Origin of the sequence: Pseudomonas sp. MWU12-2029 (genome assembly GCF_023242425.1) — a bacterium.
GTDB lineage: Bacteria > Pseudomonadota > Gammaproteobacteria > Pseudomonadales > Pseudomonadaceae > Aquipseudomonas > Aquipseudomonas kribbensis.
Window position 1 is genome coordinate 57,672 of sequence record NZ_JALJDY010000013.1, and the last position, 45,995, is coordinate 103,666.

Here is a 45,995-nt window from a genome sequence, read left to right on the forward strand (position 1 = left end):
CAGTTCGGCCAGCAGCAGGGCGGCGAGAATCACAGGACCTGCCCAGATACCGGGCTTGAGCCAGGTGCGTTCCTGCTGAACCGAGGCCGGGCCCAGGTTCAGCATCATCACCACGAACACGAACAGCACCATGATGGCGCCGGCGTAGGCGATCACTTCCAGCACGCCGGCGAACGGTGCGCCGAGAGCGAAGAAGGTCATGGCCACGGAGATCAGCGAAATGATCAGGTAGAGCAGGGCGTGCACAGGATTGGTGTTGGTGACCACACGCAGTGTGGACACAACAGCGATACCCGATGCGAAATAGAAAGCGAATTCCATCGTTCTTCCTTAAGGCAGCAAGCTCTTCACGTTGATCGGCTCGGCTTCGTTTTGTGCGGCACCTTTCGGCTTGCCCGCAACGGCCATACCTGCAACACGATAGAAGTTGTAATCAGGGTTTTTGCCGGGGCCGGAGATCAGCAGATCTTCTTTCTCGTACACCAGGTCCTGACGTTTGAACTCGGCCATCTCGAAATCCGGCGTCAGCTGGATCGCGGTGGTCGGGCAGGCTTCCTCGCAGAGACCGCAGAAAATGCAGCGCGAGAAGTTGATACGGAAGAAGTCCGGGTACCAGCGACCGTCTTCGGTTTCAGCTTTCTGCAGCGAGATGCAACCCACCGGGCAGGCCACGGCGCACAGGTTGCAGGCTACGCAGCGTTCTTCGCCGTCGGGGTCGCGGGTCAGGACGATGCGTCCACGGTAGCGTGGTGGCAGGTAGACCGGCTCTTCCGGGTATTGCAGGGTGTCGCGCTTGCGAAAGCCATGACCGAAGATCATGACCAGGCTGCGCAACTGGGTACCGGTACCCTTAATGATGTCGCCAATATATTTGAACATGGGTCAAATCCTCACTGAACCGCAACTGCAGGCGTGTTCCACAACACGATTGCAGCGGTCACCAGCAAATTGATCAGGGTCAGTGGCAGGCAGAATTTCCAGCTGAAGTCCATCACCTGGTCATAACGCGGACGCGGAATGGAAGCGCGCAGCAGGATGAACAGCATGATGAAGAACGCGGTCTTCAGTGCGAACCAGACGAAGGACAGTTGCGGCAGGATGCCGAACGGACCGTGCCAGCCACCGAAGAACAGGGTGACCAGCAGCGCCGAGATCAGGATGATGCCGATGTATTCACCGACGAAGAACATGCCCCATTTCATACCGGCGTATTCAATGTGGTAACCGTCGGCCAGTTCCTGTTCCGCTTCCGGCTGGTCGAACGGGTGACGGTGAGTCACGGCCACGCCAGCGATGAAGAAGGTACAGAAGCCGAAGAACTGCGGAATGATGAACCACAGGTTCTGCGCCTGGTACTCGACGATGTCGCGCATGTTGAACGAGCCGACCTGCACCACGATGCCCATCAGGGCCAGGCCCATGAACACTTCGTAGGACACGGTCTGCGCCGAGGCACGCAAGCTGCCCAGCAGGGCGAACTTGTTGTTACTCGACCAGCCGGCGAACAGCACCGCGTAGACCGACAGACCGGCCATGGCGAAGAAGAACAGCAGGCCGATGTTCAGATCCGCCACACCCCAGGTCGGGGTGATCGGGATGATCGCGAACGCGATCAGCAGGGCGGACATGGCCACCACCGGTGCCAGGGTGAAGATCACCTTGTCGGCAAACGGCGGGGTCCAGTCTTCCTTGAAGAACATCTTCAGCATGTCCGCTGCGATCTGGAACATGCCGAACGGGCCGACGCGGTTCGGACCGTAACGGTCCTGCCACCAGCCCAGCAGGCGACGTTCGACAAAGCTGAGCAACGCGCCTGCGACCACAACGGCCAGCAGGATCACGATGGCTTTGATGACCGTCAGGATCACATCGATCACTTCAGGGGTGAACCAGGTCATTGCGCTGCCTCCTGCAGACCATCAACGGATACGCCGGCGAATGCCGGTGGAATGCCGGCGATGCCCGCAGGCAATGCCACCAGACCTGCGCCCAGCTCTTCATTGATGCGCAGCGGCAGACGCAGGGTCTGGCCGGCAACGTTGAGGCTCAGCAGTGCGCCGTCGTTGACGCCCAGGCGATCGGCTTCGGACTTGGCCAGAGCAACGTAGGCCGCCGGGATGCGTTCCTGAACCGGAGCGGCTTTCGAAGAGTTCTCTTCGCTGCCGAACAGGTGGAAGAACGGCACGGCTTGCCAGGTACCCGGCGCCGGGTTGAACGCACGTGGCGCAGCGGCGAACCAGTTCAGCGAATCACCGGTGCTTTCGATCAGGCGGGTGCCCGGATCGCCAGCGCGCAGGTGACCACCGACTTCGTCCTGGAACTTGTTCCAGGCTTGCGGCGAGTTCCAGCCCGGCGACCAGGCGAACGGTACTTGCTGACGCGGTTCGGCGGAGCCCGAGTAACCTTCCATCGAGAAGGCGAACGCGGTGTCCTTGTCTTGCGGGGTGCGCGGTTCGTGAACGCTGATGTTGGCGCGCATTGCAGTGCGGCCGGAGTAGCGCAGCGGTTCACGGGCCAGTTTCATGCCTTTGATGCGGAACGCGGCGGACGGTGCAGCGTCGACGATGCCGGCCAGTTGCGCGGTGCTCGAAGCAACGGCGGAGGTGACGTGGTCGAGTTGCGTCCAGTCGATCGGCTGGTTCAGCAGGGTGGCGCGCAGGGCGTGCAGCCAGCGCCAGCCTTCGTGGACCAGAATGCTCGCGTCCATGTATTGCGGGTCGAAAACCTGGAAGAAGCGCTGGGCGCGACCTTCCTGGCTGACCAGCGTACCGTCGCCTTCAGCGAAGCTGGCGGCTGGCAGAACCAGATGCGCGCGGTCGCTGGTGGCGGTCTTCTGGTGGTCGGCAACGATCACTGTTTTCGCAGCGTTCAGTGCCGCATCGACCTTGGCTTTGGCGGTACGGGTGTACAGATCGTTTTCCAGAACGACGATTGCGTCGGCCTTGCCGTCGATGACCGCTTGCAGCGCGGCATCTACCGATTCGCCACCGAGCATGGCCAGGCCGAGGCTGTTGGCTTCCGGCACGATCAGGCTGATCGAACCGTTCTTCTCGCGCAGCTTCAGGGCCTTGGCGATGTTCGCAGCCGCTTCGATCAGGGCTTTGGAGCCCAGCGAAGTACCGGCGATGATCAGCGGACGCTTGGCAGCGAGCAGGGCGTCGGCGATGCGCTTGGCCAGTTCCAGGGCTTCGGCGTCCAGACCTTCGACGGCCGGTGCGCTGGCGTCCAGGGCGTGAGCCACGGCGAAACCGATGCGGGCCAGGTCGTCCGGCGCGGCGTGTACACACTCTTCGGCGATGTCGTCGAGCTTGGTTTCAGCCAGGCTGGCGATGAACAGCGGGTTCAGTTCGTGCTGACCGATGTTCTTCACCGCGGCGTCGAGCCAAGGCTGGACGCGCATGGCTTCGGCCATGTCTTCGGCCTTGCCTTTTACCGACTGACGCAGGGCCAGGGCCATACGGGCGGCGGTCTGGGTCAGGTCTTCACCGAGGACGAACACGGCGTCATGGTCTTCGATGTCGCGCATGTTCGGCACTGGCAGCGGGCTGTCTTTCAGCACTTGCAGGACCAGACGGATGCGTTCCAGCTCGGAGGCTTCGATACCGGAGTAGAAGTGCTCGGCGCCGACCAGTTCACGCAACGCGTAGTTGCTTTCGAGGCTGGCACGCGGCGAACCGATACCGACGATATTGCGACCACGCAGCAGGTCGGCGGCTTTATCCAGCGCGTCGTCCAGGCTCAGCTTGGTTCCGTCGGCCAGCAGTGGCTGACGTGGACGGTCGGTGCGGTTGACGTAGCCATAACCGAAACGGCCACGGTCGCACAGGAAGTACTGGTTCACCGAACCGTTGTAACGGTTTTCGATGCGACGCAGTTCGCCGTAACGCTCGCCCGGGGAGATGTTGCAACCGCTGGAGCAGCCATGGCAGATGCTCGGCGAGAACTGCATGTCCCACTTACGGTTGTAGCGCTCGGAGTGAGTCTTGTCGGTGAACACACCGGTCGGGCAGACCTCGGTGAGGTTGCCGGAGAACTCGCTTTCGAGGGTGCCGTCTTCAACGCGACCGAAGTACACGTTGTCGTGGGCGCCGTACACACCGAGGTCGGTGCCGCCGGCGTAGTCCTTGTAGAAGCGCACGCAGCGGTAGCAGGCGATGCAGCGGTTCATTTCGTGGGAAATGAACGGGCCCAGTTGCTGGTTCTGGTGGGTGCGCTTGGTGAAGCGATAACGGCGCTCGTTGTGGCCGGTCATCACAGTCATGTCTTGCAGGTGGCAGTGACCGCCTTCCTCACAGACCGGGCAGTCGTGCGGGTGGTTGGTCATCAGCCATTCGACGACACTGGCGCGGAACGCCTTGGATTCTTCATCGTCGATGGAGATCCAGGTGTTGTCGGTGGCCGGGGTCATGCAGGACATGACGATACGACCACGGGTGTCGTTCTCGTCGGTGTACTGCTTGACCGCGCACTGGCGGCAGGCCCCGACGCTACCTAGCGCGGGGTGCCAGCAGAAATAAGGGATGTCGAGGCCCAGCGACAGACATGCCTGTAACAGGTTGTCTGCCCCGTCGACTTCGAGCGCTTTGCCGTCTACGTGGATAGTGGCCATGGTTCAAAGGTCTTCGTTGGCCCGGTGTCAGCGGGCGTGGCTAATGGAATCTTGTTATCCGTCCGAATCCAGTCAGCCCCGAAAGGCGTCATCGGACGAAAGGCGAAGGGCACGGACCCTTCGCCTTTTTTTAAGCGTTTACGCGCCGACTACAATCGGCTTCGCCAGAGGCGGGACGGCGGCGCTTGCAGGCGCGATACCGGCTTCGAACTCTGGACGGAAGTATTTGATGGCACTGCCCAACGGCTCCACGGCACCCGGTGCGTGAGCACAGAAGGTCTTGCCCGGGCCGAGGAAGTTGACCAGACCCAGCAGGGTCTCGATGTCGCCTGGCTGGCCGCGGCCTTGTTCGATGGCCATCAGCAGCTTGACGCTCCATGGCAGGCCATCACGGCAAGGGGTGCAGAAACCGCAGGATTCGCGAGCGAAGAACTGTTCCATGTTGCGCAGCAGGGACACCATGTTGACGCTGTCGTCCACCGCCATGGCCAGGCCGGTACCCATACGGGTGCCCACCTTGGCGATGCCGCCGGCGTACATTTGTGCATCGAGGTGTTCCGGCAACAGGAAACCGGTACCGGCGCCGCCTGGCTGCCAGGCCTTGAGCTTGTAACCGTCGCGCATGCCGCCGGCGTAGTCTTCGAACAGCTCGCGACCGGTCACGCCGAATGGCAGTTCCCACAGGCCAGGGTTCTTGACCTTGCCGGAGAAACCCATGAGCTTGGTGCCCATGTCTTCGCTGCCGTCGCGGGCCAACGATTTGTACCAGTCCACGCCGTCGGCGATGATCGCCGGCACGTTGCACAGGGTTTCAACGTTGTTCACGCAGGTTGGCTTGCCCCACACGCCAACGGCGGCAGGGAAGGGCGGCTTGGAGCGTGGGTTGGCGCGGCGGCCTTCGAGGGAGTTGATCAGTGCGGTTTCTTCACCGCAGATGTAACGCCCGGCACCGGTGTGGACGAACAGCTCGAAATCGAAGCCGCTGCCCAGGATGTTCTTGCCCAGCAGGCCCGCTGCCTTGGCTTCTTCCACGGCACGGTTCAGGTGCTTGGCAGCGGTGGTGTACTCGCCACGCAGGAAGATGTAGCCACGGTAGGTTTTCAGCGCGCGGGCGCTGATCAGCATGCCTTCGATCAGCAGATGGGGCAGTTGCTCCATCAGCATGCGGTCTTTCCAGGTGTTCGGCTCCATTTCATCCGCGTTGCACAGCAGGTAGCGGATGTTGATGGATTCGTCCTTGGGCATCAGACCCCACTTCACGCCAGTGGGGAAGCCTGCACCGCCACGACCCTTGAGGCCGGCGTCCTTCACGGTCTGGACGATGGCGTCCTGATCCATGTCGGCGAAGGCCTTGCGCGCAGCGGCATAACCGTTCTTGGCCTGGTACTCGTCGAGCCACACGGCTTCGCCGTCGTCACGCAGGCGCCAGGTCAGCGGGTGAGTCTCGGCCGAACGCTGGATGCGGTTGGCCGGACCGAAAGAAGTCAGGGTCATACGTAGCCCTCGAGCAGTTTGGCGACGCCGGCAGGCTGGACATCGCCAAAGGTGTCGTCATCGATCATCAGCGCCGGTGCCTTGTCGCAGTTGCCGAGGCAGCAGACCGGCAGCAGGGTGAAACGACCGTCGGCGGTGGTCTGACCAAGGCCGATACCCAGGTTGTTCTGGATTTCGCTGACCACCGACTCGTGGCCGCCGATGTAGCAGACCATGCTGTCGCAGACGCGAATGATGTGACGGCCGACCGGCTGACGGAAGATCTGGCTGTAGAACGTGGCCACGCCTTCAACGTCGCTGGCCGGAATGCCGAGGATCTCGCCGATGGCGTACAGAGCGCCGTCCGGCACCCAGCCGCGTTCCTTCTGGACGATCTTCAGGGCTTCGATCGACGCCGCGCGCGGGTCTTCGTAGTGATGCAGCTCGTGCTCGATGGCCGAGCGCTCGGTTTCACTGAGGGTGAAACGGTCTGTCTGGATAAGCGTGCTGTTCATGCTTAGCGGTCCACGTCGGCCATAACGAAGTCGATACTACCCAGGTACGCAATCAGGTCCGCGACCATGCTGCCTTTGATCACCGAAGGGATCTGCTGCAGGTGGGCGAAGCTCGGAGTACGGATCCGGGTACGGTAGCTCATGGTGCCGCCGTCGCTCGTCAGGTAATAACTGTTGATGCCCTTGGTCGCTTCGATCATCTGGAAGGATTCGTTGGCCGGCATGACCGGGCCCCACGAAACTTGCAGGAAGTGCGTGATCAGGGTTTCGATGTGCTGCAGCGTGCGCTCTTTCGGCGGCGGCGTGGTCAGCGGGTGATCCGCCTTGTACGGGCCTTCCGGCATGTTGCGCAGGCACTGGTCGATGATCCTGACGCTCTGGCGCATCTCTTCGACGCGAACCATGCAGCGGTCGTAGGCATCGCCGTTGGCGGCCAGCGGCACTTCGAACTCGAAGTTCTCGTAGCCGGAGTATGGGCGCGCCTTACGCAGGTCGAAGTCGCAACCGGTGGAACGCAGGCCGGCACCGGTGACGCCCCATTCCAGGGCCTCTTTGGTGTTGTACTGGGCAACGCCGATGGTACGACCCTTGAGGATGCTGTTCTGCAGGGCGGCCTTGGTGTATTCGTCGAGGCGCTTTGGCAGCCATTCAACGAAGTCCTTCACCAGTTTTTCCCAGCCGCGCGGCAGGTCGTGGGCGACGCCACCGATGCGGTACCAGGCCGGGTGCAGACGGAAACCGGTGATGGCTTCGATCACCGTGTACGCCTTCTGACGGTCGGTGAAGGTGAAGAACACCGGGGTCATGGCGCCGACGTCCTGGATGTAGGTACCCAGGAACAGCAGGTGGCTGGTGATCCGGAAGAACTCGGCCATCATGATGCGGATGACGTCGACCTTCTCGGGTACCTTGATGCCGGCGAGCTTCTCGACCGAGAGCACGTACGGCAGGTTGTTCATCACGCCGCCGAGGTAGTCGATACGGTCGGTGTACGGAATGAAGCTGTGCCAGGACTGACGCTCGGCCATCTTCTCGGCGCCACGGTGGTGGTAACCGATGTCCGGAACGCAGTCGACGATCTCTTCACCGTCCAGTTGCAGGATGATACGGAACGCACCGTGAGCCGAAGGGTGGTTCGGACCGAGGTTGAGGAACATGTAGTCCTCGTTCGGGCCGGAGCGCTTCATGCCCCAGTCTTCAGGACGGAAGCGTGCGGCTTCTTCCTCGAGCTGTTGCTTGGCCAGGTTCAGGCTGAACGGATCGAATTCGGTGGCGCGCGCCGGGAAGTCCTTGCGCAGCGGGTGACCTTCCCAGGTCGGCGGCATCATGATGCGCGACAGGTGAGGGTGACCTTTGAAGTCGATGCCGTACATGTCCCAGACTTCGCGCTCGTACCAGTTGGCGTTCGGCCAGATGCTGGTGACGGTCGGCAAGCTGAGGTCGCTCTCGGACAAGGCGACCTTGATCATCACGTCACTATTACGTTCCAGCGACATGAGGTGATAGAACACGGTGAAGTCGGCGCCCGATGGCAGCCCTTGACGCTTGGTGCGCAGACGCTCGTCCACGCCGTGCAGGTCATAGAGCATGACGTACGGCTTGGGCAGGTTGCGCAGGAAAGTCAGGACTTCAACGAGTTTGGCGCGGGCCACCCACAGCACCGGCATGCCGGTGCGGGTCGGCTGAGCGGTGAACGCTTCGGCGCCAAAACGGTTGTTCAGTTCGACGACCACATCCTGGTCGTCTGCCTTGTAAGGCGGGATGTACAGAGCACTGCCTGTAGTCATGGTTATTTTTTCGCTTTCGGTCAACGTAAAGAATGAAGCCAGCTTCTCGTTTCTTTGAAACAGATCTGGATCAGACTTCGTCAGGGCTACGCAGATTGGTGACTGCGATTCGCTGTTCGCGGCGCTGTTCCTTCTGCGAAGGCATGTCGGCGCGATAAACGCCTTGATCGCCAACGACCCAGGAAAGTGGGCGACGCTCCTGGCCAATGGATTCCTGCAGCAGCATCAAGCCTTGCAGAAATGCTTCTGGACGGGGCGGGCAGCCAGGTACGTAGACGTCCACGGGCAGGAACTTGTCCACCCCTTGAACCACGGAGTAGATGTCGTACATGCCACCGGAGTTGGCGCACGAACCCATGGAGATAACCCATTTCGGCTCGAGCATCTGCTCGTAGAGACGCTGAATGATCGGCGCCATCTTGATGAAGCAGGTCCCGGCGATAACCATGAAGTCAGCCTGACGCGGTGATGCCCGGATAACTTCGGCGCCGAAGCGCGCGATGTCGTGGGGCGCCGTGAAGGCGGTGGTCATTTCCACATAGCAGCACGAAAGACCGAAGTTGTACGGCCACAGGGAGTTCTTACGTCCCCAGTTGACCGCGCCACTCAGCACGTCTTCCAGCTTGCCCATGAAAATGTTTTTGTGGACTTGATCTTCTAACGGATCGGAAACGGTTTCCCGCTGGCCGATCGGATACTGCTCGTTAGGAGCATCGGGGTCGATTCTGGTGAGATTGTATTGCATTGCCAAAGCCTCATTGTTTCAGCTTCGCCTGCCGCTTGCGACGAGCTTCCGGAGCCCAGTCAAGGGCGCCCACTCGGAACAGGTAGACAAGACCTGCCAACAGAATTGCTATGAAAACGAGAGCTTCGACGAATCCGGTCCAGCCGCTTTCGCGGACGGACACAGACCATGCAAAGAGAAAGAGGGCTTCGATATCGAAGATCACGAACAGCATCGCGACCAGATAGAATTTGGCTGAGAGCCGCAAGCGGGCGCCACCGGTAGGTAGCATGCCGGACTCGAACGGTTCGTTTTTGCTGCGGCCCCAGGCTTTTGACCCGAGGAGGCTGGAGACGCCGAGCATGAAGGCACACAGGCCGACTACACCCAGAAGGAAAATGGCAAAGCCCCAGTTGTGGGCCATGAGTCCTGTCGCTTCGGGCATGCTGGAAATCCTTAACAGAGAGCAAAGGTCTCTGAGCTTGATAAAGAAATAAGGCAGTGACGATATGTCGCAGCAATCAATCGCGCTGATTTTATGGCTAAACACCCGGCAAGTAAAATTCCTATAGCGAAATTATTTATTGGAATAAGGACATAGCGCACCTCTATGGCCCTGTAGCCCATGCGTTGCGGGCATTAGCCGGGATTTCACGAATTATGTTTTGTAGGAAATGTAACGAACATAGTTGCTGCTAAATGATAATTAATATCGTTTGAGGCGGTTTTGTAACTGTTCAGCGAGTGGGCAGTTGGGAAGTTGTCTTATATCCGCGTTACTGCAAGTAGCGGCGGCGCACGTTTTAACCGATTTTTGTGACGCGGATAGCGCTCTGGATCAATGTTTTGTCTCGCAGGTTGTGCCGTCCTCGAGGTGCTCCGAAAGCCGCAGGCAAAAAAACGCCCCGAACCAGTCGGGGCGTCAGTCTTTCGGCAATGCGGTTAGCTTTCTATACGGTCCGCAAAGGCCGTTTGCTCAGGCGAAGTCGATCAGTGGAACTGTTCTTCTTCGGTCGAACCGGTCAGCGCGGTCACCGAGGACGTACCACCCTGGATCACGGTGGTCATGTCGTCGAAGTAGCCGGTGCCCACTTCCTGCTGGTGAGCCACGAAGGTGTAACCCTTGGCGGCGTCAGCGAATTCCTGCTCCTGCAGCTTCACGTAGGCAGTCATGTCGTTGCGGGCGTAGTCGTGCGCCAGGTTGAACATGCTGTGCCACATGTTGTGAATGCCGGCCAGGGTGATGAACTGGTGCTTGTAACCCATGGCGGACAGTTCGCGCTGGAACTTGGCGATGGTCGCGTCGTCCAGGTTTTTCTTCCAGTTGAAGGAAGGCGAGCAGTTGTACGACAGGATCTGGTCCGGGTATTCCTTCTTGATCGCTTCGGCGAAGCGACGGGCTTCTTCCAGGTCCGGTTTGGCGGTTTCGCACCAGATCAGGTCAGCGTACGGCGCGTAGGCCAGGCCACGGGCGATTGCCTGGTCCAGACCGGCACGCACCTTGTAGAAACCTTCCTGAGTGCGGGTGCCGGTTACGAACGGCTGGTCGTACGGGTCGCAGTCGGAAGTCAGCAGGTCGGCAGCGTTGGCGTCGGTACGGGCCAGGATGATGGTCGGTACACCGGCAACGTCGGCAGCCAGACGAGCAGCGGTCAGCTTCTGTACGGCTTCCTGGGTTGGCACCAGAACCTTGCCGCCCATGTGGCCGCATTTCTTCACGGAAGCCAGCTGGTCTTCGAAGTGAACGCCGGCGGCGCCTGCTTCGATCATGCTCTTCATCAGCTCGTAGGCGTTCAGTACGCCGCCGAAACCGGCTTCGGCATCAGCCACGATTGGCGCGAAGTAGTCGATGTAGCCTTCGTCGCCCGGGTTCTTGCCGGCTTTCCACTGGATCTGGTCGGCACGACGGAACGAGTTGTTGATGCGCTTGACCACGGTTGGAACCGAGTCCACCGGGTACAGCGACTGGTCCGGGTACATCGATTCGGCGGAGTTGTTGTCCGCAGCGACTTGCCAGCCCGACAGGTAGATCGCCTGGATACCGGCTTTGACCTGCTGCACAGCCTGGCCGCCGGTCAGGGCGCCCATGCAGTTGACGAAATCTTTCTCTGGGCGGAAGGACGGCTTGGCACCCTGGGTGACCAGGTTCCACAGCTTCTCGGCGCCCATTTTCGCAAAAGTGTGCTCTGGTTGAACCGAGCCACGCAGACGGATGACGTCAGCAGCGGAGTAATTGCGAGTCACGCCTTTCCAGCGCGGGTTTTCAGCCCAGTCTTTTTCAAGGGCTGCAATTTGCTGTTCGCGTGTCAGTGCCATGGAGATAAACCTCGTCGCGTCTTTATGAAAAGTTGTTCTGCGGTGGAAAATTCCTTGCGCTCGCTGACCAGAAGCTTAGGTGGTCAGGTCGGGTTCGGCGGGGCAGGCGACGGGATGAACGATGGGCTCGAGGGGAAGTGAGCAGGTAAAGGCGAACTGGCGGGCGCATTAGGGCGTCGTGGGCCTTTGTGCGAACTACAGTGTAAAGCCGGGTTACCTAATTACGCTTCCGTCCCTCGGGACAACTTCGTTCCAGTCGGCAACCTCGTCAAACACACCTTGTGGGCGGTACAGACACGAAACGGCTCGCGGGGTTGGGTGCGAGCATCGCTTCGAAGGCCCTTGCCAGGGCCTCTGATTAGCGGGAGCGAGGCCATCATGCCTTCGCTTTTTTGGCTCGTCAAACGTTTTGTAGTGCTTTTTTTCAAGCACTACATCTTTCGTCTAATACGACTAATCAGTCAGTTTTCGGTGCTTTAGTCCAGCGTGTCGACTTTCACCCGCAACGTCATGTCATCCCGGCCTTGAGTCGAGTAGCTGCGGGCCAGGCCCTGTTTGTCGGCCTGAGTCTCGCGGTTCACGCCGGCGAGGGTGATCCACTCGCCCAGGCGGCCTGTGACAGTTGTGTCGGTGCTTTGCACGTTCACTACATCGGGACGTTCCTGGCTCATGCGGTCACGGTTTGTACTGATTGCCAGGTGAACGGTGTCACCGGTGACGCTGGCGGTGACATAGAAGCCCTGGGTGACGTTGCGATATTGGGTCTGGCTGCTGTAATCGCCGTAGGAGTTGGTCTGGCTGCTGGTGATCGGCACGCTCTGGCCGACCTGGATCAGGGCGGGCGCACCTTCACTGGCCTGAATCTGCTGAATGCCGCCGTCACGGCTGGCGGTGCTGTAGTTGATGATTCTGGTTTGCTGGTCGCCGGTGTTCTGCTGGTTGTTTTCGTTGGTGTCGACGGTGATCAGCAGGCGTTTGGGGGCGGTATCGAGCTGGGTGAGCAGGGCTTTCAATTCCTGGATCTTGTCCGGCTCGGCCTTGACGATCAGTTGATTGCCATAGGCGCTGACCTGGCCGTCCTTGCCGATGAAGTCCTGAGCCACCGGCAGCATGTCGGCGCTGGTGTGGTACTTGAGGGGCACGATTTCTGTGGCTGCCATCACCGAAAAACTGCAACCGAGCAGCAGGGTGGTGAGCAGGGTGCGTAGGGACATGTCCGTTATCTCCGCTTTCGAAAGGCTTGATATTGCCAGTTTGTCGGCCCGGGGTGGGGCAAGTTGAATCCTAGACAGCAAAACGCCCCGGCATCGGTCGATGTCGGGGCGTTTTGTGGTGCTCATCTAGCGTTATGCCGAATGACGAACCATGTCGACATGCGGAATCCCCGCTTCCAGGAATTCCTCGCTGACCAGATTGAAACCCAGACGCTCATAAAACGCCGTGGCCTGCACCTGCGCGCTGAGCATCTGCTGCTTCAGCCCGCGTGTTTCAGCTTCTGCGATGACCGCCTTCATCAGCGCATCGCCGACCTTCAGTCCGCGCCAGTCCTTGAGCACTGAAACCCGGCCGATGTGCCCGTCGGGCAGCAGGCGGGCGGTGCCGATCGGAAAGTCGCCTTCGAAGGCCAGGAAATGCACCGCCGTGGCATCATCGGCGTCCCACTCAAGCTCGGGTGGAACAGATTGTTCGGCAATGAACACCGTTTCGCGAATGCGGCGGATCTCGGCGTTGTCCTTTTGCCAGTCTGCAACACGTACGCGAATCTTATTCATCGTCGGCGAACCCCAGGCTTCCCTGTTTGACCAGTTCGCACAGCAGGCCACGACCGTCTTCGTCGCTCAGCCAGTCGCCGAGGTTGTCGGTGTGCAGGGCGTCAGCCGAGCAGATCAGCTTCAGCAGCTCGCGCAGCTTGCCCGGCAGGTAACGGCTCTGACCGCTGGCGAACAGCAGCAGATCGTCATCGACTTCCGACCACGCCAGGCGTGCACTCGGGTTGCGGATCAGGATGGCGCCGTCTTCGAGGGCGCTGAGGAAGTCTTCTTCTTCGACTTCTTCCGGGCCGACCACCAGCTCTGGATAACGCGGCTCGGTCATGTACTGGCCGAACCAGGTCAGCAGCAGGCGTTCGTCGCTCATGTGCTCGGCGAGCAGTGCCTTCAGGCGGCCGAGTGCATCGTGCTGGATCTGGTGCGGATCATCGCTGACCGGCTTCGCATCGGCATCGGTGTAACGCTCTTCGTCAGTCAGGAACTGGCTGAGGAAGTCGGTGAAGTGGGTCAGCACTTCGGCGGCGCTTGGTGCGCGGAAGCCGACCGAGTAGGTCATGCAGTCATCGACGGCAACGCCGCAGTGAGCCAGGCGCGGCGGCAGGTAGAGCATGTCGCCCGGTTCCAGGACCCACTCTTCAGTCTCGTGGAATTCGGCGAGGATGCGCAGGTCTGCATGTTGCAGCAGCGGGCTCTCGGAATCGCACATCTGGCCGATTTTCCAGTTGCGCTTGCCGTGGCCTTGCAGCAGGAACACGTCGTAGTTGTCGAAGTGCGGGCCAACGCTGCCACCCGGGGCGGCGAAGCTGATCATCACGTCATCGACGCGCCAGCTCGGCAGGAAGCGGAAGTTTTCCAGCAGCTCGCTGACTTCCGGCACGAACTGATCGACCGCCTGCACCAGCAGGGTCCACTCGCGCTCCGGCAGTTTGCTGAATTCGTCTTCGGCGAACGGGCCGCGGCGCAGTTCCCATGGGCGCTCGCCATGTTCGATCACCAGGCGCGATTCGACTTCTTCTTCCAGGGCCAGGCCGGCGAGTTCGTCGGCGTCGATCGGGCTTTCGAAATCGGGAATCGCCTGACGGATCAGCAGTGGCTTTTTCTGCCAGTAGTCGCGCATGAACTCGCGCGCCGTGAGACCACCCAGAAGTTGAAGAGGAATATCGGGATTCATATGTAACCTATTGAAAAAAAGCATTTTTCAGACGGGAATAAAAACGCCCGGCGCGGCCGGGCGTCTCAAACGGGTCAAGCAGTCGATCAGATGCGTTTGGCTTGCGCTACAGCGTTGCCGATGTAGTTGGCCGGGGTCAGTTGCTTGAGCTCGGCTTTCGCCGCGGCCGGCATGTCCAGGCCATCGATGAAAGTCTGCAGCGCTTCAGGGCTGATGCCCTTGCCGCGGGTCAGTTCTTTCAGCTTCTCGTACGGGTTCTCGATGTTGTAGCGGCGCATCACGGTCTGGATCGGCTCGGCCAGGACTTCCCAGCAAGCGTCCAGATCGGCAGCAATCTTGTCAGCGTTCAGTTCGAGTTTGCTGATGCCTTTGAGGCTGGCTTCGTACGCGATCACGCTGTGAGCGAAGCCGACGCCGAGGTTACGCAGCACGGTGGAGTCGGTCAGGTCGCGCTGCCAGCGGGAGATCGGCAGTTTGCTCGCCAGGTGCTGGAACAGCGCGTTGGCGATGCCCAGGTTGCCTTCGGAGTTTTCGAAGTCGATCGGGTTGACCTTGTGCGGCATGGTCGACGAACCGATTTCGCCGGCGATGGTGCGCTGCTTGAAGTAACCCAGGGAGATGTAGCCCCAGATGTCACGGTCGAAGTCGATCAGGATGGTGTTGAAGCGCGCAATGGCGTCGAACAGCTCGGCGATGTAGTCGTGCGGCTCGATCTGCGTGGTGTACGGGTTGAAGGCCAGGCCCAGCTCGTCTTCGATGAAGGCGCGGGCGTTGGCTTCCCAGTCGATCTGCGGGTAGGCCGACAGGTGAGCGTTGTAGTTGCCGACAGCGCCGTTGATCTTGCCCAGCAGCGGAACGGCGGCGACTTGAGCGATCTGGCGCTCGAGACGGTAAACCACGTTCGCCAGCTCTTTACCCAGGGTGGTCGGCGAAGCCGGCTGACCGTGGGTGCGCGACAGCATTGGCACGTCGGCAAAGCGCAGGGCCAGTTCGCGGATGGCGTTGGCGGTCTGGCGCATCAGCGGCAGCATCACGTCGTCACGGCCTTCGCGCAGCATCAGGGCGTGGGACAGGTTGTTGATGTCCTCGCTGGTGCAGGCGAAGTGGATGAATTCGCTGACCTTGGCCAGTTCCGGCAGCTTGGCCGCCTGCTCCTTGAGCAGGTACTCGATCGCTTTCACGTCGTGGTTGGTGGTGCGCTCGATCTCTTTCACGCGCTCGGCGTGCTCCAGCGAGAAGTTTTCGGCCAGTTCGTTCAGAACGGCGTTGGCTTCGGCGGAGAAGGCTGGCACTTCCGGGATGCCGGCGTGAGCGGCCAGGCGCTGAAGCCAGCGCACTTCAACCAGAACGCGGGCACGGATCAGGCCGTACTCGCTGAAAATCGGGCGCAGGGCCTGGGTTTTGCCGGCGTAGCGGCCGTCAACAGGGGAAACCGCAGTGAGCGAAGAGAGCTGCATGGGGTGTTCTCGGACAGTCGGGCAACGAAATGGGGCGCGTATCATACATGAAAAAATCCGCCGGTCCGTCGCCAACTGACCGGCGTATTACGCGTTACAGACTACAAAGCATTTATTGTGCGGCGATTTACTCGCTGCGCATCAACGGATATAGCTCTTTGAGCAATTTGCGACGACTGATCACCAACTGCCAGCGATGGCCGCCCAACTGACGCCACAGGCGTGCCGAACGGATGCCGGCAAGCAGCAGGGCGCGGATCTTCGAGGCATTGCTCGGCTGCTGCAGGTTGCGCATGTCGCCATGCACCTGAATGCGTTGGCGCAGCGTGCTCAGGGTGTCCTGATACAGCGCACCGCAAGCCGCGATCACGTTTTCGTGGGCCGGGCCGAAATGCTCGACCTGCGACTGAATCTGCGGCAGACGCTTGCCGATCACGTCGAGCATGTCGTTGCGCTTGGCCAGTTGTCGCTCAAGGCCAAGCATCGACAAAGCGTAGCGCAACGGCTCGCGCTGCAAGGTGCTCGGGTCGCGCTCAAGGGCGCCGATCAGTGCGCGGTAACCCTCGCGCAGGTTGATATCGTCGCCGCCGTAAACATCCAGGGTGTCTTTCGGGTCGCGAACCAACAGGCTGCCGAGCATGCAGCTCAGGCCGGCCTCGTTGGTCTGGCCGGTCTTGGCGATCCGGTCGACCAGCACGGCGGCGAGAAACACGCCACCCAGAGCCGTCAGTTGCTCCTGAGTCGGGCTCATGCCTGGCCGCTCCACGGCTGGGCGACTTCGATCACGCCGCCACCGAGGCAGATTTCACCGTCATAGAACACCACCGACTGGCCTGGCGTGACCGCGCGTTGCGGCTCGTCGAACACGGCGCGGTAGCCGGTCGCTGTCTTTTCCAGCGTGCAGGCCTGATCGCTCTGGCGATAACGAACCTTGGCGGTCAGGCGCAGCGGCTGGCTCAAATCGATCGGGTTGACCCAATAGATTTCCGAAGCGAGCAGGGCGCTGGAGAACAGCCACGGATGGTTGTTGCCCTGGCCGACGATCAGTTCGTTGGTGTCCAGATCCTTGCGCAGCACGTACCACGGCTCGTCGCCGGCGTCTTTCAGACCGCCGATGCCCAGGCCCTGGCGCTGGCCAATGGTGTGGTACATCAAGCCGTGGTGACGGCCGATGACTTCGCCTTCGGTGGTCTTGATCTCGCCCGGTTGCGCCGGAAGGTATTGCTTGAGGAAATCGCTGAAACGACGCTCGCCGATGAAGCAGATCCCCGTGGAGTCCTTCTTCTTGGCGGTGGCCAGCTCGTATTTCTCGGCAATCGCACGGACTTCCGGTTTTTCCAGCTCGCCGACCGGGAACAGGGTCTTGGCGATCTGTTCGCCGCCGACGGCGTGCAGGAAGTAGCTCTGGTCCTTGTTCGGATCCAGGCCCTTGAGCAGTTCGGTACGGCCATCGATGTCGCGGCGGCGCACGTAGTGACCGGTGGCGATCAGGTCGGCACCGAGCATCATGGCGTAGTCGAGGAACGCCTTGAACTTGATCTCGCGGTTGCACAGGATGTCCGGGTTCGGCGTGCGTCCGGCCTTGTATTCGGCCAGGAAATGCTCGAACACGTTGTCCCAGTACTCGGCGGCGAAGTTGGCGGTGTGCAGCTTGATGCCGATCTTGTCGCACACGGCCTGGGCATCCGCCAGGTCGTCCATGGCGGTGCAGTATTCCGTTCCGTCGTCTTCTTCCCAGTTCTTCATGAACAGGCCTTCCACCTCATAACCCTGCTCGATCAGCAGGAGAGCGGAAACGGAAGAGTCCACGCCGCCGGACATGCCGACAATGACGCGCTTCTTGGATGTGTCAGAAGGGGCTGGATCACGCATAGGGATTCAATGAGTGTCTTGAAAAAGGACGCGATTCTATCAGGCTCACGGCCTCAAGGCTAAAGGGAAGGGCGGATCAGTTCGAGACCGAAGCGATTGCCGGCCAGATAATCATCGATGCAGCGGATGATCAGCTCGCTTCGCCAGTTGTCGCGCTGGGCCAATAATTCGTCGCGGGTCAGCCACTTGGCGCCGACGATGCCGTCGTCCAGTTGGTAATCCGGGTGGTGTTTCACGGCTTTGGCGCTGAAGCACACACGCTGGTAAGTCACGCCGTTGCTCGGTGCGGTGTACAGATAAATGCCGATCACGCTGGTGGGTTCGACGTCCCAGCCGGTTTCTTCGAGGGTTTCGCGCACGGCGGCTTCGATCAGGGTTTCGTCCGGATCCAGATGACCGGCGGGCTGATTGAGCACGTTACGTCCGGCCTTGTGTTCCTCGACCATCAGGAAACGACCGTTGTCCTCGACGATGGTGGCGACGGTGATGTGGGGGAGCCATTGCATTGATTGAATCTCCTGGGCGGAAGGCAGAAACACAAACCCCGGCGCATGGCCGGGGTTTGTGATGTTCCCTTTACAACCTTATACCAGCGCAGCAATCGCCGCGTTGAGGGTTGCGCTCGGGCGCATGGCCTTGCTGATCAGCTCGGCATTGGCGTGGTAGTAACCGCCGATGTCCACTGGCTTGCCTTGAACGGCGTTGAGCTCGGCGACGATGGTCGCTTCGTTCTCGGTCAGGGTCTTGGCCAAAGTTGCGAACTGCGCCTGCAGTGCAGCGTCTTCGGTCTGGGCAGCCAGGGCTTGTGCCCAGTACATGGCCAGGTAGAAATGGCTGCCGCGGTTGTCGATGTTGCCGACTTTGCGCGATGGCGACTTGTTGTTGTCCAGGAACTGGCCGGTGGCCTGGTCCAGGGTCTTGGACAGAACCAGCGCTTTCGGGTTGTTGTAGTTCACACCCAGGTGCTCGAGAGAAGCGGCCAGGGCCAGGAATTCACCCAGCGAATCCCAACGCAGGAAATTCTCTTCGACCAGTTGCTGCACGTGCTTCGGAGCCGAACCGCCGGCGCCGGTTTCGAACAGGCCACCGCCGTTCATCAGCGGCACGATCGACAGCATCTTGGCGCTGGTGCCCAGTTCCATGATCGGGAACAGGTCGGTCAGGTAGTCGCGCAGTACGTTGCCGGTCACCGAAATGGTGTCCTTGCCTTCGCGGGTGCGCTGCAGGGTGTACTTCATCGCGTCGACCGGCGCCATGATCTGGATGTCCAGGCCGGCGGTGTCGTGATCCTTCAGGTAAGCCTGAACCTTCTCGATCACCACGCCGTCGTGGGCGCGCATCGGGTCCAGCCAGAAAATGGCCGGGGTGCTGCTTGCGCGAGCACGGTTGACGGCCAGTTTGACCCAGTCCTGGATCGGCGCGTCTTTGGTCTGGCACATGCGGAAGATGTCGCCGGCTTCGACAGCCTGTTCCATCAGCAGGGTGCCTTTGCTGTCGGTCACGCGAACCACGCCGTCGGCCTTGATCTGGAAGGTCTTGTCGTGGGAGCCGTACTCTTCAGCCTTTTTGGCCATCAGGCCAACATTTGGCACGCTGCCCATGGTGGTCGGATCGAAAGCGCCATTGGCTTTGCAATCTTCGATCACGGCCTGGTAGATGGTGGCGTAGCAACGATCCGGGATCACGGCCTTGGTGTCGTGCAGCTGGCCGTCGGTGCCCCACATCTTGCCGGAGTCACGGATCATGGCCGGCATCGAGGCGTCGACGATGACGTCGCTCGGCACGTGCAGGTTGGTGATGCCTTTGTCGGAGTTGACCATCGCCAGCGACGGACGAACGGCGTAGACCGCCTGAACGTCAGCTTCGATCTGGGCTTGCTGCTCGGCCGGCAGGGATTTGATGCGGGCGTACAGGTCGCCGATGCCGTTGTTCAGGTTGAAGCCGATCTCGGCCAGCACGTCGGCGTGCTTGGTCAGGGCGTCTTTGTAGAACTCGGCAACGATCTGGCCGAACATGATCGGGTCGGAGACCTTCATCATGGTGGCTTTCAGGTGAACCGACAACAGCACGCCTTGTTGCTTGGCGCTGTCGATTTCAGCGGCGATGAACGCGCGCAGGGCCTTTTTGCTCATTACGGAGCAGTCGAGGATCTCGCCAGCCTGAACGGTGGTTTTTTCTTTCAGGACGGTGGCGGTACCGTCTTTGGCAATCAGCTCGATCTTCACGGCGTCAGCGGCGTCGATCAGGGCAGCTTTTTCGCTGCCGTAGAAATCGCCGGTGCTCATGTGAGCGACGTGGGACTTGGAGTCCTTGGCCCAGGCGCCCATTTTGTGCGGGTGCTTGCGCGCGTAGTTCTTGACCGAGAGCGGAGCACGTCGGTCGGAGTTGCCTTCACGCAGAACCGGGTTCACGGCGCTGCCCTTGACCTTGTCGTAACGCGCCTTGGCGTCTTTATCGGCGTCGCTGGTCACGGTTTCCGGGTAGTCCGGCAGGTTGTAGCCCTGGGCTTGCAGTTCTTTGATCGCGGCTTGCAGTTGCGGAACCGAGGCGCTGATGTTCGGCAGCTTGATGATGTTGGCTTCAGGCGTAACGGCCAGGTCGCCCAGTTCGGCGAGGTGGTCGGCTACGGCTTTGTCGCCCAGTTGCTCGGGGAAGCTGGCCAGAATACGTGCTGCAAGAGAGATATCGCGGGTTTCCACGGCGATATCGGCCGAGGCGGTGTAAGCCTCGATGATCGGCAGCAGGGAATAGGTGGCGAGGGCTGGAGCTTCGTCGGTGAAGGTATAGATGATCTTCGAGCGGGTGGGCATATTCGGATTAACTCTCTCTTCTTTGCTAAAGCGTGCGCAGAAACTCGAGGGGCGCCGGGTAAGCGCGTTCGTTCAAAGTCATCCATGAACCGAATGTCGAGAATCTTCGCGGTGATGTTGGGTGCATCAGTAGAGCGTCAAGCAGTCGGACTGCGGTAACAACCCGACCAATCAGGCGGAAAGTCTCGTGCTAGAGAGGCCAGCCGTCGTGACCCTTTGGTCAGCGGGCGGCATTATACATAGGTAGCTGGCAATCTGCCGATGGTTCATATGCAACGATTCTCGTCCATTGGTCTAAAGGTCGCAGGGCGGGGTGGGGCGTAGAGTCGCCGTGAATGCTTGAGATTGGCGCTTTTCCCTTTGCTTTCAGGCTTGTACGAAACGAGATGTAGGTGAGCCCGGAACAGAGGGTTTGCGTGTTGATTCAACTGGGTTACGCTCGAACCAAGCCAGATGTTCAATCCAAACAATGGAGTTCAGCATGGGTTACAAGAAGATTCAGGTTCCAGCCGTCGGCGACAAAATCACCGTCAACGCAGACCATTCTCTCAATGTCCCTGATAACCCGATCATTCCCTTCATTGAAGGTGACGGCATTGGCGTCGACGTCAGCCCTGTGATGATCAAAGTGGTTGATGCTGCCGTGGCAAAGGCCTACGGGGGCAAGCGCAAGATTTCCTGGATGGAGGTTTATGCTGGCGAAAAAGCAACTCAAGTCTATGACCAGGACACCTGGCTGCCTCAGGAAACCCTGGACGCGGTCAAGGATTACGTGGTTTCCATCAAGGGGCCGCTGACCACTCCGGTCGGTGGCGGCATCCGCTCCCTCAACGTTGCCCTGCGTCAACAGCTCGATCTCTATGTCTGCCTGCGCCCTGTGGTGTGGTTCGAAGGCGTACCGAGCCCGGTTAAAAAGCCCGGCGACGTCGACATGGTGATCTTCCGCGAGAACTCCGAAGACATTTATGCCGGTATCGAATGGAAGGCCGGCTCCCCGGAAGCCACCAAGGTCATCAAATTCCTGAAGGAAGAAATGGGCGTCACCAAGATCCGTTTCGACCAGGATTGCGGTATCGGCATCAAACCGGTTTCGAAAGAAGGCACCAAGCGTCTGGTGCGCAAGGCCCTGCAATACGTAGTGGACAACGATCGCAAGTCGCTGACCATCGTGCACAAGGGCAACATCATGAAATTCACCGAGGGTGCCTTCAAGGACTGGGGCTACGAAGTGGCGCGGGATGAATTCGGTGCCGAGTTGCTGGATGGCGGCCCGTGGATGAAATTCAAGAACCCGAAAACCGGTCGCGAAGTCATCGTCAAGGACGCCATCGCCGACGCCATGCTCCAGCAGATCCTGCTGCGTCCGGCCGAATACGATGTGATCGCCACCCTTAACTTGAACGGTGACTACCTTTCCGACGCCCTGGCGGCGGAAGTGGGTGGTATCGGTATTGCGCCGGGTGCCAACCTGTCCGACACCGTGGCCATGTTCGAGGCGACCCATGGTACCGCGCCGAAATATGCCGGCAAGGACCAGGTCAACCCGGGTTCGGTGATCCTGTCGGCCGAAATGATGTTGCGTCACCTGGGCTGGACCGAGGCGGCAGATCTGATCATCAAGGGCACGAACGGCGCGATCAAGGCCAAGACCGTGACCTATGACTTCGAACGTCTGATGGAAGGCGCCACGCTGGTGTCGTCGTCGGGCTTCGGTGAAGCGATCGTCAAGCACATGTAAGAACGACAGCTGCAACGAAACCGCCCGGCTCGAGTGATCGAGCCGGGCGGTTTGTTTTCTGGCAGGTGTTCTGGTCGTTTCAGCTGGTCACTGACTGCTGATGAGCCGCTGGCGAGACGGCGTCTTTTGCGGCCTCGACATTCTGAATTTTTGTGGCATGCAGGCCTTTGGGTCCTTGCACGATCTCGAATTTGACGATTTGCCCGGCTTTGAGGGTTTTGTACCCGTCCATTTCAATGGCGGAGTAGTGGGCAAAGAAATCGATTTCCTTGCCGTCCTCATCTTTCCCCTCGCGGGCGTCGGTGTTGATGAAACCGAACCCCTTGGCATTGTTGAACCATTTCACCTTGCCGACAACCATGCTCAAATCCCTCTGCAACAGTCTCCATCGCTGGAGTATCATCCAATTCATCCGCAGTCGAATCCGTTAAAAAGATTGACTCCGCGGATCTTTTTTACCCACTGTGGGTTCTATTGGTTGTAACACCGTTTTCCCGATAGTCAAGGTGACCGGGCAGTCGGAGTTGAAAACGTGTCAAGCCGCCCCCACCACTGTATTTGCACAACTGACGAACCTTTCTTTCCATGCATGCAATCAGCCAGATTCGACTAACATTCAATCAGGATCGCCCGCTTCTCCAAAAGGATCTTCCACAGGAGCACGACGACGATTCGGCAGGCGTTGCTGTTCAGGAAGCAAAGCCTGCGTTACAGGCGCCGCCGATGTACAAGGTGGTTTTGTTTAATGATGACTACACACCGATGGATTTCGTCGTCGAAGTGCTCGAGGTGTTTTTTAACCTGAATCGCGAGCTGGCGACCAAGGTCATGCTGGCCGTCCACACAGAAGGGCGGGCAGTATGTGGAGTGTTTACCCGCGACATCGCCGAGACAAAGGCCATGCAGGTCAACCAGTACGCCAGGGAAAGCCAGCATCCGCTACTCTGTGAAATCGAGAAGGACGGTTAATCGCCGACCACTTGGGTATGAGGTGAAGCTATGTTAAACCGCGAGCTCGAAGTCACCCTCAATCTTGCCTTCAAGGAGGCTCGTTCGAAGCGTCATGAGTTCATGACCGTCGAGCACCTGCTGCTGGCCCTATTGGACAATGAGGCTGCCGCCACCGTATTGCGTGCCTGCGGCGCAAACCTCGACAAACTCAAGCACGACCTGCAGGAGTTCATCGACTCCACCACGCCGCTGATCCCCGTCCACGACGAAGATCGCGAAACCCAGCCAACCCTGGGCTTCCAGCGTGTGCTGCAACGTGCTGTCTTTCATGTGCAGAGCTCGGGCAAGCGCGAAGTAACCGGCGCCAATGTGCTGGTTGCAATCTTCAGTGAGCAAGAGAGTCAGGCAGTGTTCCTGCTGAAACAGCAGAGCGTTGCACGAATCGATGTCGTCAACTATATCGCCCATGGCATTTCCAAGGTGCCGGGGCATGGCGATCACTCTGAAGGTGAACAAGATATGCAGGACGACGAGGGCGGTGAGTCTTCTTCTTCAGGCAATCCGCTGGATGCGTATGCCAGCAACCTCAACGAACTCGCACGCCAGGGCCGGATCGATCCGCTGGTCGGGCGTGAAACGGAAGTCGAGCGTGTCGCGCAGATTCTCGCGCGTCGGCGCAAGAACAATCCGCTGCTGGTAGGCGAGGCGGGCGTGGGTAAAACCGCGATTGCCGAAGGCCTGGCCAAGCGCATTGTCGACAACCAGGTGCCGGACCTGCTGGCCAACAGCGTCGTTTATTCCCTCGATCTGGGCGCCTTGCTCGCAGGCACCAAATATCGCGGCGATTTCGAGAAGCGCTTCAAGGCGCTGCTCGGTGAGCTGAAAAAACGTCCGCAGGCGATTCTGTTCATCGACGAGATTCACACCATCATCGGTGCGGGCGCTGCGTCCGGTGGCGTCATGGATGCCTCGAACCTGCTCAAGCCGCTGCTGTCGTCGGGTGACATTCGCTGCATCGGTTCGACCACGTTCCAGGAATTCCGTGGCATCTTCGAAAAAGACCGTGCCTTGGCGCGTCGCTTCCAGAAGGTCGATGTGGTCGAGCCGTCGGTGGAAGACACCATCGGTATCCTGCGTGGCCTGAAAGGGCGTTTCGAACAGCACCACAACATCGAGTACAGCGATGAGTCGCTGCGCGCCGCTGCGGAACTGGCATCGCGCTACATCAATGACCGGCATATGCCGGACAAGGCCATTGATGTGATCGACGAGGCGGGCGCCTACCAGCGTCTGCAACCGGTCGACAAGCGCGTGAAGCGCATCGACGTGCCGCAGGTCGAGGACATCGTGGCGAAGATCGCACGTATTCCGCCAAAACACGTCACCAGTTCCGACAAGGAGCTGCTGCGTAACCTGGAGCGCGACCTGAAACTGACGGTGTTTGGTCAGGATGCGGCGATCGATTCGCTGTCGACTGCGATCAAACTGTCCCGTGCGGGCCTCAAGTCGCCGGACAAGCCAGTCGGTTCGTTCCTGTTCGCCGGGCCTACCGGTGTCGGTAAAACCGAAGCTGCGCGGCAATTGGCCAAGGCGCTGGGGATCGAACTGGTTCGCTTCGACATGTCCGAGTACATGGAGCGCCACACCGTATCGCGTCTGATCGGTGCGCCTCCGGGGTATGTCGGTTTCGACCAGGGCGGTCTGTTGACCGAGGCGATTACCAAGCAACCGCATTGTGTATTGCTGCTCGATGAAATCGAGAAGGCGCATCCGGAAGTCTTCAACCTGCTGCTGCAGGTGATGGACCACGGCACGCTGACCGACAACAACGGGCGCAAGGCGGATTTCCGCAACGTAATCGTGATCATGACCACCAACGCCGGTGCCGAAACCGCGGCGCGTGCTTCGATCGGTTTCACTCATCAGGACCACTCGTCCGATGCGATGGAAGTGATCAAGAAGAGCTTCACGCCGGAATTCCGCAACCGCCTGGACACCATCATTCAATTTGGTCGCCTCAGTCACGAGGTCATCAAAAGCGTGGTGGACAAGTTCCTCACCGAACTTCAGGCGCAGCTGGAAGACAAGCGGGTGCTGCTGGAAGTTACCGACGCGGCGCGCAGTTGGCTGGCAGCCGGTGGCTACGACTCGGCAATGGGCGCTCGCCCGATGGCACGTCTGATCCAGGACAAGATCAAGCGTCCGCTGGCGGAGGAGATTCTGTTTGGCGAACTGGCCGAGCATGGCGGTGTGGTTCACATCGACATCAAGGATGGTGAGCTGACGTTTGACTTCGAGACCACCGCAGAAATGGCCTGATGGCTGGTAAGTGAAAAGGCGCCTTCGGGCGCCTTTTTGTTGTCTGGTTGTTGGGTGTGAATATCCGTTTCTTCGGGTGCTGCGGCTTATGGTTCCGCCCTTACGGCGGGTCACTTTTGGCAAACGCCCCAAAAGTAACCAAAAGGTCTCTACCCTGACGTACGGCCCCTCGCTGAGGCTCGGGGTTCCTTCGCTCCGGGATCGATCCGGGGGCATCGCCTACGGTTTGCTTCGCTGCACCTCCTCTCGATGTGTTTGGCTTCGCCAAACGGTCGCTTCGCTCCCACCCCGAATCAATCCCTCCACTCAGCCTGCCGACGGGCCTTGCGATCAAAAGCAGTACTCGAGCTAACGCTCATCGTGGTGAGTGGCTCTTGATCTGGCTCTGGCTCTGGCTTTTGATTTTTTGCCCCTTCGGCAGGCCGAGCGAAGGTGTTCATCAGGGGGTAGGCGCGCAGCGCCGTGCGGCGAAGCCGCATACATCGAGAGGAGGTGCAGCGAAGCAAACCGTAGGCGATGCCCCCTGATGGACACCGTAGCGAGGGAACACTGAGCCTAAGCGAAGTGCCGTACGCCGGGGCCAAGACTTTTTGGTTACTTTTTTGGCGTTTGAAAAAAGTGACTCGCTGTAAGAGCGAAACCGCCAGCGGCAGCACCCGAAGCAACGGATATGCCCCCAAAACTCAAGCACAAAGAACCAAATCCCGGACAAACAAAAACGCCCGGCATTAAGCCGGGCGTCTTGTATTGACTTGATTAGCGAGCGCGGTAAGTAATACGCCCTTTGCTCAAGTCATAGGGCGTCAGCTCGACGCGCACTTTGTCACCGGTAAGAATACGAATGTAGTTCTTGCGCATCTTGCCGGAAATATGCGCGGTTACGACGTGCCCATTTTCCAACTCCACACGAAACATGGTGTTGGGCAGGGTGTCGACGACAGTGCCTTCCATTTCGAAGCTGTCTTCTTTCGACATGCAGTAAAGCCCTCGGTATCCAATGAATGGCCCGGTGCAACTGCGCCAGGCAAAAGCGGCGTGCATTGTGCCCGAAAAATGGGGTTTACGCCAAGGGGTTTAGGGCTTGCGTTCAGTTCAGGATGACCCAGCGCTGATTAATCAGCAGTTCGATAGGCCGATATTGGGTCTTGTAGTTCATCTTTTTACAGTTTTTGATCCAGTAGCCAAGGTACACGGCTTCAAGTCCAAGGCGTCCGGCTTCAGCGATTTGCCAGAGGATGGCGTAGCGTCCGAGGCTGCGGCGTTCTTCTTCCGGTTCGTAAAAGGTGTAGACCGCCGACAGGCCATTGGGCAGCAGATCGGTGACGGCGACGGCCAGCAACCGTCCGTCGAGACGGAACTCGTAGAAGCGCGAGAAGGGAAGGTCGCGAACCAGAAAAGTCGAGAATTGATCACGGCTCGGCGGGTACATGTCGCCGTCGGCATGGCGCTGTTCGATGTAGCGCTGATAAAGATCGAAATACTCTTCGCTGAAGGCCGGTTTGACCGGGCGTACCTGCAAGTCGGCGTTGCGTTTGAAAATGCGTTTCTGCTGGCGATTGGGGTTGAACTGCGCCACCGGAATGCGCGCAGGCACGCAGGCATTGCAGTTCTGGCAATGCGGGCGGTACAGATGATCGCCGCTGCGACGAAAGCCCATTTCCGACAGGTCTGCGTAGACATGCACATCCATGGGCTGGCTCGGATCGAGAAACAGGGTCGTGGCCTGTTCCTCGGGCAGATAACTGCAGGAATGAGGCTGAGTGGCATAAAACTTCAACCGCGCCAACTCGGTCATGATCAACCCTCAGGGGTAAGCTGGTGAATTAAGTGTAAGCCACGCGCGCAAAAGTCGCTCAGCAAACCCAGGTGGCCAGGTTGGGTCGGTCGAGGTGCCGGGCCAGATACTCGGCAAAGGCGGGGCGGGAAATTGCCCGGGCGCCCAGGCTGTGCAGATGATCGGTAGGCATCTGGCAGTCGATCAGCACGAACCCCGAGTCTTTCAGGTGCCGCACCAGCGTGGCAAAGCCGTACTTGGAGGCATTGTCGGCGCGACTGAACATCGATTCGCCGAAAAACAGCTGCCCCATCGCCAGACCATAGAGGCCTCCGACCAGTTTGCCCTCATCCCACACTTCCACTGAATGGGCGAAGCCGCGTTGGTGCAGTTCAATGTAGGCATCCTGCATGGCCTCGGTGATCCAGGTGCCATCGGCGTAATCCCGTGGTGCGGCGCAGGCGCGGATAACCGCTTCGAAGTCCTGATCGAAGGTCACTTGGTAGCGTTGCTGGCGCAGCAGTTTGCCCAGGCTGCGCGAGACATGCAGTTCGTCGGGAAACAATACGGTGCGCGGATCCGGCGACCACCAGAGGATGGGCTGTCCTTCGGAGAACCACGGAAAGCAGCCGTGGCGATAGGCCTGGATCAGACGATCGGCGGACAGATCGCCACCGGCCGCCAGCAATCCGTTGGGATCGCGCATGGCCTTTTTCAGTGGCGGGAAAGTCAGTGAATTGCGTTGTAACCAAGTCAGCATGGCGTCCAGGCTTGCAGAAGGGGAGGGCGGTGGGCGGCGGGGGCCGTTGCAAAGTGTGCCGTTAAATGGCGCGAATGTCCTCCCGAACCTGCGCGAAGTCGACGCTGCTGCAACTTGCCTTCAGGGATGCGGTCGTAGACGGGCGACAAGCTTGAGGGTGCATGCTTCGCTACGTTCATCAAATACACCTCATAAGCCTTTGTCACAAAAGACAATGCATGCTCAAATTGCGTCGCAGGTTTTGTCTGCTTGGCTATGCTTGAACATGGGGTTTGAAGCATGGCATCGAACGCGCAAACCCGTACAATGCCGGGCTGTTACAGAATATTCGCAGTGTGCCGTGTTTATAAAAGAGCGGGCGCAGTGTTAAAAGTAGTCTCAGTTGCGCCCGTCAATTTTTTACCTGCCTGGATCGGGCAGTTTTTTATCGTCATTCAATAGATGGACGCGCCGCTGGCGCAGGAAAAGAAGCGTTTTGAAGAAATCCACGGAAGCACCAAAAACAGTCGTTCCGCTTTGGCGCCAGCAATTGCACTACCGGCTCAAGGAAGGTGCATTGATCGCCATCGGCGCTCTGTGCCTGTTCCTGATGATGGCCTTGCTGACCTACGGCAAGGACGATCCGGGCTGGAGCCACAACAGCAAGATCGACGACGTGCAGAATTTCGGCGGTCCGGCGGGCTCCTACAGCGCTGACATCCTGTTCATGGTGCTCGGTTACTTCGCGTACATCTTCCCGTTACTGCTGGCGATCAAGGCGTATCAGATCTTCCGTCAGCGCCACGAGCCGTGGCAGTGGAGCGGCTGGCTGTTTTCCTGGCGCCTGATCGGCCTGGTGTTTCTGGTGCTGTCCGGAGCCGCGCTGGCGCACATTCATTTCCATGCGGCCACCGCGTTGCCGGCCGGTGCGGGTGGCGCGCTGGGTGAAAGCCTCGGTGACCTGGCCCGCAATGCCCTGAACATTCAGGGCAGCACATTATTGTTCATCGCACTGTTCCTGTTCGGCCTGACCGTATTCACCGACCTGTCGTGGTTCAAGGTGATGGATGTCACCGGCAAAATCACCCTCGACCTGTTCGAACTGTTCCAGGGCGCGATCAATCGCTGGTGGTCGGCGCGTACCGAGCGCAAGCAACTGGTGGCGCAACTGCGTGAAGTCGATGACCGGGTGCACGACGTGGTCGCACCGACCGTTACCGACAAGCGCGAACAGGCCAAGGTCAAGGAGCGTTTGATCGAGCGCGAGCAGGCTCTGAGCAAACACATGTCCGAGCGCGAGAAGCAGGTTCCGCCGGTCATCGCCCCGGCCCCGGTCAAGGCGCCGGAGCCGAGCAAGCGCGTGCAGAAAGAGAAGCAGGTGCCGTTGTTCGTCGATAGCGCCGTGGAAGGCACCTTGCCGCCGATCTCGATTCTCGATCCTGCGGAAAAGAAACAACTCAATTATTCGCCCGAATCCCTGGCAGCGGTCGGCCACTTGCTGGAGATCAAGCTCAAGGAGTTCGGCGTCGAAGTCACCGTGGACTCGATCCACCCAGGTCCGGTCATTACCCGTTACGAAATCCAGCCGGCTGCCGGTGTGAAGGTCAGCCGTATCGCCAACCTGGCGAAAGACCTTGCACGTTCGCTGGCCGTGACCAGCGTGCGAGTGGTGGAAGTGATTCCGGGCAAGACCACCGTTGGTATCGAGATCCCCAACGAGGACCGGCAGATCGTGCGCTTCTCCGAAGTGCTGTCGACCCCCGAGTACGACAACTTCAAGTCGCCGGTCACCCTGGCCCTGGGCCACGACATCGGCGGCAAACCGGTCATCACCGACCTGGCGAAGATGCCGCACCTGCTGGTGGCCGGTACCACCGGTTCCGGTAAGTCGGTGGGCGTGAACGCGATGATCCTGTCGATCCTGTTCAAGTCCGGCCCGGACGACGCCAAGCTGATCATGATCGACCCGAAAATGTTGGAACTGTCGATCTACGAAGGCATTCCGCACCTGCTGTGCCCGGTCGTGACCGACATGAAGGACGCCGCCAACGCCCTGCGCTGGAGCGTTGCCGAGATGGAGCGTCGCTACAAGCTGATGGCGAAAATGGGCGTGCGAAACCTGTCCGGCTTCAACGCCAAGGTCAAGGAAGCCCAGGACGCCGGCGAGCCGTTGAGCGATCCGCTGTACAAGCGCGAAAGCATCCACGACGAAGCGCCGCTGCTGCAGAAGCTGCCGACCATCGTCGTGGTCGTGGATGAATTCGCCGACATGATGATGATCGTCGGCAAGAAGGTTGAAGAGCTGATCGCCCGTATCGCCCAGAAGGCGCGTGCGGCCGGTATCCACCTGATCCTCGCGACCCAGCGTCCGTCGGTGGACGTGATCACCGGTCTGATCAAGGCCAACATCCCGACACGCATGGCGTTCCAGGTATCGAGCAAGATCGACTCCCGGACCATCATCGACCAGGGCGGTGCCGAACAACTGCTCGGCCACGGTGACATGCTCTACATGCCGCCGGGCACCAGCCTGCCGATCCGGGTTCACGGCGCATTCGTGTCCGACGATGAAGTTCACCGGGTGGTGGAAGCCTGGAAACTGCGCGGCGCGCCGGAATACAACGACGATATCCTCAACGGTGTCGAAGAGGCGGGCAGTGGTTTCGAAGGCAGCAGTGGCGGTGGTGACGGTGATGATCCGGAAGCCGACGCGCTGTACGACGAAGCCGTGCAGTTCGTGCTGGAAAGCCGTCGTGCCTCCATTTCCGCCGTACAGCGCAAGCTGAAGATCGGCTACAACCGTGCCGCGCGCATGATCGAAGCCATGGAAATGGCCGGCGTCGTGACGTCCATGAACACCAACGGTTCCCGCGAAGTCTTGGCCCCTGGCCCGGTGCGCGACTGATTCAAATGCAATGGGCGGTGCATGAGGCGCCGTCCACTTTCCCACGCGTATTCAAGAGGACTCCCATGCGTCTTATCCGCATGCTGCTGCCGGTACTGGCTCTGACCACCCTCACGGCTCACGCCGATGACAAGGATGTGGCTCGCCTGACCCAATTGCTGGAAACATCCAAGACCCTGACCGCCAACTTCTCCCAGCTGACCCTCGACGGCAGCGGCACCCAGTTGCAGGAAACCACCGGCGACATGACCCTGCAGCGCCCGGGCCTGTTCTACTGGCACACCAATGCGCCGGCCGAGCAGACCATGGTCTCCGACGGCAAGAAAGTCACCCTGTGGGACCCGGACCTGGAGCAGGCCACCATCAAGAAACTGGACGAGCGTCTGACTCAGACCCCGGCCCTGTTGCTGTCCGGTGATGTATCGAAGATCAGCCAGAGCTTCGATATCAGCGCGAAAGAGGCGGGTGGTGTGATCGATTTCACCTTGAAGCCGAAAACCAAGGACACCCTGTTCGACAGTCTGCGCCTGTCGTTCCGCAACGGTCTGGTCAATGACATGCAACTGATCGACAGCGTCGGCCAGCGCACCAATATCCTGTTCACCGGGGTGAAGGCCAACGAAGCGGTTCCGGCCTCGAAGTTCAAGTTCGACATCCCCAAGGGTGCCGATGTGATCCAGGAATAAACACAGAGGTTTCAACGCTACGTGATGGATCTGTTTCGCAGTGCACCGATTGCCCAGCCACTGGCCGCCCGTTTGCGGGCGACCAATCTGGATGAGTACGTCGGTCAGGAACACGTGCTCGCTCGCGGCAAACCACTGCGCGAAGCGCTGGAGCAGGGCGCCCTGCATTCGATGATCTTCTGGGGCCCGCCGGGCGTGGGCAAGACCACCCTGGCGCGGTTGCTGGCGGAAGTCTCGGATGCGCATTTCGAAACGGTGTCGGCCGTGTTGGCCGGCGTCAAAGAGATCCGTCAGGCGGTGGAGATCGCCAAACAGCAGGCCGGTCAGTACGGCAGGCGCACGATCCTGTTTGTCGATGAAGTGCACCGCTTCAACAAGTCCCAGCAGGACGCCTTCCTGCCGTACGTTGAAGACGGCACGCTGATTTTCATCGGCGCGACCACCGAAAACCCGTCCTTCGAATTGAACAACGCATTGCTGTCGCGGGCGCGAGTCTACGTACTCAAGAGCCTCGACGAAGCGGCGTTGCGCAAACTGGTGCACCGCGCGCTCACCGAAGAGCGTGGCCTGGGCAAGCGTCACCTGACCCTCAGCGATGAAGGCTTCCAGATGCTGCTGTCCGCCGCCGATGGCGATGGTCGGCGTTTGCTGAACCTGCTGGAAAACGCCTCGGACCTGGCCGAAGACAACAGCGAGATGGGCACCGAGTTGCTGCAAAGCCTGCTCGGCGACACTCGCCGGCGATTCGACAAGGGCGGTGAAGCGTTCTACGACCAGATTTCCGCGCTGCACAAATCGGTGCGCGGCTCCAATCCGGACGGCGCGTTGTACTGGTTCGCACGAATGATCGACGGCGGCTGCGATCCGCTGTACCTGGCCCGGCGCGTGGTGCGCATGGCCAGCGAAGACATCGGCAACGCCGATCCTCGCGCGCTGAGCCTGTGCCTGGCCGCTTGGGAGGTGCAGGAGCGTCTCGGCAGCCCGGAAGGTGAGCTGGCAGTGGCTCAGGCCATCACCTACCTGGCTTGTGCGCCGAAAAGCAACGCGGTGTACATGGGCTTCAAGACTGCGCTGCGCGCCGCCGCCGAACACGGTTCGCTGGAAGTGCCGCTGCATCTGCGCAATGCGCCGACCAAACTGATGAAGCAATTGGGTTACGGCGACGAATACCGCTACGCCCATGACGAGCCGGACGCCTATGCGGCCGGCGAAGACTATTTCCCGGAAGAACTCGACCCGATTCCGTTCTATCAGCCCGTGCCCCGTGGCCTGGAGTTGAAGATCGGCGAGAAGCTCAACCACCTTGCCCAACTCGATCGTTTAAGCCCCCGGCAGCGGAGAAAATAGTGGTCCCATTGATCGTTGCAGTCTCCGTCGGCGGGGTTGCCGGCACCTTGTTGCGCTTCGCCACCGGCAATTGGGTCAACGCCAATTGGCCGCGGCACTTCTATACCGCGACGCTGGCCGTTAATATCGTGGGCTGCCTGTTGATCGGCGTGTTGTACGGCCTGTTTTTGATACGCCCGGAAGTACCCATCGAGGTACGTGCCGGGTTGATGGTCGGCTTCCTCGGGGGGCTGACGACTTTTTCATCCTTTTCACTGGATACGGTGCGTCTGCTGGAAAGCGGGCAAGTGCCGCTGGCCCTGGGCTATGCGGCTATCAGCGTATTCGGCGGGCTGCTCGCGACGTGGGCCGGCCTGTCCCTGACCAAACTTTGATAACGAGAAACCGACATGCTCGATTCCAAACTGTTACGTAGCAACCTCCAGGACGTAGCGGACCGCCTGGCTTCCCGTGGTTTTGCCCTGGATGTCGCGCGCATCGAAGCGCTGGAAGAACAGCGCAAGACCGTCCAGACCCGCACCGAAGCACTGCAGGCTGAGCGTAACGCGCGTTCCAAATCCATCGGTCAGGCCAAGCAGCGCGGCGAAGACATCGCGCCGCTGATGGCGGATGTCGAGCGCATGGCGGGCGAACTGAGCGCCGGTAAAGTCGAGCTGGACGCGATCCAGACCGAACTGGACTCGATCCTGCTGGGCATTCCGAACCTGCCGCACGAATCGGTTCCGGTCGGCGAAGACGAAGACGGCAACGTCGAAGTCCGTCGCTGGGGCACCCCAACTGCGTTCGACTTCCCGGTTCAGGACCACGTGGCCCTGGGCGAGAAGTTCGGCTGGCTCGACTTCGAGACCGCCGCCAAGCTGTCCGGCGCACGTTTCGCGCTGCTGCGTGGCCCGATTGCCCGTCTGCACCGCGCACTGGCGCAGTTCATGATTAACCTGCACGTCACCGAGCACGGCTACGAAGAGGCCTACACGCCTTATCTGGTTCAGGCCCCGGCGCTGCAAGGCACCGGTCAACTGCCGAAGTTCGAAGAAGACCTGTTCAAGATCGCCCGCGAAGGCGAAGCCGATTTGTACCTGATCCCGACCGCCGAAGTGTCGCTGACCAACATCGTGGCCGGTGAAATCGTCGATTCGAAGCAACTGCCGATCAAGTTCGTCGCCCACACCCCGTGCTTCCGCAGCGAAGCCGGTGCGTCGGGTCGTGACACTCGCGGCATGATCCGCCAGCACCAGTTCGACAAGGTCGAGATGGTACAGATCGTCGAGCCGTCGAAGTCGATGGAAGCGCTGGAAGGCCTGACCGCCAACGCCGAGAAAGTCCTGCAACTGCTGGGTCTGCCTTACCGTACTCTGGCGCTGTGCACCGGCGACATGGGCTTCAGCGCAGTCAAGACCTACGACCTGGAAGTGTGGATCCCGAGCCAGGACAAATTCCGTGAAATCTCGTCGTGCTCCAACTGCGGCGACTTCCAGGCCCGCCGCATGCAGGCGCGTTTCCGCAACCCGGAAACCGGCAAGCCTGAGCTGGTGCATACCCTGAACGGTTCCGGCCTGGCGGTCGGTCGTACCCTGGTGGCCGTGCTGGAAAACTACCAGCAGGCCGACGGTTCGATCCGTGTGCCGGACGTGCTGAAGCCGTACATGGGTGGCCTTGAGGTCATCGGCTAAATGAAATATCTGCCGCTGTTTCACAACCTGCGCGGCAGTCGTGTGTTGGTCATCGGTGGGGGGGAAATTGCCTTGCGCAAATCCCGCCTGCTGGCCGATGCCGGTGCGCTGCTGCGGGTGGTCGCACCTGAAATCGAAGCGCAACTGCGCGAACTGGTTGCCGCCAGCGGTGGCGAGTGCCTGCTGCGTGGCTACGCCGAAACGGATCTGGACGGTTGCGGGCTGATCATTGCCGCCACCGACGACGAAGCCTTGAACGCGCAAGTCTCCGCTGATGCTCATCGGCGTTGCGTGCCGGTCAATGTGGTGGATGCGCCGGCGCTGTGCAGCGTGATCTTCCCGGCGATTGTTGATCGTTCACCGTTGATCATCGCGGTGTCCAGCGGCGGCGATGCGCCGGTGCTGGCCCGGCTGATTCGCGCCAAGATCGAAACCTGGATTCCTTCGACCTACGGCCATCTGGCCGGTCTGGCCGCGCGTTTTCGTGATCAGGTCAAAGGCCTGTTTCCCGATGTGCAGCAGCGTCGTGCCTTTTGGGAAGACGTTTTCCAGGGTCCGATTGCCGACCGGCAACTGGCCGGACAGGGCGCCGAAGCCGAGCGTCTGCTGCAGGCGAAAATCGATGGCGAAGCGACCGTGGCGACCGGCGAGGTGTATCTGGTGGGCGCAGGGCCGGGTGATCCGGATCTGCTGACCTTCCGTGCCTTGCGCCTGATGCAACAGGCCGACGTGGTGCTGTATGACCGCTTGGTCGCTCCGGCGATTCTTGAGCTGTGCCGTCGCGATGCCGAGCGGGTTTACGTCGGCAAGCGTCGCGCCGATCACGCCGTGCCGCAGGATCAGATCAACCAGCAACTGGTGGATCTGGCCAAGGCCGGCAAGCGCGTAGTGCGGTTGAAGGGCGGGGATCCGTTCATCTTCGGTCGTGGCGGCGAAGAGATCGAGGAGCTGGCAGCCCATGGCATCCCGTTCCAGGTGGTGCCGGGCATCACAGCGGCCAGCGGTTGCGCGGCGTATGCCGGGATTCCGCTGACTCATCGCGATTACGCGCAGTCGGTACGTTTCGTCACCGGGCACCTGAAGGACGGTTCCACCGATCTGCCGTGGGCCGACCTCGTCGCGCCGGCGCAGACGCTGGTGTTCTACATGGGCCTGGTGGGGTTGCCTGTCATCTGCGAGCAATTGATCAAGCATGGTCGTGCGGCCGATACCCCGGCAGCGTTGATCCAGCAGGGCACCACGGTCAATCAGCGGGTCTTCACCGGCACCCTGGCCGACCTGCCGCGTCTGGTGGCGGAGCATGAAGTGCATGCGCCGACGCTGGTGATCGTCGGCGAAGTGGTGCAACTGCGCGAGAAACTGGCGTGGTTCGAGGGCGCTCAGGGTCAGGTCTGACTCTGAAGGGATCGTTCCCACGCTGTGGGAACGATCCTGCTCTCAACCTCTGCGCCAAACCCCTTTCCCGCCCAACCGGTTCCGGTCATGGGCAACTTTGAAATCCTGCTTCGGCCCCTTTGGCACAACCCCGGTCGGGTTGATGGTCTTGTGGCTGCCGTAGTAGTGGTTCTTGATGTGCTGGAAATCCACGGTCTCGGCAACGCCCGGCCACTGGTACATCTCACGCAGCCAGTTCGACAGATTCGGATAATCGCTGATCCGCCGCAGATTGCATTTGAAGTGCCCGTGATACACCGCGTCGAAACGAATCAGCGTGGTGAACAATCGCACGTCCGCCTCGGTCAGGTATTCGCCCGTCAGATAACGGTTGGCACCCAGCACCTGCTCCAGATGATCCAGTTCGGCAAACACATCATCGAACGCCTCTTCATAGGCCTGCTGCGAGGTGGCAAACCCGGCGCGGTATACGCCGTTGTTCACGGCGGGGTAGATCCGCTCGTTCAGCGCATCGATCTCGCTGCGCAATGGCGCCGGATAGAAGTCCAGATCGTTGCCGGTCAAGTCATCGAAGGCGCTGTTGAACATGCGGATGATCTCCGCCGATTCATTACTGACGATGCGCTTGAGCTTCTTGTCCCACAGCACCGGCACGGTGACGCGCCCGGTGTAATCGGCGGTGTCAGCGGTGTAGCGCTGGTGCATGAAATCGAAATGGTCGAGTTTGTCGCCGGTCGAGCCGAGGTTCTGGTCGAAGGTCCAGCCGTTTTCCAGCATCAGCCAGCTGACGACTGAAACGTCGATCAGGCCTTCCAGGCCCTTGAGCTTGCGCAGGATCAGCGTGCGGTGGGCCCACGGACAGGCGAGGGAAACGTAAAGGTGATAACGCCCGGCCTCGGCGGCGAAACCGCCTTCACCGCTCGGGCCCGGCTCGCCGTTACGAGTGACCCAGTGACGGCGCTGCGCCTGTTCGCGCTGGAACGCGCCGTCCTTGCTGCTTTCGTACCACTTGTCCTGCCAGCGGCCGTCGACGAGTAAACCCATGATCAAGACTCCAGAATCCAATAATCGTTGGAGTGGAGTCTATTCCGATGAGTTCGAACAAAAAGCGCAAAGATCGGGCGTGAATGATCGGTTAAATCGATTTATTCCGTGCGGCCCAGTATTGCTCAGCGGTTTCGAACGCCTGTTCACGGCTCTGGCCGAGGCCGCGCAGCGCCAACGCCATGGTTGAAATCAGCGCCATTTGCGGGTAGCTGTCGACCACATCGCCACGCCAGACGGCCTTCAGATGCTCAACATCCAGCGACGCCGGTTTGACGTGACGCTGCGCCGACAACTGCGGCCATTCCTCGTCCCAGCTCTCGCCGCCGGTGGTGCCGTACAAGTGGCTGTCGGCATCCGGGTTGATCTCGATTTCGCCGCCGTCACCCTTGATCACGATCGCCGTATCGCCCAGCAGACCGCTGGCATCGCGGTGCACCGCCTGGTAGCCGGGGTGGAAAATACTCTGCAAGCCGCAACGCGCGCCCAGCGGATTGAGAATTCGCGCCAGCGAGTGGATCGGCGAGCGCAGGCCGAGGGTGTTGCGCAGGTCGATCATCCGTTGCAGCTGTGGCGCCCAGTCCACCAGCGGCATGAACGCCAGCCCACCGTTATCCAGCGCCGCGCCGACCTGTTGCCAGTTGCGGCACAGCGGGATGCTCAGCTCGCCCAGCAGTTGTTCGGAATACAAACGCCCGGCGGTGTGCGCGCCACCACCGTGCATGAAGATACGCACGCCGTTCTGCGCCAGGCACTTGGCCGCCAGCAGATACCACGGCAGGTGGCGCTTCTTGCCGGCATAGGTTGGCCAGTCCAGATCGACCTTCAACTCTGGCGCCTGCAAGCGTTCACGCAGGGCCTCGGTGAAACCGGCCATCTCCTCGGCGCTTTCTTCCTTGTGCCGCAGCAACATCAGGAACGCGCCGAGCTGGGTTGCCTCGACCGCTTCGTCGAGCACCATGCCCATGGCTTCCCGGGCTTCCTCGCGGGTCAGGTCACGGGCGCCGCGCTTGCCCTTGCCGAGGATGCGCACGAACTGGGCGAACGGATGTTCGGCGGGCGTTTCGAGGGTCAGCGCTGGATAGTCGGTCATAGGCAATTCGTCGGTTTGGGCAGGCCCGCCAGTTTCGCGGCGAGTTTGGCAGGGGTGCCTTTGAACAGTCGGTTCAGGTGCAGGCTGTTGCCTTTCTCTGCGCCGAGTTTGAGCGCGGTGTACTTGATCAGCGGCCGGGTTGCCGGCGACAACTGGAATTCGGCGTAGAAGCTGCGCAGCAGTTCGAGGACTTCCCAGTGTTCCGGGCTCAGTTCGATATCTTCGGCAGCGGCGAGGGCGCTGGCGACTTCTGCCGACCAGTCGTTGAGGTCGACCAGGAAGCCGTCCTTGTCCAGTTCGATGGCGCGGGCGCCGACGGTCAGCGCATTCATAGCCAGGAATTGACCTTGTCGTGGTGGATCGACAGCTCGACAAAGGCCGGATAATCGATGGCCTCGGCCCAGTCCGGAACCTGCACGGCACGGGCTTGTGCGTCTTCGGCCAGCACAAACAATTTCACCCGACGGGTTTCCAGCGCGTTGAACGGCGCGGTGCCGGGTTGCAGCGCGTAAGCGGCATCACCGCACAGCAGCAGCGCGTCGGCAGTGCCGAGCAGACGCAGGCAACTGGTCAGGCGTTCGTCGCCGAACGGGGAATGAGACAACACATGCAAAGTCGACATCAGAGGGTGATCACCTGATCGTAACGGTCAATAAGGGCGGTGATTTGCTCGGCGGCCAAAGGCTGCGCCTCATCCAGCGAACGATCGCCGAGGCCGCGAACACTGGCGCTTTCGGCGCAGTAGAACAGCTCTTCGACGCCGAACATCGGCAGCGCTTGCAGGTTGGCGCTCAGGTCTTTCTGTTGCAGGGCCCTGGCGTTCTGCCCGGCAGCCAGTTGCAACACACCGTCGTCGAGAAACAGCAAACCGATCGGCAGATCGAAGGCACCGCCAGCCAACACGATGTCCAGCGCTTCGCGGGCGCCGGGCCCGGACCATGGCGATTGACGGCTGATGATCAGAAGGGATTTGGCCATGTCATGCGCCTCCGAAACAGATGATGCGGTCGGCGTCCTGTACCGCATCATGCAACTGGCCGAGGCCGGACAATTCCCACGGCGCGCTGACCGCCACGGCATCACGCTGATAACGCCCGGCTTCCTCGGCATTCAACACGCCCCGGCGCAGGGCGGCGGCGATGCACACCACGCCGTCGAGGTTTTGTTCGGTGATAAAGGTTCGCCACTGTTTGGGCAGGTCCAGTTCGTCCTGTGGGGTGACCACGGCGTCGGACGCGTTGTAGACCCCGTCCTGATAGAAAAACAGCCGGACAATTTCATGCCCGCCGGCCAGCGCAGCCTGCGCGAACAGCAGGGCGCGGCGCGAGGAGGGCGCATGGGCGGCGGAAAACAGTGCGATGGCGAACTTCATGACGGACTCGATCAGCAAAACTGCGGCCATGATAAAGCTTTCTCGGCGGGGCGGCGAAGTCGATGTTGCCGCAGACGTCAGCGCGGCATGTAACCCAACTGCCAGCGCCGAGGGATTTTCAGCGAGACCAGGCCGATCAACGCAGCCAGCAAACCGCTGGCGTACAGTGCTTTGAGTCCCAGGTGATGCTCCAGCACGGCACCGAGGATGGCGCCGATGAACATGCCGCTCCACGGCACCAGTTGCACCCGCCAGCCATTGCGTCGCTCGCCCATGATCCAGCGCCCAAGACCGCGGCCGAACCGTGAAAGTGCACCGGTGACATAAGTCAGCCCGACCGCCAGACCGTTCACTTCCTCTACCGCAGCATTGAGCATGCCCATGGCGATGATTGCCGCCAGCAGCGCCGGGAGTTGCACCTCGGACGGCCAGGCGGCGGCCCCGCAGAGCAGCGTCGCGATGCACAGCAGCAACGGCAGTGCGCGGCGCCCGCCGAGGCGACCGATCACCACACCGAGGGCGTTGCCGACGATGAACGTGGCGACGAGGATCACCAGCCGCAGCGTCAGACTCACATCGCCGTCACTGATCGCTACCGCCAAGCGTGTCGTGTTGCCGCTCATGAATGAAACGAAGTCGCCGCTGGCCATGAAGCCGATGGCATCGGTCATCCCCGCCAGCACCGAGAGCGCGGCCACCATTGCCAGCCCTATGCGACCGCGCCATTTTTGCGTGTGCAAGTGGCCGGGGCTGGCGCGGTGAGTCGAGGCGGTTGGCAGCATTGGCGCGGATGTCCTTGCGTCGAAGTCAGGGTTCTATGCCATAAAGGTCGCAATATTCCAACCAGTCCATCCCGGCCATCTCCGCCACCTCGCGGTGCACTTCCAGGCGTTGCGCCTGATATTCCTCGGGAGTGGCTGCAGTCAGTTGCAGCGTCAGCTCCCAGGCGAACAGACCCTGGCTTTCGGCCTCGGCTTCAAAGGCCTCGTGCAGACGTTCCTCGCGGTACTGTGCCGGGGTTTCGCCCTTGGCCTGGGCCAGTAACGGATTGAGATGGTCGAGGGTTTCGCGCAGCTCGGGGCGTGCGTCGAGAAACAGTTTCAAAGCATGTTCATGTCGCTGGTCGGTAGGCGCCATGGGGCTTCCTTGTGGGGCTGATGACCTTAATGTGCCGCAGCTGTCGGCGGGTGTCGCGCTCTAAATGCAGTAAAGCAGAACGATTTTGCGCGTTGCGGTGATACAGTCCGCTTTTTTCCGAATGAGCGAATGCAATGCGAATGCTGATGGTGGCACTGGCGGCAACCCTGCTGGCCGGTTGCGCGGGTTCGGTGATGGAAGACGCCCGCACTCAAACTCCTTACAAGGTCCTGAATTCGGACAAGCCTGAAAAAGTCGTGGCCGAATGTGTGCAGTTCGCCTGGCAGGACGAAGCAGTGTTCGGCGTGGATGCGGCGGCGTACCTGCAACCGGGCAAGAAGGGCGGCTCGACGGTTTATACCCGTTCGGCGGAGTCGTTCGTCGACTTGACCACTGATGCGTCCGGCACGGTGCTGAACTACTACGCGCAGAAGGACGACTTTGTCGCCAAGCGCCGGTTGGCAGCGTTGGCGACCTGTCTGTAACGAGCGGTTCAGTGCGCTGAAGTGTCTGACCCTCGCCAGTTTGCTGGCGAGGGGGACGCTGAACTCAATCAATCAAGCGTTTCTGGAAAAAGTGCCGCTTGTGCCCCAGCGGGTAATCCTTGATTTCGCCACACTCGACATAGCCAAGCTTCTTGTAGAACCCGGGCGCCTGAAACTCAAAGGTGTCGAGCCAGATTCCCACGCAGTCTTTTTCTCGCGCAAATTCCTCGACCATCTGCATCAGTTTCGAGCCGATACCCTGGCCCCGGCCTTCTTCCGGCACGGCCAGCAACTCGATGAACAGCCACCGATAGAACGTGTGCCCATAAAGGCCACCGAGGATCGCGTCGTTATCGTCGCGCACCAGCAGCGCGACCGGCTCGTACAACGAAGGCCCGGCCTTGGCGATGTTATAGGCACGCAGGGGCGCCAGGATGGCTGCGCGCTGTTCTTCGGTGGGGTCCTGTGACAGCTCGATCCGCAACGTCATGTTGTCTTCCTTGTAGTAATGAGCTCGCAGCCTATCGTGCGGCAGTCGATTGAAGCAATCGCCCGGAACCGTTGCTCCCGCGCCGGGGTCTAGCCCTTGAAGGCGTTCATTCCGAATACGTCTGCCGAGGAGAGTCCATGAATATTTTCGAAGCCCTTCGCGAGAGCCACGACCGCCAGCGCGGCTATGCCAAGACCTTGATCAAGACCAGCGGCGACACCCCGGAACGCGTCGAAGCCTACAAGCAACTGAAGGCCGAGCTGCAAGCCCACGAGACAGCCGAAGAGCGCCACTTCTACATCCCGTTGATGGAGTTCGACAACGGGGTCGATCTCAGTCGCCACGCCATCGCCGAACACCATGAAATGGACGAAATGATGGAGGAGCTCGACGAGACCGAAATGTCCAGTCCAGCCTGGCTGGCCACGGCGAAAAAGCTCTCGGACAAAGTCCATCACCACTTGAAGGAAGAGGAGCAGAAGTTCTTCCAGATGGCCGGCAAGCTGCTCGATGACAAGCAGAAAGAACAGCTTGCCGGGCAGTATGAAAAGGAGTTCAAGGCGCAACTTCCCTGAGTGCTTGAATGCAGGTTTTTGTAATGACGCCGTGTAGGCTTTTTGCCATGCGTTGGGTGAGCGTCGTCGCAATGTACTGTATTTATATCCAGTGTTTTCGGTGTTTTTCGGGTATTGCCCAAGCGGGCCGCGACAAAACCGCCGATGGACAAAAAATCCCCCTCCGTTAGCTTGAAGGCCTCTCCCCGGAAAGGAGAGTTCTTAAATCAATGGAGTGAAAAACATGAATCAACCACAAGCTCAAACCCAACTGCGACACGGTCGCGTCATTTCCCCTGCAAGCCGCGGGGCGGTGGCCATCGAACAAGGATTGCTCGGTGGCTGGCAGGTCAACGAGATGGAAGGCGGCAAGAACTTCCCGGCACTGGTGGCCGGCCCGTTCCCGGCACCTTTCGAGTCGGACAACCCGAGTGTCGTGCCACCGGCCGACGGGCACATTCTCAGCGGCGGCAAGGACGACGCCCGTGACTGTGTGAACTTCACCGACGAGGAAATGAGCAAGAAGCTCGGTCGCCCGTTCACCTGGCCGATGCTCAACGTCACCCCTGGCCAGACCCTCGAAGTGAAATGGGAATACACCGCGCCGCACACCACTCGCGGTTACCGCTGGCTGATCACCAAGGATGGCTGGGACCCGAAACAACGCATCACCCGCGTGCAACTGGAAACAAAACCGTTCGCCGAGGACTTCTATCCGCAAGTGCCGTACTACAGTCATTCGGCGGAGCTGAAGGCCAAGGTCAATCACGCGGTGAAACTTCCGGCCAACAAGCAAGGTCGTCACGTCATCGTACTGATGTGGATCGTCGCCAACACCGGCAACGCCTTCTATCAGGCCTTCGATGTGGACTTCAAATAAGTCCGCAACACCTACCTACACGTTCTGAAGGATTAGAACATGTCAAATATCGACTTCACGTTAATGCAAAACCAGGCGAGCGATGCGGCTTCGCTGATGCCGAGCATCGCCGGCAAGAAGATCCTCATGGGCTTCTGGCACAACTGGCCCGCGGGCCCGAGCGATGGCTACCAGCGCGGTCAGTTCGCCAGCATCGCTCTGGAAAACGTGCCCAAGGACTACAACGTGGTTGCGGTCGCGTTCATGAAGGGCAGCGGGATTCCGACCTTCAAGCCGTTCAACGTCTCCGATGCCGAGTTCCGCCGTCAGGTTGGCGTACTCAACAGTCAGGGCCGGGCGGTGCTGATTTCCCTCGGCGGCGCCGATGCGCACATCGAATTGCGTGCCGGTCAGGAGCAACCGCTGGCCAATGAAATCATCCGTCTGGTGGAAACCTACGGCTTCGACGGGCTGGACATCGATCTTGAACAGAGCGCGATTGATTTCGCTGCCAACAAGACCGTTCTGCCGGCCGCCCTGAAACTGGTCAAGGATCACTACGCCGGCCAGGGCAAGCATTTCATCATCAGCATGGCGCCGGAGTTTCCATACCTGACCACCTCCGGCAAATACGTCGGCTACCTGCAGGCACTGGAAGGCTACTACGACTTCATCGCGCCGCAGTTCTACAACCAGGGTGGTGACGGTGTCTGGGTCCCTGAAGCCAATAACGGCAACGGGGCGTGGATCGCGCAGAACAACGATGCGATGAAAGAGGACTTCCTCTATTACCTGACCGAAAGTCTGGTGACCGGCACTCGCGGGTTCACGAAGATCCCTGCGGACAAGTTCGTCATCGGCCTGCCAGCCAACGTTGACGCTGCTGCCACCGGTTATGTGATCGACAAGAATGCGGTCGGCAACGCGATGAAACGCCTGGCGGTCAAAGGGCATCCGATCAAGGGCCTGATGACCTGGTCGGTGAACTGGGACAACGGCACCAGCAAGGATCGTGTACCGTACAACTGGGAGTTCAGCCGGCGTTATGGACCGCTGATCAACGGCGTGGCAGCAGCCACGCAGGTGCCAGATGTCGCAATCGCCGACATGGCCCGTCAGCGGTAATCGAATGAAAAAGCCCGGTAGCGCTGCCGGGCTTTTCTTTTTAGTGCGGGTATTGCGTCATGCCGGTGATCCGTGGATAGGGGCGATTGACTCAATCCACAGTTGGTAGTGTTTTTTTTGATCTTGTATGTCGTTCGTCAAATTGTTTTCTTCGTAGTCAAAAATATTAACGCTGTCTTCTCCGTCGGTCGGGCATCCTATCCTGACTTCGTAGACGACAAGACCTGCTGACATTTGTGAGCTCATACGAGAGGGGTGGACGTTTATTTTGGCGCCTTTGCATAAAAACTGAGTTTTTGGAAAGCTAGCCCTAATTAGCCCGAAGCAAATGTATAAGTCGGCGGCGGTATATGTGCTGGGTGCACAATTCTTCATAATTAGGGTCAGGCTTTTTGTTTTTCGATCGATAACGATATTTGCTTTTTCTCGCTTTAGGTTCTTGATGATATCGATTGTTATAGTTTTCATAAGCACAGAGTCTGAAAATGTCTCGAGGATGTGGTGCTGTTTTCAGTTTTTGTTTTTGGTTGGGATGGTTTTGTTTTTGGGGCTGCATCTGTTATTTTTTGATTGGTTCTAGCAGGGAGAGGCTGCTTTCGAGGTTTATTCTCCAATTCTAGATTTTATCCAGTTTAGGTAGAAAGCTCGCTGCTCCTCAGGGTCGTTAGTCAATTGTTGGTCCTCATAGTCAAAGATGAAAACCAAATCGGCAATGGATGGTTCCTTGCCTATTTCAAGCTCGTATGCTTTAAGCCCTAGAGACATTTGCGCGGACATGCTTGATGGGTGAATGTTAATTTTTGCGCCTTTACAGAAAAAAGTTATATGGGGATTGGCTTTTCGAAGTAGTCCGAAGCATTTGTAGAAATTTTTTCCGATATATGCTTTAGGTGGTTTGTTTTCAAAGCTTGCGGTTATAGACATTTCCTCATTGTCGCAACGTAGTTCGACTTTTTTAATTTTGTTATTAATGCTGATAGATATTTCAAATTTTGAGATCATCTGTCTATCTTTCTGTGCGGATTTGGAATTGAATAACCGAGTTCTCTGCCATCGTCGATGATGATTGTAGCGCCTAAAATATCCTCGCTTTTTATTATTTTAGGGATGGCAATTTCCTGTTCTTTGCTAAATATGTAATGTGAGCCTAGTTCCTTTTTTAGATCGTAGCCAGGAACGTTTTTTAAAGTGTACAAGAAACCGGGTTTTGTGTAGTAACCGGTAGCGAATGCCTTCGCTACATCTCGGGATGGCGATGTGCTAATAAAACCACTGGGGGGGTCGTCACTATCTATTGAGTGAAGCAGTAGATCGTTACTGTCTCCCTTACTCTTGAAGCCGTTTACAAAAATATCTGACGGATCTCTTTCGTCTCCACGATAAAGATAATTTTGTGTTCTATTCGGTGCGGGACTTTGAGGTTCACCTTCATCAACCTTCGCGTCACTGGCATCGTCCGGCACCGAACATCCCGGCCTATTCGGCGGTGGACAATTGGACGTCAACCCCAACGGATCCACCCACCCCGTCGGATTCGGCACGTACCGGTACTGGTTCAACCCGCCCGCCAGCTTCACCGGATCCAGCGTCAGGTACCGTCCAACGTCCGGGTCGTAGTACCGGTGCCGGTTGTAATGGAGCCCGCTTTCCGCATCGAAATATTGCCCCTGAAAGCGCAGCGGCTGGTCCAGGTAGTCGTCGGTCGCCAGCTCCAGCGAGGTGACCTTGCCGTAGGCGCTGTACTTGGCTGACCAGACGATCTCGCCGCTGTAATCGGTCAGTTCTTGCGGGGTGCCGAGGTGGTCGAGT

At 59.7% G+C, this 45,995-nt stretch carries 45 protein-coding genes and 1 pseudogene (1 of these 46 only partly in view); 13 read left to right on the forward strand and 33 right to left on the reverse strand.

Translation table 11 applies throughout. From position 1 onward, the window contains the following. The 18 genes from nuoJ to M5B44_RS26270 all read right to left on the reverse strand — a co-directional run. Positions 1-321: the 5' portion of an NADH-quinone oxidoreductase subunit J gene (gene nuoJ / locus M5B44_RS26185; protein WP_085690004.1), read on the reverse strand. It extends 180 nt beyond the left edge of the window; 321 of the gene's 501 nt are visible here — the first part of the coding sequence; it begins with the start codon at positions 319-321; its stop codon lies beyond the left edge, outside the window. A gap of 9 nt (positions 322-330) precedes the next feature. Beyond that, positions 331-879 (reverse strand): NADH-quinone oxidoreductase subunit NuoI, encoded by a 549-nt coding sequence (gene nuoI / locus M5B44_RS26190; protein ID WP_085712394.1) that lies wholly within the window; start codon positions 877-879, stop codon positions 331-333. Positions 880-890: 11 nt separating this feature from the next. Beyond that, the gene (gene nuoH, locus M5B44_RS26195; protein ID WP_007951460.1) at positions 891-1,898 is read right to left on the reverse strand and encodes an NADH-quinone oxidoreductase subunit NuoH; all 1,008 of its coding nucleotides are present in this window, start codon (positions 1,896-1,898) and stop codon (positions 891-893) included. Next, on the reverse strand, positions 1,895-4,609 hold the full coding sequence (nuoG, locus tag M5B44_RS26200) for an NADH-quinone oxidoreductase subunit NuoG (RefSeq protein WP_248741015.1): 2,715 nt from the start codon (positions 4,607-4,609) through the stop codon (positions 1,895-1,897). Before nuoG ends, nuoH begins: the two co-directional genes overlap by 4 nt. Positions 4,610-4,747: 138 nt before the next feature. Next, on the reverse strand, positions 4,748-6,103 hold the full coding sequence (gene nuoF, locus M5B44_RS26205; RefSeq protein WP_064380702.1) for an NADH-quinone oxidoreductase subunit NuoF: 1,356 nt from the start codon (positions 6,101-6,103) through the stop codon (positions 4,748-4,750). Then, positions 6,100-6,597, reverse strand: coding sequence for an NADH-quinone oxidoreductase subunit NuoE (gene nuoE / locus M5B44_RS26210; protein WP_003223804.1), 498 nt, complete (start codon positions 6,595-6,597; stop codon positions 6,100-6,102). Before nuoE ends, nuoF begins: the two co-directional genes overlap by 4 nt. 2 nt (positions 6,598-6,599) lie before the next feature. After that, positions 6,600-8,384, reverse strand: coding sequence for an NADH-quinone oxidoreductase subunit C/D (gene nuoC, locus M5B44_RS26215; RefSeq protein WP_248741016.1), 1,785 nt, complete (start codon positions 8,382-8,384; stop codon positions 6,600-6,602). 70 nt (positions 8,385-8,454) lie between these two features. Continuing rightward, on the reverse strand, positions 8,455-9,129 hold the full coding sequence (locus M5B44_RS26220) for a NuoB/complex I 20 kDa subunit family protein (protein WP_007951456.1): 675 nt from the start codon (positions 9,127-9,129) through the stop codon (positions 8,455-8,457). Positions 9,130-9,139: 10 nt separating this feature from the next. Next, a complete protein-coding gene (locus M5B44_RS26225) occupies positions 9,140-9,553 on the reverse strand; it encodes an NADH-quinone oxidoreductase subunit A (RefSeq protein ID WP_003223812.1) in 414 nt (137 codons plus the stop codon). A 545-nt stretch (positions 9,554-10,098) separates the two neighbouring features. Then, positions 10,099-11,424, reverse strand: coding sequence for an isocitrate lyase (aceA, locus tag M5B44_RS26230; RefSeq protein ID WP_248741017.1), 1,326 nt, complete (start codon positions 11,422-11,424; stop codon positions 10,099-10,101). Positions 11,425-11,900: 476 nt separating this feature from the next. Beyond that, positions 11,901-12,638 (reverse strand): secretin N-terminal domain-containing protein, encoded by a 738-nt coding sequence (locus M5B44_RS26235; protein ID WP_248741018.1) that lies wholly within the window; start codon positions 12,636-12,638, stop codon positions 11,901-11,903. Positions 12,639-12,770: 132 nt separating this feature from the next. Continuing rightward, positions 12,771-13,196: a GNAT family N-acetyltransferase gene (locus M5B44_RS26240; protein ID WP_134827362.1), complete on the reverse strand. Its 426-nt coding sequence runs from the start codon at positions 13,194-13,196 to the stop codon at positions 12,771-12,773. Next, a complete protein-coding gene (locus tag M5B44_RS26245; RefSeq protein ID WP_114884016.1) occupies positions 13,189-14,364 on the reverse strand; it encodes a cupin domain-containing protein in 1,176 nt (391 codons plus the stop codon). The genes M5B44_RS26240 and M5B44_RS26245 overlap by 8 nt, the downstream gene beginning before the upstream one ends. 86 nt (positions 14,365-14,450) lie before the next feature. Next, positions 14,451-15,821, reverse strand: coding sequence for an adenylosuccinate lyase (purB, locus tag M5B44_RS26250; protein ID WP_085712387.1), 1,371 nt, complete (start codon positions 15,819-15,821; stop codon positions 14,451-14,453). Between the two features lie 127 nt (positions 15,822-15,948). Beyond that, complete coding sequence (gene hflD, locus M5B44_RS26255; protein ID WP_064380694.1) at positions 15,949-16,572, reverse strand: high frequency lysogenization protein HflD; 624 nt, start codon at positions 16,570-16,572, stop codon at positions 15,949-15,951. Beyond that, the gene (gene mnmA / locus M5B44_RS26260; protein WP_248741019.1) at positions 16,569-17,693 is read right to left on the reverse strand and encodes a tRNA 2-thiouridine(34) synthase MnmA; all 1,125 of its coding nucleotides are present in this window, start codon (positions 17,691-17,693) and stop codon (positions 16,569-16,571) included. Before mnmA ends, hflD begins: the two co-directional genes overlap by 4 nt. 59 nt (positions 17,694-17,752) lie before the next feature. Then, positions 17,753-18,199, reverse strand: a complete 447-nt coding sequence (locus M5B44_RS26265; protein ID WP_103386160.1) for an NUDIX hydrolase — start codon at positions 18,197-18,199, stop codon at positions 17,753-17,755. Positions 18,200-18,277: 78 nt separating this feature from the next. After that, positions 18,278-20,503 (reverse strand): NADP-dependent isocitrate dehydrogenase, encoded by a 2,226-nt coding sequence (locus M5B44_RS26270; protein WP_114884013.1) that lies wholly within the window; start codon positions 20,501-20,503, stop codon positions 18,278-18,280. Between the two features lie 481 nt (positions 20,504-20,984). On the opposite strand from M5B44_RS26270, the gene icd reads away from it, so the two are divergent. Further along, a complete protein-coding gene (icd, locus tag M5B44_RS26275) occupies positions 20,985-22,241 on the forward strand; it encodes an NADP-dependent isocitrate dehydrogenase (protein ID WP_085712383.1) in 1,257 nt (418 codons plus the stop codon). A gap of 79 nt (positions 22,242-22,320) precedes the next feature. Here icd and M5B44_RS26280 read toward each other — a convergent pair whose 3' ends face one another. After that, positions 22,321-22,602: a cold shock domain-containing protein gene (locus tag M5B44_RS26280; protein WP_085712382.1), complete on the reverse strand. Its 282-nt coding sequence runs from the start codon at positions 22,600-22,602 to the stop codon at positions 22,321-22,323. A 224-nt stretch (positions 22,603-22,826) separates the two neighbouring features. Here M5B44_RS26280 and clpS point away from each other — a divergent pair, with 224 nt between their 5' ends. Together clpS and clpA are read left to right on the forward strand one after the other, a co-directional pair. Beyond that, entirely contained in the window at positions 22,827-23,210 is a 384-nt protein-coding gene (clpS, locus tag M5B44_RS26285) for an ATP-dependent Clp protease adapter ClpS (protein ID WP_011334948.1), read from the forward strand. A 30-nt stretch (positions 23,211-23,240) separates the two neighbouring features. Beyond that, positions 23,241-25,511 (forward strand): ATP-dependent Clp protease ATP-binding subunit ClpA, encoded by a 2,271-nt coding sequence (clpA, locus tag M5B44_RS26290; RefSeq protein ID WP_085712381.1) that lies wholly within the window; start codon positions 23,241-23,243, stop codon positions 25,509-25,511. A gap of 756 nt (positions 25,512-26,267) precedes the next feature. Here the strand turns inward: clpA and infA are convergent. The 3 genes from infA to aat form a co-directional block, all read right to left on the reverse strand. Then, positions 26,268-26,486 carry a translation initiation factor IF-1 gene (gene infA, locus M5B44_RS26295; RefSeq protein WP_002553999.1) on the reverse strand — a complete coding sequence of 73 codons (219 nt, stop codon included), beginning with the start codon at positions 26,484-26,486 and terminating at the stop codon, positions 26,268-26,270. A 112-nt stretch (positions 26,487-26,598) separates the two neighbouring features. Then, entirely contained in the window at positions 26,599-27,306 is a 708-nt protein-coding gene (locus M5B44_RS26300; protein WP_119427033.1) for an arginyltransferase, read from the reverse strand. Between the two features lie 58 nt (positions 27,307-27,364). Continuing rightward, positions 27,365-28,045 carry a leucyl/phenylalanyl-tRNA--protein transferase gene (gene aat / locus M5B44_RS26305; protein ID WP_248741020.1) on the reverse strand — a complete coding sequence of 227 codons (681 nt, stop codon included), beginning with the start codon at positions 28,043-28,045 and terminating at the stop codon, positions 27,365-27,367. 475 nt (positions 28,046-28,520) lie between these two features. On the opposite strand from aat, the gene M5B44_RS26310 reads away from it, so the two are divergent. From M5B44_RS26310 to cysG, 6 genes are all read left to right on the forward strand, one after another. Next, entirely contained in the window at positions 28,521-30,929 is a 2,409-nt protein-coding gene (locus M5B44_RS26310) for a DNA translocase FtsK (RefSeq protein WP_085712378.1), read from the forward strand. A gap of 65 nt (positions 30,930-30,994) precedes the next feature. After that, the gene (gene lolA, locus M5B44_RS26315; protein ID WP_007958184.1) at positions 30,995-31,615 is read left to right on the forward strand and encodes an outer membrane lipoprotein chaperone LolA; all 621 of its coding nucleotides are present in this window, start codon (positions 30,995-30,997) and stop codon (positions 31,613-31,615) included. A gap of 24 nt (positions 31,616-31,639) precedes the next feature. Continuing rightward, the gene (locus M5B44_RS26320; protein WP_085732138.1) at positions 31,640-32,962 is read left to right on the forward strand and encodes a replication-associated recombination protein A; all 1,323 of its coding nucleotides are present in this window, start codon (positions 31,640-31,642) and stop codon (positions 32,960-32,962) included. Further along, positions 32,962-33,336: a fluoride efflux transporter CrcB gene (crcB, locus tag M5B44_RS26325; protein WP_085712376.1), complete on the forward strand. Its 375-nt coding sequence runs from the start codon at positions 32,962-32,964 to the stop codon at positions 33,334-33,336. The genes M5B44_RS26320 and crcB overlap by 1 nt, the downstream gene beginning before the upstream one ends. 15 nt (positions 33,337-33,351) lie before the next feature. After that, positions 33,352-34,632: a serine--tRNA ligase gene (serS, locus tag M5B44_RS26330; RefSeq protein ID WP_248741021.1), complete on the forward strand. Its 1,281-nt coding sequence runs from the start codon at positions 33,352-33,354 to the stop codon at positions 34,630-34,632. Further along, positions 34,633-36,027, forward strand: coding sequence for a siroheme synthase CysG (gene cysG / locus M5B44_RS26335; protein ID WP_248741022.1), 1,395 nt, complete (start codon positions 34,633-34,635; stop codon positions 36,025-36,027). It begins immediately after the preceding gene. Between the two features lie 42 nt (positions 36,028-36,069). Here the strand turns inward: cysG and M5B44_RS26340 are convergent, their stop codons facing one another. The 8 genes from M5B44_RS26340 to M5B44_RS26375 all read right to left on the reverse strand — a co-directional run bounded on the left by M5B44_RS26340 (position 36,070) and on the right by M5B44_RS26375 (position 40,673). Next, positions 36,070-37,071 carry a glutathione S-transferase family protein gene (locus M5B44_RS26340; protein WP_248741023.1) on the reverse strand — a complete coding sequence of 334 codons (1,002 nt, stop codon included), beginning with the start codon at positions 37,069-37,071 and terminating at the stop codon, positions 36,070-36,072. Between the two features lie 91 nt (positions 37,072-37,162). Then, positions 37,163-38,164 (reverse strand): glycosyl transferase family protein, encoded by a 1,002-nt coding sequence (locus M5B44_RS26345; RefSeq protein ID WP_248741024.1) that lies wholly within the window; start codon positions 38,162-38,164, stop codon positions 37,163-37,165. After that, positions 38,161-38,496: a TusE/DsrC/DsvC family sulfur relay protein gene (locus tag M5B44_RS26350; protein ID WP_007958196.1), complete on the reverse strand. Its 336-nt coding sequence runs from the start codon at positions 38,494-38,496 to the stop codon at positions 38,161-38,163. The genes M5B44_RS26345 and M5B44_RS26350 overlap by 4 nt, the downstream gene beginning before the upstream one ends. After that, positions 38,493-38,786 (reverse strand): sulfurtransferase complex subunit TusB, encoded by a 294-nt coding sequence (tusB, locus tag M5B44_RS26355; protein WP_114883996.1) that lies wholly within the window; start codon positions 38,784-38,786, stop codon positions 38,493-38,495. Before tusB ends, M5B44_RS26350 begins: the two co-directional genes overlap by 4 nt. Continuing rightward, complete coding sequence (tusC, locus tag M5B44_RS26360) at positions 38,786-39,142, reverse strand: sulfurtransferase complex subunit TusC (RefSeq protein ID WP_248741025.1); 357 nt, start codon at positions 39,140-39,142, stop codon at positions 38,786-38,788. The genes tusB and tusC overlap by 1 nt, the downstream gene beginning before the upstream one ends. A 1-nt stretch (position 39,143) precedes the next feature. Next, entirely contained in the window at positions 39,144-39,536 is a 393-nt protein-coding gene (gene tusD / locus M5B44_RS26365; protein ID WP_248741031.1) for a sulfurtransferase complex subunit TusD, read from the reverse strand. A gap of 77 nt (positions 39,537-39,613) precedes the next feature. Then, complete coding sequence (locus tag M5B44_RS26370; RefSeq protein ID WP_119427043.1) at positions 39,614-40,318, reverse strand: YoaK family protein; 705 nt, start codon at positions 40,316-40,318, stop codon at positions 39,614-39,616. A 25-nt stretch (positions 40,319-40,343) separates the two neighbouring features. Continuing rightward, a complete protein-coding gene (locus tag M5B44_RS26375) occupies positions 40,344-40,673 on the reverse strand; it encodes a DUF6388 family protein (RefSeq protein WP_085712368.1) in 330 nt (109 codons plus the stop codon). A 134-nt stretch (positions 40,674-40,807) separates the two neighbouring features. On the opposite strand from M5B44_RS26375, the gene M5B44_RS26380 reads away from it, so the two are divergent. After that, a complete protein-coding gene (locus M5B44_RS26380; RefSeq protein ID WP_085712367.1) occupies positions 40,808-41,158 on the forward strand; it encodes a hypothetical protein in 351 nt (116 codons plus the stop codon). A 64-nt stretch (positions 41,159-41,222) separates the two neighbouring features. Here the strand turns inward: M5B44_RS26380 and M5B44_RS26385 are convergent, their stop codons facing one another. After that, positions 41,223-41,648, reverse strand: a complete 426-nt coding sequence (locus tag M5B44_RS26385; protein WP_085712366.1) for a GNAT family N-acetyltransferase — start codon at positions 41,646-41,648, stop codon at positions 41,223-41,225. 137 nt (positions 41,649-41,785) lie between these two features. On the opposite strand from M5B44_RS26385, the gene M5B44_RS26390 reads away from it, so the two are divergent. The 3 genes and pseudogenes from M5B44_RS26390 to M5B44_RS26400 form a co-directional block, all read left to right on the forward strand. Then, positions 41,786-42,223, forward strand: a complete 438-nt coding sequence (locus tag M5B44_RS26390) for a hemerythrin domain-containing protein (RefSeq protein ID WP_085712365.1) — start codon at positions 41,786-41,788, stop codon at positions 42,221-42,223. Between the two features lie 223 nt (positions 42,224-42,446). Then, positions 42,447-43,082 (forward strand): lytic polysaccharide monooxygenase auxiliary activity family 9 protein, encoded by a 636-nt coding sequence (locus M5B44_RS26395; RefSeq protein WP_248741026.1) that lies wholly within the window; start codon positions 42,447-42,449, stop codon positions 43,080-43,082. Between the two features lie 39 nt (positions 43,083-43,121). Further along, positions 43,122-44,150 (forward strand): annotated as a pseudogene (locus M5B44_RS26400) (chitinase); the annotation flags it as partial. A 639-nt stretch (positions 44,151-44,789) separates the two neighbouring features. Here the strand turns inward: M5B44_RS26400 and M5B44_RS26410 are convergent. Beyond that, positions 44,790-45,188: a hypothetical protein gene (locus M5B44_RS26410; RefSeq protein WP_248741028.1), complete on the reverse strand. Its 399-nt coding sequence runs from the start codon at positions 45,186-45,188 to the stop codon at positions 44,790-44,792. Beyond that, on the reverse strand, positions 45,185-45,995 hold an 811-nt coding region (locus M5B44_RS26415; protein WP_248741029.1), incomplete at its 5' end, for an RHS repeat-associated core domain-containing protein. The genes M5B44_RS26415 and M5B44_RS26410, both read right to left, overlap by 4 nt.

What these genes read in the sequence shown, in the direction of transcription:
- nuoI (WP_085712394.1), bottom strand. Translation starts at nt 879, where the DNA reads ATGTTCAAATATATTGGCGACATCATTAAGGGTACCGGTACCCAGTTG.
- nuoH (WP_007951460.1), bottom strand. Translation starts at nt 1,898, where the DNA reads ATGACCTGGTTCACCCCTGAAGTGATCGATGTGATCCTGACGGTCATC.
- nuoG (WP_248741015.1), bottom strand. Translation starts at nt 4,609, where the DNA reads ATGGCCACTATCCACGTAGACGGCAAAGCGCTCGAAGTCGACGGGGCA.
- nuoF (WP_064380702.1), bottom strand. Translation starts at nt 6,103, where the DNA reads ATGACCCTGACTTCTTTCGGTCCGGCCAACCGCATCCAGCGTTCGGCC.
- nuoE (WP_003223804.1), bottom strand. Translation starts at nt 6,597, where the DNA reads ATGAACAGCACGCTTATCCAGACAGACCGTTTCACCCTCAGTGAAACC.
- nuoC (WP_248741016.1), bottom strand. Translation starts at nt 8,384, where the DNA reads ATGACTACAGGCAGTGCTCTGTACATCCCGCCTTACAAGGCAGACGAC.
- M5B44_RS26220 (WP_007951456.1), bottom strand. Translation starts at nt 9,129, where the DNA reads ATGCAATACAATCTCACCAGAATCGACCCCGATGCTCCTAACGAGCAG.
- M5B44_RS26225 (WP_003223812.1), bottom strand. Translation starts at nt 9,553, where the DNA reads ATGCCCGAAGCGACAGGACTCATGGCCCACAACTGGGGCTTTGCCATT.
- aceA (WP_248741017.1), bottom strand. Translation starts at nt 11,424, where the DNA reads ATGGCACTGACACGCGAACAGCAAATTGCAGCCCTTGAAAAAGACTGG.
- M5B44_RS26235 (WP_248741018.1), bottom strand. Translation starts at nt 12,638, where the DNA reads ATGTCCCTACGCACCCTGCTCACCACCCTGCTGCTCGGTTGCAGTTTT.
- M5B44_RS26240 (WP_134827362.1), bottom strand. Translation starts at nt 13,196, where the DNA reads ATGAATAAGATTCGCGTACGTGTTGCAGACTGGCAAAAGGACAACGCC.
- M5B44_RS26245 (WP_114884016.1), bottom strand. Translation starts at nt 14,364, where the DNA reads ATGAATCCCGATATTCCTCTTCAACTTCTGGGTGGTCTCACGGCGCGC.
- purB (WP_085712387.1), bottom strand. Translation starts at nt 15,821, where the DNA reads ATGCAGCTCTCTTCGCTCACTGCGGTTTCCCCTGTTGACGGCCGCTAC.
- hflD (WP_064380694.1), bottom strand. Translation starts at nt 16,572, where the DNA reads ATGAGCCCGACTCAGGAGCAACTGACGGCTCTGGGTGGCGTGTTTCTC.
- mnmA (WP_248741019.1), bottom strand. Translation starts at nt 17,693, where the DNA reads ATGCGTGATCCAGCCCCTTCTGACACATCCAAGAAGCGCGTCATTGTC.
- M5B44_RS26265 (WP_103386160.1), bottom strand. Translation starts at nt 18,199, where the DNA reads ATGCAATGGCTCCCCCACATCACCGTCGCCACCATCGTCGAGGACAAC.
- M5B44_RS26270 (WP_114884013.1), bottom strand. Translation starts at nt 20,503, where the DNA reads ATGCCCACCCGCTCGAAGATCATCTATACCTTCACCGACGAAGCTCCA.
- icd (WP_085712383.1), top strand. Translation starts at nt 20,985, where the DNA reads ATGGGTTACAAGAAGATTCAGGTTCCAGCCGTCGGCGACAAAATCACC.
- M5B44_RS26280 (WP_085712382.1), bottom strand. Translation starts at nt 22,602, where the DNA reads ATGGTTGTCGGCAAGGTGAAATGGTTCAACAATGCCAAGGGGTTCGGT.
- clpS (WP_011334948.1), top strand. Translation starts at nt 22,827, where the DNA reads ATGCATGCAATCAGCCAGATTCGACTAACATTCAATCAGGATCGCCCG.
- clpA (WP_085712381.1), top strand. Translation starts at nt 23,241, where the DNA reads ATGTTAAACCGCGAGCTCGAAGTCACCCTCAATCTTGCCTTCAAGGAG.
- infA (WP_002553999.1), bottom strand. Translation starts at nt 26,486, where the DNA reads ATGTCGAAAGAAGACAGCTTCGAAATGGAAGGCACTGTCGTCGACACC.
- M5B44_RS26300 (WP_119427033.1), bottom strand. Translation starts at nt 27,306, where the DNA reads ATGACCGAGTTGGCGCGGTTGAAGTTTTATGCCACTCAGCCTCATTCC.
- aat (WP_248741020.1), bottom strand. Translation starts at nt 28,045, where the DNA reads ATGCTGACTTGGTTACAACGCAATTCACTGACTTTCCCGCCACTGAAA.
- lolA (WP_007958184.1), top strand. Translation starts at nt 30,995, where the DNA reads ATGCGTCTTATCCGCATGCTGCTGCCGGTACTGGCTCTGACCACCCTC.
- M5B44_RS26320 (WP_085732138.1), top strand. Translation starts at nt 31,640, where the DNA reads ATGGATCTGTTTCGCAGTGCACCGATTGCCCAGCCACTGGCCGCCCGT.
- serS (WP_248741021.1), top strand. Translation starts at nt 33,352, where the DNA reads ATGCTCGATTCCAAACTGTTACGTAGCAACCTCCAGGACGTAGCGGAC.
- cysG (WP_248741022.1), top strand. Translation starts at nt 34,633, where the DNA reads ATGAAATATCTGCCGCTGTTTCACAACCTGCGCGGCAGTCGTGTGTTG.
- M5B44_RS26340 (WP_248741023.1), bottom strand. Translation starts at nt 37,071, where the DNA reads ATGGGTTTACTCGTCGACGGCCGCTGGCAGGACAAGTGGTACGAAAGC.
- M5B44_RS26345 (WP_248741024.1), bottom strand. Translation starts at nt 38,164, where the DNA reads ATGACCGACTATCCAGCGCTGACCCTCGAAACGCCCGCCGAACATCCG.
- M5B44_RS26350 (WP_007958196.1), bottom strand. Translation starts at nt 38,496, where the DNA reads ATGAATGCGCTGACCGTCGGCGCCCGCGCCATCGAACTGGACAAGGAC.
- tusB (WP_114883996.1), bottom strand. Translation starts at nt 38,786, where the DNA reads ATGTCGACTTTGCATGTGTTGTCTCATTCCCCGTTCGGCGACGAACGC.
- tusC (WP_248741025.1), bottom strand. Translation starts at nt 39,142, where the DNA reads ATGGCCAAATCCCTTCTGATCATCAGCCGTCAATCGCCATGGTCCGGG.
- tusD (WP_248741031.1), bottom strand. Translation starts at nt 39,536, where the DNA reads ATGAAGTTCGCCATCGCACTGTTTTCCGCCGCCCATGCGCCCTCCTCG.
- M5B44_RS26370 (WP_119427043.1), bottom strand. Translation starts at nt 40,318, where the DNA reads ATGCTGCCAACCGCCTCGACTCACCGCGCCAGCCCCGGCCACTTGCAC.
- M5B44_RS26375 (WP_085712368.1), bottom strand. Translation starts at nt 40,673, where the DNA reads ATGGCGCCTACCGACCAGCGACATGAACATGCTTTGAAACTGTTTCTC.
- M5B44_RS26380 (WP_085712367.1), top strand. Translation starts at nt 40,808, where the DNA reads ATGCGAATGCTGATGGTGGCACTGGCGGCAACCCTGCTGGCCGGTTGC.
- M5B44_RS26385 (WP_085712366.1), bottom strand. Translation starts at nt 41,648, where the DNA reads ATGACGTTGCGGATCGAGCTGTCACAGGACCCCACCGAAGAACAGCGC.
- M5B44_RS26390 (WP_085712365.1), top strand. Translation starts at nt 41,786, where the DNA reads ATGAATATTTTCGAAGCCCTTCGCGAGAGCCACGACCGCCAGCGCGGC.
- M5B44_RS26395 (WP_248741026.1), top strand. Translation starts at nt 42,447, where the DNA reads ATGAATCAACCACAAGCTCAAACCCAACTGCGACACGGTCGCGTCATT.
- M5B44_RS26410 (WP_248741028.1), bottom strand. Translation starts at nt 45,188, where the DNA reads ATGATCTCAAAATTTGAAATATCTATCAGCATTAATAACAAAATTAAA.